This window comes from Stenotrophomonas hibiscicola ATCC 19867 (assembly GCF_000382065.1).
Classification (GTDB): domain Bacteria; phylum Pseudomonadota; class Gammaproteobacteria; order Xanthomonadales; family Xanthomonadaceae; genus Stenotrophomonas; species Stenotrophomonas hibiscicola.
In genome coordinates this window covers 112715-160656 of the sequence record NZ_KB907505.1, presented here as the reverse complement: position 1 = coordinate 160656, position 47942 = coordinate 112715, and the positions used below count along the sequence as shown (strand labels likewise).

Annotated in this window: 44 protein-coding genes (1 of these 44 cut by a window edge); 21 read left to right on the top strand and 23 right to left on the bottom strand. The window is 66.8% G+C overall.

Annotation, left to right across the window (positions count from 1 at the left end; all coding sequences use genetic code 11):
* Window positions 1-499 precede the first annotated feature (499 nt).
* The gene (locus G370_RS0119555; protein WP_019662098.1) at window positions 500-1324 is read right to left on the bottom strand and encodes a helix-turn-helix transcriptional regulator; all 825 of its coding nucleotides are present in this window, start codon (window positions 1322-1324) and stop codon (window positions 500-502) included.
* Window positions 1321-2025 carry a VIT1/CCC1 transporter family protein gene (locus G370_RS0119550; RefSeq protein WP_019662097.1) on the bottom strand — a complete coding sequence of 235 codons (705 nt, stop codon included), beginning with the start codon at window positions 2023-2025 and terminating at the stop codon, window positions 1321-1323. Before G370_RS0119550 ends, G370_RS0119555 begins: the two co-directional genes overlap by 4 nt.
* Before the next feature lie 152 nt (window positions 2026-2177).
* Between G370_RS0119550 and G370_RS0119545 the strand changes: the two genes are divergently transcribed.
* On the top strand, window positions 2178-3542 hold the full coding sequence (locus G370_RS0119545) for a glutamate--cysteine ligase (protein ID WP_019662096.1): 1365 nt from the start codon (window positions 2178-2180) through the stop codon (window positions 3540-3542).
* A gap of 92 nt (window positions 3543-3634) precedes the next feature.
* On the opposite strand, the gene G370_RS0119540 is transcribed toward G370_RS0119545, so the two are convergent.
* Window positions 3635-4693, bottom strand: a complete 1059-nt coding sequence (locus G370_RS0119540) for an NAD(P)-dependent alcohol dehydrogenase (RefSeq protein ID WP_019662095.1) — start codon at window positions 4691-4693, stop codon at window positions 3635-3637.
* A gap of 107 nt (window positions 4694-4800) precedes the next feature.
* Here G370_RS0119540 and G370_RS0119535 point away from each other — a divergent pair, with 107 nt between their 5' ends.
* On the top strand, window positions 4801-5685 hold the full coding sequence (locus tag G370_RS0119535; protein ID WP_019336462.1) for a LysR family transcriptional regulator: 885 nt from the start codon (window positions 4801-4803) through the stop codon (window positions 5683-5685).
* Window positions 5686-5858: 173 nt separating this feature from the next.
* Here G370_RS0119535 and G370_RS1000000121700 read toward each other — a convergent pair whose 3' ends face one another.
* Window positions 5859-6893 (bottom strand): DUF7832 domain-containing protein, encoded by a 1035-nt coding sequence (locus G370_RS1000000121700; protein WP_154081368.1) that lies wholly within the window; start codon window positions 6891-6893, stop codon window positions 5859-5861.
* A 132-nt stretch (window positions 6894-7025) separates the two neighbouring features.
* Window positions 7026-7688 (bottom strand): TetR/AcrR family transcriptional regulator, encoded by a 663-nt coding sequence (locus G370_RS0119525; RefSeq protein ID WP_019662093.1) that lies wholly within the window; start codon window positions 7686-7688, stop codon window positions 7026-7028.
* 76 nt (window positions 7689-7764) lie between these two features.
* Here G370_RS0119525 and G370_RS0119520 point away from each other — a divergent pair, with 76 nt between their 5' ends.
* A complete protein-coding gene (locus G370_RS0119520) occupies window positions 7765-8460 on the top strand; it encodes a DAPG hydrolase family protein (protein ID WP_019662092.1) in 696 nt (231 codons plus the stop codon).
* Window positions 8461-8472: 12 nt separating this feature from the next.
* On the opposite strand, the gene G370_RS0119515 is transcribed toward G370_RS0119520, so the two are convergent.
* Window positions 8473-8889, bottom strand: a complete 417-nt coding sequence (locus G370_RS0119515) for a VOC family protein (protein ID WP_026347277.1) — start codon at window positions 8887-8889, stop codon at window positions 8473-8475.
* Window positions 8890-9003: 114 nt separating this feature from the next.
* Between G370_RS0119515 and G370_RS0119510 the strand changes: the two genes are divergently transcribed.
* Complete coding sequence (locus tag G370_RS0119510) at window positions 9004-9681, top strand: SMI1/KNR4 family protein (RefSeq protein ID WP_019662090.1); 678 nt, start codon at window positions 9004-9006, stop codon at window positions 9679-9681.
* Window positions 9682-9731: 50 nt separating this feature from the next.
* Here the strand turns inward: G370_RS0119510 and G370_RS0119505 are convergent, their stop codons facing one another.
* Window positions 9732-10835, bottom strand: coding sequence for an alkene reductase (locus G370_RS0119505; RefSeq protein ID WP_019662089.1), 1104 nt, complete (start codon window positions 10833-10835; stop codon window positions 9732-9734).
* A gap of 130 nt (window positions 10836-10965) precedes the next feature.
* On the opposite strand from G370_RS0119505, the gene G370_RS0119500 reads away from it, so the two are divergent.
* Window positions 10966-11871, top strand: a complete 906-nt coding sequence (locus tag G370_RS0119500) for a LysR family transcriptional regulator (RefSeq protein WP_019662088.1) — start codon at window positions 10966-10968, stop codon at window positions 11869-11871.
* 10 nt (window positions 11872-11881) lie between these two features.
* On the opposite strand, the gene G370_RS0119495 is transcribed toward G370_RS0119500, so the two are convergent.
* Window positions 11882-12301: an Imm70 family immunity protein gene (locus tag G370_RS0119495; protein ID WP_019662087.1), complete on the bottom strand. Its 420-nt coding sequence runs from the start codon at window positions 12299-12301 to the stop codon at window positions 11882-11884.
* Between the two features lie 187 nt (window positions 12302-12488).
* On the opposite strand from G370_RS0119495, the gene frmR reads away from it, so the two are divergent.
* The 5 genes from frmR to G370_RS0119470 all read left to right on the top strand — a co-directional run bounded on the left by frmR (window position 12489) and on the right by G370_RS0119470 (window position 16783).
* On the top strand, window positions 12489-12764 hold the full coding sequence (gene frmR / locus G370_RS0119490; protein ID WP_005411009.1) for a formaldehyde-responsive transcriptional repressor FrmR: 276 nt from the start codon (window positions 12489-12491) through the stop codon (window positions 12762-12764).
* A 59-nt stretch (window positions 12765-12823) separates the two neighbouring features.
* The gene (locus tag G370_RS0119485; RefSeq protein ID WP_019662086.1) at window positions 12824-13933 is read left to right on the top strand and encodes an S-(hydroxymethyl)glutathione dehydrogenase/class III alcohol dehydrogenase; all 1110 of its coding nucleotides are present in this window, start codon (window positions 12824-12826) and stop codon (window positions 13931-13933) included.
* Window positions 13934-13941: 8 nt separating this feature from the next.
* Window positions 13942-14301, top strand: a complete 360-nt coding sequence (locus G370_RS0119480) for a YqcC family protein (RefSeq protein ID WP_019662085.1) — start codon at window positions 13942-13944, stop codon at window positions 14299-14301.
* A 63-nt stretch (window positions 14302-14364) separates the two neighbouring features.
* Window positions 14365-15195: an S-formylglutathione hydrolase gene (gene fghA / locus G370_RS0119475; protein ID WP_019662084.1), complete on the top strand. Its 831-nt coding sequence runs from the start codon at window positions 14365-14367 to the stop codon at window positions 15193-15195.
* A gap of 142 nt (window positions 15196-15337) precedes the next feature.
* Window positions 15338-16783, top strand: coding sequence for a GGDEF domain-containing protein (locus G370_RS0119470; RefSeq protein ID WP_019662083.1), 1446 nt, complete (start codon window positions 15338-15340; stop codon window positions 16781-16783).
* 154 nt (window positions 16784-16937) lie between these two features.
* Here G370_RS0119470 and G370_RS0119465 read toward each other — a convergent pair whose 3' ends face one another.
* The 5 genes from G370_RS0119465 to G370_RS0119445 all read right to left on the bottom strand — a co-directional run bounded on the left by G370_RS0119465 (window position 16938) and on the right by G370_RS0119445 (window position 21720).
* The gene (locus tag G370_RS0119465) at window positions 16938-17276 is read right to left on the bottom strand and encodes a hypothetical protein (protein WP_005414449.1); all 339 of its coding nucleotides are present in this window, start codon (window positions 17274-17276) and stop codon (window positions 16938-16940) included.
* 77 nt (window positions 17277-17353) lie between these two features.
* Window positions 17354-18295 carry a DegV family protein gene (locus G370_RS0119460; RefSeq protein WP_019662081.1) on the bottom strand — a complete coding sequence of 314 codons (942 nt, stop codon included), beginning with the start codon at window positions 18293-18295 and terminating at the stop codon, window positions 17354-17356.
* A 95-nt stretch (window positions 18296-18390) separates the two neighbouring features.
* Window positions 18391-19023, bottom strand: a complete 633-nt coding sequence (locus tag G370_RS0119455) for a 2-hydroxychromene-2-carboxylate isomerase (RefSeq protein WP_019662080.1) — start codon at window positions 19021-19023, stop codon at window positions 18391-18393.
* A gap of 25 nt (window positions 19024-19048) precedes the next feature.
* Window positions 19049-20311: an amidohydrolase family protein gene (locus G370_RS0119450; protein ID WP_019662079.1), complete on the bottom strand. Its 1263-nt coding sequence runs from the start codon at window positions 20309-20311 to the stop codon at window positions 19049-19051.
* Window positions 20311-21720 (bottom strand): amidohydrolase, encoded by a 1410-nt coding sequence (locus tag G370_RS0119445; RefSeq protein WP_019662078.1) that lies wholly within the window; start codon window positions 21718-21720, stop codon window positions 20311-20313. Before G370_RS0119445 ends, G370_RS0119450 begins: the two co-directional genes overlap by 1 nt.
* 158 nt (window positions 21721-21878) lie before the next feature.
* Here G370_RS0119445 and G370_RS0119440 point away from each other — a divergent pair, with 158 nt between their 5' ends.
* Both G370_RS0119440 and G370_RS0119435 read left to right on the top strand, forming a co-directional pair.
* Complete coding sequence (locus tag G370_RS0119440) at window positions 21879-22655, top strand: AMP nucleosidase (protein WP_005414446.1); 777 nt, start codon at window positions 21879-21881, stop codon at window positions 22653-22655.
* Between the two features lie 43 nt (window positions 22656-22698).
* A complete protein-coding gene (locus tag G370_RS0119435) occupies window positions 22699-23238 on the top strand; it encodes a DUF924 family protein (RefSeq protein WP_019662077.1) in 540 nt (179 codons plus the stop codon).
* Window positions 23239-23356: 118 nt separating this feature from the next.
* On the opposite strand, the gene grxD is transcribed toward G370_RS0119435, so the two are convergent.
* The gene (grxD, locus tag G370_RS0119430; RefSeq protein ID WP_026347276.1) at window positions 23357-24283 is read right to left on the bottom strand and encodes a Grx4 family monothiol glutaredoxin; all 927 of its coding nucleotides are present in this window, start codon (window positions 24281-24283) and stop codon (window positions 23357-23359) included.
* 59 nt (window positions 24284-24342) lie between these two features.
* On the opposite strand from grxD, the gene G370_RS0119425 reads away from it, so the two are divergent.
* Entirely contained in the window at window positions 24343-25122 is a 780-nt protein-coding gene (locus G370_RS0119425; RefSeq protein ID WP_019662075.1) for a polysaccharide deacetylase family protein, read from the top strand.
* A gap of 100 nt (window positions 25123-25222) precedes the next feature.
* Here G370_RS0119425 and G370_RS0119420 read toward each other — a convergent pair whose 3' ends face one another.
* From G370_RS0119420 to G370_RS0119410, 3 genes are read right to left on the bottom strand one after another with little or no spacing between them, the layout of a single operon-like run.
* Complete coding sequence (locus tag G370_RS0119420; protein WP_019662074.1) at window positions 25223-25942, bottom strand: class I SAM-dependent methyltransferase; 720 nt, start codon at window positions 25940-25942, stop codon at window positions 25223-25225.
* A 4-nt stretch (window positions 25943-25946) separates the two neighbouring features.
* Entirely contained in the window at window positions 25947-26564 is a 618-nt protein-coding gene (locus G370_RS0119415) for an SGNH/GDSL hydrolase family protein (protein WP_019662073.1), read from the bottom strand.
* A gap of 3 nt (window positions 26565-26567) precedes the next feature.
* Window positions 26568-27842 carry a pyridoxal phosphate-dependent aminotransferase gene (locus G370_RS0119410; protein ID WP_026347275.1) on the bottom strand — a complete coding sequence of 425 codons (1275 nt, stop codon included), beginning with the start codon at window positions 27840-27842 and terminating at the stop codon, window positions 26568-26570.
* A gap of 114 nt (window positions 27843-27956) precedes the next feature.
* Between G370_RS0119410 and rsgA the strand changes: the two genes are divergently transcribed.
* On the top strand, window positions 27957-29066 hold the full coding sequence (rsgA, locus tag G370_RS0119405) for a ribosome small subunit-dependent GTPase A (protein ID WP_019662071.1): 1110 nt from the start codon (window positions 27957-27959) through the stop codon (window positions 29064-29066).
* Between the two features lie 126 nt (window positions 29067-29192).
* A complete protein-coding gene (locus tag G370_RS0119400; RefSeq protein ID WP_019662070.1) occupies window positions 29193-30446 on the top strand; it encodes a flavohemoglobin expression-modulating QEGLA motif protein in 1254 nt (417 codons plus the stop codon).
* A 509-nt stretch (window positions 30447-30955) separates the two neighbouring features.
* Here the strand turns inward: G370_RS0119400 and G370_RS0119395 are convergent.
* The 4 genes from G370_RS0119395 to G370_RS0119375 all read right to left on the bottom strand — a co-directional run bounded on the left by G370_RS0119395 (window position 30956) and on the right by G370_RS0119375 (window position 37454).
* Window positions 30956-33253 carry a TonB-dependent receptor gene (locus G370_RS0119395; RefSeq protein ID WP_019662069.1) on the bottom strand — a complete coding sequence of 766 codons (2298 nt, stop codon included), beginning with the start codon at window positions 33251-33253 and terminating at the stop codon, window positions 30956-30958.
* A gap of 893 nt (window positions 33254-34146) precedes the next feature.
* Window positions 34147-34887 (bottom strand): acetoacetyl-CoA reductase, encoded by a 741-nt coding sequence (gene phbB / locus G370_RS0119385; RefSeq protein ID WP_005419193.1) that lies wholly within the window; start codon window positions 34885-34887, stop codon window positions 34147-34149.
* Window positions 34888-34911: 24 nt separating this feature from the next.
* Entirely contained in the window at window positions 34912-36240 is a 1329-nt protein-coding gene (locus tag G370_RS0119380) for a CitMHS family transporter (RefSeq protein WP_005419191.1), read from the bottom strand.
* A gap of 74 nt (window positions 36241-36314) precedes the next feature.
* Window positions 36315-37454 (bottom strand): OprO/OprP family phosphate-selective porin, encoded by a 1140-nt coding sequence (locus tag G370_RS0119375; RefSeq protein WP_005410980.1) that lies wholly within the window; start codon window positions 37452-37454, stop codon window positions 36315-36317.
* Window positions 37455-37686: 232 nt separating this feature from the next.
* On the opposite strand from G370_RS0119375, the gene G370_RS0119370 reads away from it, so the two are divergent.
* From G370_RS0119370 to G370_RS0119355, 4 genes are read left to right on the top strand one after another with little or no spacing between them, the layout of a single operon-like run.
* Complete coding sequence (locus G370_RS0119370; protein ID WP_019662067.1) at window positions 37687-38376, top strand: response regulator transcription factor; 690 nt, start codon at window positions 37687-37689, stop codon at window positions 38374-38376.
* Entirely contained in the window at window positions 38369-39760 is a 1392-nt protein-coding gene (locus tag G370_RS0119365; protein ID WP_026347273.1) for a sensor histidine kinase, read from the top strand. Before G370_RS0119370 ends, G370_RS0119365 begins: the two co-directional genes overlap by 8 nt.
* Entirely contained in the window at window positions 39757-40812 is a 1056-nt protein-coding gene (locus tag G370_RS0119360; protein ID WP_019662065.1) for an ABC transporter substrate-binding protein, read from the top strand. Before G370_RS0119365 ends, G370_RS0119360 begins: the two co-directional genes overlap by 4 nt.
* Before the next feature lie 28 nt (window positions 40813-40840).
* Window positions 40841-41491 carry a response regulator gene (locus G370_RS0119355; RefSeq protein WP_005414428.1) on the top strand — a complete coding sequence of 217 codons (651 nt, stop codon included), beginning with the start codon at window positions 40841-40843 and terminating at the stop codon, window positions 41489-41491.
* 454 nt (window positions 41492-41945) lie between these two features.
* Here the strand turns inward: G370_RS0119355 and G370_RS0119350 are convergent, their stop codons facing one another.
* On the bottom strand, window positions 41946-44588 hold the full coding sequence (locus G370_RS0119350; RefSeq protein WP_019662064.1) for a hybrid sensor histidine kinase/response regulator: 2643 nt from the start codon (window positions 44586-44588) through the stop codon (window positions 41946-41948).
* Between the two features lie 66 nt (window positions 44589-44654).
* Window positions 44655-45824 (bottom strand): OprO/OprP family phosphate-selective porin, encoded by a 1170-nt coding sequence (locus G370_RS0119345; protein ID WP_019662063.1) that lies wholly within the window; start codon window positions 45822-45824, stop codon window positions 44655-44657.
* 328 nt (window positions 45825-46152) lie between these two features.
* Between G370_RS0119345 and G370_RS0119340 the strand changes: the two genes are divergently transcribed.
* Together G370_RS0119340 and G370_RS0119335 are read left to right on the top strand one after the other, a co-directional pair.
* Window positions 46153-47496, top strand: a complete 1344-nt coding sequence (locus G370_RS0119340; protein ID WP_019662062.1) for a dicarboxylate/amino acid:cation symporter — start codon at window positions 46153-46155, stop codon at window positions 47494-47496.
* 229 nt (window positions 47497-47725) lie between these two features.
* Window positions 47726-47942, top strand: the beginning of a protein-coding gene (locus tag G370_RS0119335) for an NADP-dependent malic enzyme (RefSeq protein ID WP_019662061.1). It continues 2075 nt past the right edge of the window; 217 of the gene's 2292 nt are visible here — the first part of the coding sequence; the start codon lies at window positions 47726-47728; its stop codon lies beyond the right edge, outside the window.

Below are 47942 nucleotides of genomic sequence, written 5' to 3'. Positions count from 1 at the left end.
TCCGTGGGATGGCGGGGTGGGTCCGGTTGCGGGGGCCGCTGCAAGTACGTCCCTGTAAGCTCGGTCGCCGCATCCATGCGGCTCACGCCCCCGCAACCGGACCCACCCCGCCTTCGACAGTTTTCCGCGATCTGTTGGAACGACGTATTGCCTCGGTGGGTGTCGACCTTGGTCGATACAGTAGATCCACGCCATGCGTGGATGACTCATTCGATATCTGACAGATGTGTCGACCAAGGTCGACACCTACCAACAGCCGCGCGGAACAAAGCCGCAGTTGCCAACAGCCGAGTGAACCTGTCGAAGGTGGGGCGGTGTGGGTGGGCAGGACCGTTGGCGCCATGGATGGCGCCATCGAGCCCCCAGGGACGGGTTTACGGCGTGTCCTGCCCACCCACACCGCCCCGCCATCCCACGGAATGCACGCTGTTGCTGTTGCTGTTGCTCCGGCTCTTGCTCTCGCTTCGGCGGGTGCAGGGCGCAGCCCTGCCGAACCCCCTTAAATGTCTGTGGGAGCCAGTCCGTACTGCTCGGCGAAGCGCTTGCTGAAACTCGCCGCAGACCGGTAGCCCGCGCGCGCTGCCACGGTCTTCAACGGCAGGTCGGTGGTGTAGAGCAGCTGCATGCCATGCGCCAGCCGGGCCTCGGTGAGCAGCTGGCGCAGGCTGGTGTCCTCGGCCGCCAGGCGACGGCGCAGGGTCGCGCCGCTCAGCGCGAACAGCGCTTCCACATCACGCGATTGCCAGTCGCGGGCCGGTTCGGCGGCGATGCGGTCGCGGATCTGTTCGCCCAGGCTCGGCGCCTGCGGCAGCAGCAGGTTGCCGTGGCCCTGCCGGCACAGGGTCAGTACCAACGAGGCCAGGGCCAGCCGCGCTTCGCTGTAACGGCCGTCCTGCAGCGATTGCCGCCACTGGCGCAGCACCGCGCCATGATCGATCAACGGCAGTCGCGCCATCGCATGACCAGCGGCGGGAAGCTCCCCGCTCCACAGCGTGCGTGCGGCCGCCAGCACTTCGGCACACAGCGGCACGATGGCGCTGAGGTAGCGGCCACTGCGTGGGTCGGGGGTGTTGACTACATCGATGCGGCAGCGCTGGGTCAGCAGCAGGATGTCGCCGGGGATGAACTCCAGCGACTGGTGCGCGGTACGCACCTGCTTGCGGCCTTCCAGCAGGATCGCGAACTGGGGTTGCGGAATCTCCACCGAGCTGGCGCCATGTTCGCGCCGAGCGGTGATGCACGCATAACCTTCGGCGCGTGCGCAGCCGGCCAGACTGGCCATCTCGGCCAGCAGTGCGGTAACTGGCGGCAGCATGCCGGTCATGTCACCTGGGCGCCGAACAGGCGACCGACGCCTGCAGCGGCGGCCATTGCCAGTGCACCCCAGAACATCACACGCATTGCGCCGCGTACCGGCGGGGCGCCGCCGGCCTGGGCTGCCACCGCGCCGGTCAGGCACAGGCCGAGCAGGGTACTGGCCGTGGTCATCAGTGCGACCTTGTCGACCGGCGCCAGCAGGGCGGCCAGCACTGGCAGCGCCGCACCGCAGGTGAACGCACCGGCCGAGGCCAGCGCTGCCTGCAGCGGGCGGGCGCGCAGGGTATCGGTGATGCCCAGTTCGTCGCGCGCATGCGCGCCCAGCGCATCGTGGGCGGTGAGCTGTTCGGCTACCTGCCGGGCCAATGCAGGTTCCAGGCCACGGTGGCGGTAGATCGCGGCCAGCTCTTCCAGCTCGCTGTGCGGGTTGTCGCGCAGTTCGCGCTTCTCCATCGCCAGGTCGGCTGCTTCGGTGTCGGCCTGGGTCTGCACCGACACATACTCGCCGGCAGCCATGGACATCGCGCCGGCTACGGTGCCGGCCACGCCGGTGGCCAGAATGGTTGCAGCCGAGGCGCCGCTGGCCGCCACGCCAACCACCAGCCCGGCCACCGAGACGATGCCATCGTTGGCGCCCAGCACGGCGGCGCGCAGCCAGCCGACGCGTTCGGAGCGGTGCAGTTCGGGGTGTCGTGAATGGCGGCTCATGACGTTGAGTGTACGAGGGTCAAGAGGGCGTCGGTAGGATGCTGAAACCCGTCACCGTCGCATGACGCGACGGGGTGCCACGCTATAGTGCGCCCTTGCGATGGAAGGCCGCGAGCCCCACATCCCCCGCCACCGTCCAGCGAGCCTCTCCCTTGTCGAGCCCCAGCCACGTCGCCGATACCCCCATTACCGACCGCTCGCAGCTGGTGGAGGTGATCGCCTCCGGCGAGAAGCCCCGCGCGCAGTGGCGCATCGGCACCGAGCACGAGAAGTTCGGGTTCCGCCTGGATGACCTGCGCCCGCCGACCTTCGAGGGCGAGCGCGGCATCGAAGCGCTGCTCAACGGCCTGGTCCGCTTCGGCTGGGAGCCCGTGCAGGAGAACGGCAGCACGATTGCCCTGCTGCGCGATGGCGCCTCGGTGACGCTGGAACCGGCCGGCCAGCTGGAACTGTCCGGTGCGGCGCTGGAAACCATCCACCAGACCTGCGTGGAGACCGGCACCCACCTCAATGAAGTGGCGCAGGTGGCCGGCGAACTGCAGCTGGGTTTCCTCGGCATGGGCTTCCAGCCGAAGTGGAAGCGCGATGAAATGCCGTGGATGCCCAAGGGGCGCTACAAGATCATGCGCTCGTACATGCCCAAGGTCGGTTCGCTGGGCCTGGACATGATGACCCGCACCTGCACGGTGCAGGTGAACCTGGACTACGCCACCGAAGCGGACATGGTGAAGAAGTTCCGCGTGTCGCTGGCGCTGCAGCCGATAGCCACCGCGCTGTTCGCCGATTCGCCGTTCACCGAAGGCAAGCCGAACGGCTACCTGAGCTACCGCTCGCACATCTGGACCGACACCGACGCCGACCGCACCGGCATGCTCGACTTCGTGTTCGAGGATGGTTTTGGTTACGAGCGCTATGTCGACTACCTGCTCGACGTGCCGATGTATTTCTCCTACCGCGATGGCATCTACCACGACGCCAGCGGGCAGAGCTTCCGCGATTTCATGCAGGCCAGGCTGCCGGTGCTGCCGGGTGCGCTGCCGACGCTGCGCGACTGGTCGGACCACATGACCACCGCGTTCCCGGAAGTGCGCCTGAAGAAGTACCTGGAAATGCGTGGTGCCGATGGTGGCCCGTGGAGCCGCCTGTGTGCGCTGCCGGCATTCTGGGTGGGCCTGTTGTATGACGACACCGCACTGGATGCCGCCTGGGACCTGGTGCGTGACTTCACCCTGGCCGAGCGCCATGCGCTGCGTGACGGCGTGCCGAAGCATGCGATGAACCTGCCGTTCCGCAATGGCACCGTGCGTGACCTCGCCGGCGAGGCGGTCAAGATCTCGGTGGAAGGGCTCAAGCGTCGCGCCGCACGTAATGCCGATGGCCAGGACGAGAGCAAGTTCCTGGACGTGCTGCAGGAGATCGTCGAATCCGGCCTGACCCCGGCCGAGCGCAAGCTGGCGCTGTTCCATGGCCGCTGGCATGGTGACGTCGATCCGGTGTTCCGCGAGTTCGCGTACTGACCGTCATGCGGGATTGCCGGCCAGCGGCCGGCACTACCCAAAAGAAAAACCCCGGCATTGCCGGGGTTTTTCATTTCCAGATCCGTCTTGGCTCAGGCCGCGTTCTTCAACGTCGCCATGTCGATCACGAAGCGGTAGCGCACATCGTTCTTCGCCATGCGCTCCCAGGCTTCGTTGACGTTCCTGATGTCGATCATCTCCACATCGCTGACGATGCCGTGCTCGGCACAGAAGTCCATCATTTCCTGGGTTTCGGCCATGCCGCCGATCGCCGAGCCGGTCAGGTGCTTGCGGCCGAAGATCACGCTGCCACCGGTCAACGGCGGGTCCAGTTCGGTCAGCACGCCGACCAGGCACATGGTGGCTTCGCGCTTGAGCAGGCCCATGTACGGATTGGTGTCATGGCTGACCGGGATGGTATTGAGCAGGAAGTCGAAGCTGCCGGCGTGCGCCTTCATCTGCGCCGCATCGCGCGAGACCAGCACCTCATCGGCGCCTAGGCGCTTGGCATCGGCGCCCTTTTCCGGGGTGGTGGTGATCATCACCACGTGCGCACCGAGCGCCTTGGCGAACTTCACGCCCATGTGGCCGAGGCCGCCGAGGCCGATCACGCCGACCTTCTGGCCCGGGCCGACCTTCCAATGGCGCAGCGGCGACCACGTGGTGATGCCGGCGCACAGCAGCGGTGCGGCCGCCTTCAGGTCGAGGGTGTCGGACACCTTCACCACGAAGCGCTGCTCGACCACCACGTGGTCGGAATAGCCGCCGTAGGTCGGTGCGCCGGTTTCGCGTTCACGGCCGTTGTAGGTCCAGGTCGCGCCCTCGGCGCAGTACTGCTCCAGGTCATGCTGGCAGGCGTCGCAGTGGCGGCAGGAGTCGACCATGCAACCCACGCCGGCGTGGTCGCCGACCTTGAAGCGGGTGACGTTGCTGCCGACCTCGGTGACGCGGCCGATGATCTCGTGACCCGGCACCATCGGGTAGATCGAGCCACCCCAGTCGTCGCGGGCCTGGTGCAGGTCGGAGTGGCAGATGCCGCTGTAGAGGATCTCGATGCGCACATCGTCCGGGCCGACCGCGCGGCGTTCGAACTCGTACGGAATCAGCGGGTCGGTATGTGAATGGGCGGCGTAACCACGGGCGAGGGACATGGGGAATCCTTGGCAGGGTTTATCGAAAGGCGTTTTACAATACGCCCCGTTCCCAGCGGCAGGAATCGCGGATATCGGCATGATTCATCAAGTGGAACTGCACAATCATGGCCACTGACAACCTCACCCACCTGGCCGCGTTTGCCGCGGTCGCCCGCCACCGCAGCTTCCGCCGCGCCGGTGCCGAGCTGGCGCTGTCGACCTCGGCAGTGAGCTATGCGATCCGCGCGCTGGAAGAACGGTTGGGGGTTGGCCTGTTCCATCGCACCACCCGCAGCGTGGCCCTGACTGAGGCCGGGCAGCGCCTGCTGGAGCGCCTGCAGCCGGCGCTGGGCCAGGTGCATGACGCGCTGGAAGAGATGAACCAGTTCCGTGCCGCCCCGGCCGGCCTGCTGCGCATCAACGCCACCCGCGCGGCGGTACCGACCCAGTTGGGGCCGCGACTGGCGCGCTTCCTGCACGCTCACCCCGACGTGCGGGTGGAGCTCACCGAGAACGATGGCCTGGTCGACATCGTCGCCGAGGGCTACGACGCCGGCGTGCGCCTGCACGAGTTCGTGCCCGAGGACATGGTGGCGGTGCCGATGGGGCCACCGTTGCGCGGGCTGATTGTCGGCTCGCCGGACTACCTGCGGCGACACCCGGCACCACAGCATCCGCGGGACCTGGCGGCACACGAATGCATCCGCTTCCGCTTCGCCAGCGGGCATCTCTACAAGTGGCAGTTCGAGCGTAGCGGGCAAGCGCTGGAGATCGATGTGCCGGGCCGGCTCACGTTGAGTGAGCAGGGCACCGTCGTGGGTGCAGTGCTTGATGGCATCGGCCTGGCCTACGTGCTGGAAGACACGGCGCGGCCGTATATCGAATCCGGCCAGATGGTGGCAGTGCTGGAAGACTGGAGCGAACCGTTCGCCGGCTTCGCGCTGTACTACCCGAAGCAGCGGCAGATGCCCGGTGCGCTGCGCGCGTTCGTGGATATGCTGCGCGAGTGAATCGTGGTGGATCGCATCCACGCATGGCGTGGATCTACTGACCAACGCCTCATGCATATGTTGACCCCCGCAACGCATGGATGTCGTGGTAGATCCACGCCATGCGTGGATGGCTATCCAGAAGTCTCCGCACAGCGCGTGGATACCGTGGATGCCGATGAACACTTGGACTTCTACGACAGTTCAGAACTCGCGGAGAGGTTGTCCACCATCTTTCTATACATTGCTGTGAGCTGGACGGCCCGGCGGCGGCTTACTTCTGTCTGAAGCCCTGTCAGAAGGTAGTCATTCCAGCGTGCGTCCAACATCTCTGAGAACTGGTGAAACAGCTGCCATTCGTCGTCTACGTTGGGGCCCCCGCACTTGGACAGGTAGTCCATCACTGCGCTCAGGTCATCGTTGGGATGGCACCTGTCCGGTCTTCCAATTCCAGGATGTGCTGAGTTGCGATTGCAGAGGGCATGAAAGTAGATGTAGGAAAAATGGCGCACGGGTTCGCGGATATCCCAGCTCCACAGTTCGCCTTCAAAACAGTTTTCACGGATGTAATCCACCACGGACATGCGGTGTTGATTTAAGTCCTGGATTTCTTCACTGTGATCACGAGTGTGGCGTTCGCTTGCGAAGCCTCTGAGAATGCACCAGTAGAGAAAAAACGCAGTAGCTTGATCCCAGTACTTCCACCTGTCTGAATTGTCATTCTGCTCTGGACGATCATTTCCGACGGCAGCATGGCTTGGCAAGGAGTAGCGGTGCATCTGTGCAAGCTTGATCTGCCACCGCCGGGGAGTGCTTGGGAGAACAAGCATGCAGTCTGGACGAGATGTGAGCATCGCCGCCGTTCTCTTGGGCATATCCTCGACAATGAGTTGAGGAGCCACTTCAACCAGATCCTCAGCGACGGAGGTCGGAGACAACTGCAATGGCAGGTTGTCTACTGTTGACGGGTCAAACCAGATTGAATCCACCCAGCAGACGAAGTTGCGGCCTGATTTCCGGGGTGGGTAGTACGCGGGTGCGAGAATCTCGTGATTCCAGCTGATTTCCAGATCCGTGGGGCGGTGAGACATTTCGCCAATAGAGTTGGAGTATGCGAAGGAGGTTGGTTTCGGTGTCTTCGCGCCAATACGTTCGGCGATGGAGAGGACCGGATCGCTATCGATTCGTTGTCCCAGGAGATTACAGAGTTCGGAAAAGAGAAATCGCATGTGATCGCGCCGAAGAGATCGATCATGGATAGTCCCTTCAGTCTTTCCAGTAGGCCATACAAGAAATTGCAAAGAGCCCCGCGAGGCCACTTCGTCTGAATGCGTGGTACACAGCTGCGGCTTACTGGTTGACTACGGCACCTGAAACACCGGCGCCAACAACGCCACGCAATCAAGCAGGTGCACGTCTACCGGTGCATCCTCGGCCACTACACCGATCACGCGTTCGCGCAGCGGCTCGGCCACGGCCATTGCCAGGATCAGTCGCGCCATGCGTGCGGAATCCCCCTCACGCAGCAGCCCACGCTGCTGCTGCCGTTCCAGCCAGTCAGCCAGCAGCGCTCGGCCGCGTTCGATGCCATTGTCCAGATAGGCCTGCAGCAGCGCATCCTTGCCGGGAAAATCGGTAGCCAGCAGCCGGAACACCTGCACCGCCTGCGCCGACAGTGCCTGCGTGCACACCGCCTGCAGGATGTCCTGCAGCAACGGCAGCACCTCGTCGGCACCGTGCGCATCGCGCTGCAGCTGCGGCGCGAAGCCGTCGGTCCATTCGCGCACCGCAAGCCCAACCAGTTCCTCGCGATTGCTGGCGTGGCGATACACCGTCTTCTTCGCCACCCCGGCATGGGTCGCCACCGCTTCGATCGTGGTCGCCTCGTAGCCCTGTGCCAGCAGCAGCTCCAGCGTGGCCTGCAGCACGGCGTGGCGGACCTCGGCTTCCGGTCGAGCGGGGCGGCCGCGGCGGCGGCTCGGTGTTGTGGGCTCGGGCAGGGGGGGGCTGTTCATTACCCCCATCTTACCGCATCCGGCTAATTGCGAAACGACGTGCGTTTCCGTATTGTCGGATCTCCCAACACCGCAGGAGACCCCGATGGATACCGCTGTGAACGCACGCGCCTGGCTGGACCACCACGATCTGCTCGACCCGGCGCCGATGCACCTGGAGACCGGCATCCAGCGCCGCGAAGACGGCACCCTGCTGGTGGCGGTGCGTACCGATCTGCACGGCTGCAAGGGCCGCATGCTGGACTGGTGGTTCACCTTCTTCGAGACCACCCAGCACATCCGCTGGTGGCATCCGGTCGATCATGTCGAGCATCGCGGCTGGGACGCGGCGTGGCAGCGCGGGCGCAGCTACCACGGTGCCAGCATCCATGCGGTGGAATCGCTGGCCGACATTCCGCCGGTGGCGGCACGCCTGAAGTTCCATGACCCGCGCACGCTGCTGGTGCCCCAGCGCCTGCAGGCGGCACAGGATGCAGGCGATGTATCGGCGGTGATTGCCGCGCGCATCGGCTTCGGCGACCACGTCCGCCTGGATGCAAACGGTGATCCCTGCGACGGGCAGATGCTGCACGTGGCGCGTGATACGCCGTTTGGCTGTGTGCTGCGCAGCCGCTTCGTGCTCGGCCTGGACAGCGCCGATCCGCACCGCGAGGCCGGCGATGCGGTCGGCCTGGGCCTGCTCAAGCACTGCTATACGGAGTTCAGTTTCCTCTCGCGCTTGCTGCCGTCGCTGTACTACGGCGAGCGTGCCAATGGCGAGGCAGTGCCTTTGCCGTGGTGAGTGGTGCAACGGTCATTCGACCAGCGCGTCGTAGCCTTCAGCACTGAACTGGATCAGGCAGAAGCCGTGGCCGAACGGATCGGCCAGCACGGCGATGCGTCCCCAGCGACGCTCGCGCAAGGACTGCTCGAGCGTCGCTCCGGCTGCGACTGCACGTACCAGCGCGGCGTCGATGTCATCCACTACCCAATCCAGGTGCAGCGGCGTCCAATGGCGCTCGTAGTCGCGCACGTCGCCGTCTTCGGTGGCGGCGCTGCCGGCGTCGTTGTGCAGCAGGTAGAGCGGCGTTGGCCCACCGAGCAGCTCCACGGCACCCGGGCCGAGACGGCGGCCGATGCGCAGGCCGAAGGCCCGGATGTAGAAGTCTTCGGCGGCGGCCAGGTCGGGGACGTCGAGGTTGACGATGAAGCTGTGGGCAGTGGCGTTCATGGCAGCGATGGGTGGCATCCGGTGGTCGCAGTCTAGTCCTGCCGCGTGCTGTGGCCGGTTCATCTCCTGCGCGGATTCGGGCAAGCTGGGCGGTCTCTATCGACAAGGACATCCATGAGCGCGCTATCCGGCATCGAACAGGCCACCGGCCAGTCCTTCCCGCCCCTGTTCAAGCAGTTGCATGCAGCGGGTCGGTTGAGTTGGGGTGCTCCCCATCCGGAATGGTCCGAGGTGGTATTCCCGACGCTGCAGGCGGATCCGCCGGTGCTGCTGTACGCCCAGGACTACGAGCCGTTGGAACACGACGAGCTGCTGGAGGCGTGGCAGGAGCTGACCGCCGAGGACCACTACAATCCCCTGCGCACAGACCTGCAACTGCTGCCTTTTGCGCGGACCGGCGCGGGTGACAGCTACTGCTTCTGGAGCAACGCGCCCGGCTTTGCCGAGCCCCCCGTCGTGCTGGTGTGGCATGACGATGATCGTGCCGATGTGCTGGCCGCCAACTACCAGGATTTCCTGTTCCGCAAGATGGTCGAAGCCGTTGCCGACTACCAAGCGCCGTATACGCTGCTGTCGCACGGCGAGCTGGCCGGCAATCTGCAGCGCTGGTTGCAGTCCCACCACTCCTTCCTTCGCGACGACCAGTACGCGGCGTTGCAGCAGCTGTTTGCCCGCGTTGACGATATTGAAGAAGGAAACATCAGCGAAGACGACGCACAGGCCATCGTCGTTGAAGTGATCGGCTGCGAGCGGTTGGACGAGTCGTTCGCGTACGTGCGCGAGGATGCCTGAGGACATGGGTCGGAGCCCCGCCGGCGGCGGGGATCCGACACCGTGCGGGATCAGCCTGCGGCCGGGTAATCGAGGTAGCCTGCCTCGCCGCCCCCGTAATAGGTGCTGCGGTCCGGCGTGGCCAGCGCGACGTTGCGCTGCAGGCGCTCGACCAGATCCGGGTTGGCGATGAACGGCTGGCCAAACGCGGCCAGGTCGATGGTGCCCGCTTCGACCAGCTGCAGGGCGCGTTCGCGGGTCATGCCACCTGCCAGGATGACGGTGCCGCCGTGGGCCTGCTTGAACTGCCGCAGGAACACCTCGCCCAGCACCGACTGGCCCGCCTGCAGGTTGTCGTTGAGATGCACATAGGCTAGGCCGCGCGTGCCCAGCTCCTCGGCCAGGTACAGGTAGGTGGCCTCGTTGTCGGGGTAGAACGGCATGTCGAAGGTGAGGTTGTTCGGCGCCAGGCGCACGCCGATCCGCTGCGCACCAATGCGCTGGGTCATCGCATCGACGGTCTCCAGGATCAAGCGCGCACGATTGGGCAGCGAGCCGCCATAGCGGTCCTCGCGCTGGTTGATGAGCGGGTTGAGGAACTGTTCGAACAGGTAGCCGTTGGCGGCATGCAGTTCGATGCCATCGAAGCCGGCGGCGATGGCGTTGTCGGCGCCGCGCGCGAAGTCGTCGACGATGCCGGGGATCTCTTCGGTGGCCAGCGCACGTGCCGGGGTGGGATCGGCGTGGCCGCGGCTGCCGTCGTCCAGATAGACGAACGAGGTGTTCTTCGGTGCGCTGGCGACCGGCCGGGTACCGGCGCTTACCGGTTGACCACCGTCGGGCTGCAGCGAGTAATGCGACATGCGGCCGACGTGCCAGAGCTGGGCGAAGATCGTGCCCTGTGCGGCATGCACCGCCTCGGTGACGAGCTTCCACCCGGCAACCTGCTGGGCCGACCAGATACCCGGCACGTCGATGTAACCCTGGCCCTGCGGCGAGACCGGGGTGCCTTCACTGATGATCAGGCCGGCGCTGGCGCGCTGCCGGTAGTACTGCGCGGTGAGTTCATTGGCCACCGCGCCGGGGTTGCGGGCGCGGGTCATCGGGGCCATCACGATGCGGTTGCGCAGGGCGATGCCTGCCAGATCGAAGGGGCGGAACAGGGCGGCGGTCATGTCGGTCATCTTGGTGCGGGGAGGAGGCGCCAGCGGCGCGATGCACACAGAATGGAGTTGACATGCAGGCGCATAAAGCGCTTCGATCTCCCTGGGTGCGGGACTATTTGTCCCCAATGGAGCGCGATAGATGCTGCCGCTGGAATCATTGAATGGCCTGGTCACGTTCGTTACCACGGCCCGCTCAGGCAGCTTCACCGAGGCTGCCGACGCGCTGGGCATCTCACGCTCGGCGGTGGGCAAGGCCATCGCCCGGCTGGAAGCGCGGCTGGGCGTGCGCCTGTTCCACCGCACCACGCGGCGCATCGCGCTGACCACCGACGGCGAGGCGTACTACGCATCGTGTGCGGCGGCGCTGGAAGAAATCTCCGCCGCCGAGGCCTGCCTGGGGTCGGCCGGCCTGCCCAGCGGACGGCTGCGCATCGACATGCCATCCTCGTTCGGGCGCCTGGTGGTGCTGCCGGTGCTGCTGCGCCTGTGCCGGCAATACCCGGACCTGCAACTGACGATGACCTTCACCGATCACTTCGTCGATCCGGTCGAAGAGGGCATCGACCTGCTGATCCGCTTCGGCGGATTGCACCAGGCCGAGCATCTGGTCGCGCGCCGGCTGGGTCGCCAACGACTGGTCACCTGCGCATCGCCGGAGTACCTGCAGGCGCATGGCGTGCCGGCCATCGTGGAGGATCTGGCGCAGCACCGCAGCGTCGTTGGTTTCCGCCACGGCCAGCCGGTGGCGTGGCGGATCGGCAGGGACGATGTCGAGGGAACGTTCATCCCGAATGCGACCTACCAGCTCAACGATGGTGACGCGGTGATCGATGCGGCCATCGCTGGGCTGGGCATCTGCCAGATGCCCGTTTCACTGGTACGCCGTCATCTGGAATCCGGGGCGCTGCAATCGGTGCTGGATGCGCACATGCAGCGGCATATCGACATCCATGCGCTGTGGCCACCGACCCGCCACCTGCGGCCCAAGGTGCGCTACGTGGTGGATGAGCTGGCGCGGTTGGCGGCTCAGGGCGTGTTTGATTGAGCGTAGGGCATCAGTAGTTGATGATCCGGGCGGACGTGTCTTCGCCTTCCTGAAGTGCTTCAAACACCTCGGCCAGAAGCGCGATCAGATCGTGCCCATGTGAGGTGACGAAGTAGGTCGCCAGGCTGTCGATGTCGCCAGCGATATCGTCTCCCCACGGTGGACGCTGGGTTCTATCCTCGAACGACCATATGACACGGGCTGGCGCAAGCTCGGCCAGCTCTCGGCGGACCCTATGTAGTTCGGCCAGCGCGGCGGCAGCATCTGATTGCTGCAGTCTGCCGGCGTATAGCTGATTCAAGAGGATTGGGAATCGACTTCCCCAGCCATTCGGCTCCAGGTTGCCGGATATGGTCGAGAAGAAGGCATGGAGAAACGCGCCACTGCCGATCTCATCGGTGATGCGCCCGAGTTGGATGCCAACACCCATTGTCTGGTTCCTGATTCTGCCGATCCTACAGCATGCCCCGATGCATGAACGGTAGAAGCGAAATTGCTGTAATTGATTGATATGAAAAGATTCAACGGCACTATTGCGGAGGCGGGAGATGCCATTTCCGTCACTTTGCCAATACGCATGTATACTATCCCCCAGTATAGTTCCGAACTGGCCCGCCATGCCGCACTCCCCCGAAGAGAAGAAGAAGGTCCTGGCCCGCGTGCGCCGCATCCGCGGCCAGTGCGATGCGCTTGACCGCGCGCTGGAAGCCGGCGCCGACTGCGGGCCGGTGCTGCAGCAGATCGCCGCCATCCGTGGCGCGGTCAACGGCCTGATGTCCGAGGTGATGGAGGCCCATCTGCGCGAGGAATTCGGCCAGCCCGCCGCCTCCGACGAACAACGCGCCGAACGCGTGCGCGACATGAGCGCGTTGATCCGCTCGTACCTGAAGTAAACGACGGCGCAACATGGCGCCGCCCATCCTGTCATTGCCTGTCTCTGGAGAGTCCACCCATGAAATCCCGTGCCGCCGTCGCCTTTGGTCCCGGCCAGCCGCTGCAGATCGTCGAGATCGACGTCGCCCCGCCGAAGAAGGGCGAAGTGCTGGTGAAGATTACCCACACCGGTGTCTGCCACACCGATGCGTTCACCCTGTCCGGTGATGACCCGGAAGGCCTGTTCCCGGTGGTGCTGGGCCATGAAGGCGCCGGCATCGTGGTGGAAGTGGGCGAGGGCGTGACCAGCGTCAAGCCGGGCGACCATGTGATTCCGCTGTATACCGCCGAGTGTGGCGAATGCCTGTTCTGCAAGAGCGGCAAGACCAACCTGTGCGTGGCCGTGCGCGCCACCCAGGGCAAGGGCGTGATGCCCGACGGCACCAGCCGCTTCAGCTACAACGGCGAGCCGCTGTACCACTACATGGGCTGCTCGACCTTCAGCGAGTACACCGTTGTGGCCGAAGTCTCGCTGGCGAAGATCAACCCGGACGCCAACCCGGAACACGTCTGCCTGCTCGGCTGTGGCGTCACCACTGGCATCGGCGCGGTGCACAACACCGCCAAGGTGCAGGAAGGCGACAGCGTGGCGGTGTTCGGCCTGGGTGGCATCGGCCTGGCGGTGATCCAGGGTGCGCGCCAGGCCAAGGCCGGCCGCATCATCGCGGTGGACACCAATCCGTCCAAGTTCGAACTGGCGCGCGAATTCGGCGCCACCGACTGCATCAACCCGAAGGACTTCGACAAGCCGATCCAGCAGGTCATCGTGGAAATGACCACCTGGGGTGTGGACCACAGCTTCGAGTGCATCGGCAACGTCAACGTGATGCGCGCGGCGCTGGAATGCGCGCATCGTGGCTGGGGCCAGAGCGTGGTGATCGGCGTGGCCGGTGCCGGGCAGGAGATCTCCACCCGCCCGTTCCAGCTGGTGACCGGGCGCAAGTGGATGGGTACCGCCTTCGGTGGCGTCAAGGGTCGCAGCCAGCTGCCGGGCATGGTCGAGGACGCGATGAAGGGCGATATCGAACTGGCGCCGTTCGTCACCCACACCATGGACCTGGACAGGATCAACGACGCCTTCGACCTCATGCATGAAGGCAAGTCGATCCGTTCGGTGGTCCATTACTGAGCCGCGTCATGGGCTGGTTCGATGCCCTGCGCCGGCCGCGTGCGGAAGACCCGCGCGCGGCCTTGGTGGCGCCGATCGAGCAGGCGTTGCGCGCGCTGGGCTGGGTCGACGGCGAGGTGGGGCCACCGCGTGCGGTGACTTCGGCCTTCGGCAGCGACGATGGCATGCCGTTCGAGCAGTGGCTTGCGCAGGTATTTCTGCCGCGCCTCTACGAGGCCCGCGCCGACGGTCAGTGGCCACCGCGCAGCGACGTGGCGGTGGCGGCGTATCGCAACCTGGACGGCCAGCCTGGCGTCGAATCGTTGCTGCGCCTGCTGGCACAGCTGGATGAACTGATCAGCCAAGGCATCCACGCCGGGCGTGGATAAGCCGACCAAGGTCGGCATCTACCAGAAGCACGCGTGCGCTGACGCGCCGCGCAGGAGAGCACCATGGAACGCATTGAACACCGCGCCTGTTTCGGCGGCTGGCAGGACGTGTACCGCCATCATTCGACCACGCTGGGCTGCGACATGCAGTTCGCCGTGTACCTGCCACCGCAAGTGGAAACACAGAAGCTGCCGGTGCTGTACTGGCTGAGCGGCCTGACCTGCACCGAGCAGAATTTCATCACCAAGGCCGGTGCGCAGCGCTATGCAGCCGAGCACGGAGTAATCATCGTTGCGCCGGATACCAGCCCGCGCGGCGATGATGTGGCCGATGCCGAAGGCTACGACCTCGGCAAGGGAGCGGGGTTCTACCTCAACGCCACCCGTGCGCCCTGGGCGGAGCACTACCGCATGCATGATTACGTGGCGCAGGAGCTGCCGGCGCTGATCGAGGCGAACTTCGCGGTCACCGATGCGCGCGCGATCAGTGGCCATTCGATGGGCGGCCATGGCGCGCTGCTGATCGCGCTGCGCAACCCCGGGCGCTATCGCAGCGTGTCGGCGTTTTCGCCGATCGTCGCGCCCAGCCACGTGCCGTGGGGGCAGAAGGCCTTCCATGCCTATCTGGGCGACAACCCGGCCGACTGGGCGCAATGGGATGCCTGCGAGCTGATCGCTATGGCTGACGAGCGCCTGCCGCTGCTGGTCGACCAGGGCGAGGCGGACGAGTTCCTGCAGACCCAGCTGCAGCCGCAGCGCCTGCAGCAGGCCTGCGCGGCCGCCGGCCATCCGCTGACCCTGCGTCTGCAGCCGGGCTACGACCACAGCTACTACTTCATCGCCAGCTTCATCGGCGAGCACATCGCCCACCACGCCCGCGCCCTGCAGGGCTGAGCGCGTTCCGGTGGTGCCGGCCAGCGGCCGGCACTACCATGGTGGCGCACGCGGAGTGTCGTTTTGCCGCAGTGGATCACGCCGCTGTGGCATGCCGGCGCGCTATGGTGCGGCCATACGGCCTTGCGGATCGGGGGGATGCATGCCGGTAGTGATGGCGCTGCTGTACGTGCTTTGCCATGGGCTGGCCGTGGCGTTCTGGCCGAGCCCGGCGGGCGTGGGCTCTTTCCTGTTCCTGACCGGCGCACCGCTGCTGGCCGCCGCCGCGTGCCTGGTGCGGGCGCAACGTGACCGCGCCGCTCTGGGCTGGCGTTCTACCGCGATGGCACTGCTGCTGTGGGCCGGTGGCATGACGTCCAACATGGTGGATGCGCTGGGCGCCGGCCGGGCTGACTTCACCCCACGCATCAGCCTGTTGTTGTACGTGCTGTATGGCGTGCCGCTGGTGTTCATCCTGGCCCGGGCACGCCGCGAGCGCCCGAGCATCAGCCTGATCGACGCGGCGATGGCGGCGCTGCTGGGTGTGCTGTTCTTCGTGCACACCGCATCGTTCGCCGCCCGTGTCGAGGTCGACGCCCATGCCATGTCCAACATGCAGCGCATGTTCGACATCCAGAACCTGTGTATCGCCGCGTTCGCCGTGGTGCGATGGCTGGCCGGCGACGTGCCCGAACGGCGCAGGTTCTTCCGCGCACTGGCGCTGTACGCACTGGCCTATCTGCTGGTGGCCTACTACATCAACCACTACACCTCCGATGATGCATTCGGTGCGTTCAACGATCTGCTGATCGACGTACCTTTTCTGCTGATCGCCTGCCTGGCGCTGGAAACGGCGCCGCACACAGGCACTGCGGCACACCCGCGGCTGGCGAGGACGGTGCAGGCCGCTGGTCCGATGATCCTGCCATTGCTGCTGCTGGTGGTCGGCACGCTGGTGGTCGATCATGCGCGGCCGTTGGCTGTTGCGGGCTTCGTCGTAGCCACCCTTGGCTTCGGCCTGCGCAGCGTCCTGCTGCAGACTGATCTTCTGGAACGCCAGGCAGCACTGGATCAACTGGCGCGGCAGGATGGCCTGACCGGCGTGGCCAACCGCCGTGAATTCGACGCACGGCTGACGTCCGAGTGGAATCGCGCACGGCGCAGCGGCACCGAGCTTGGCCTGCTGCTGGTGGATATCGACCACTTCAAGGCCTTCAACGACCAGCACGGCCATCCGGCCGGTGATCGTTGCCTGCAGGCGGTGGCCGGGGTGCTGAAGGCCATAGCCGGTCGCGGCGGTGACAGCGTTGCGCGTTATGGCGGTGAAGAGTTCGCCGTCATTGTGCCCGGAAGCCCGTTGTCGGGCGTGCTGGCGCTGGCCGAGCGGCTGCGCGAAGCGGTCGAAGCGCTGCCATTGCCGGAAGGCCCGGTCAGCATCAGCGTCGGCGTGGGTTACCTGCATCCGCCGGCGCTGGCCAGTGCCGATCAGTTGCTGGCAGACGCCGATGCCGGCCTGTATGCCGCCAAGCGGGCTGGCCGCAACCAGGTGGTCCTGCACGCACACGTGCTGGATGACGAGGGCAACGCGCACGGAACGATGGACTGCTGAGCGGACCCGCCCGTCACGCGCTGCTGCCCATTGCCGCCAAACCGCCTCATCCTGTTCGGCCAGGCCAATCCGGTTCGCCGCTGGTCGTACAGAACCAGCCTGTTGGGCGTGCCACCCGTCCAGCGACATCGCGCTGGGTAGTGCCGGCGTGGCCTCACCGCACGTCGCGCAGTTCCCAGTGGCTGCCGGCCAGCAGGCGCAGGCGCTGCTTGAACACATCGCTGTCGATGCGGGTGGTGGCCACCAGGTTGATGCGCAGGTCCTTCTGCTCGCCGGTCACGGTGGCGTCCGGATCGGTCACGCCCCACTGCGGTTCCACCGCGTCCGGGTCGGGCTGCTTGGCCTTCCAGCGCTCGAACAGCGTGCCGCTGCGCAGGGCATCCTGCAGCTCTTCGGCGAAACCGGCGGCGCCCTGCGAGTGGAAGGACAGGTCAGGGTCGTTGCCGCGGGCTTTGGACGGGTCGGGCAGGCTGATGTGGTACTGCGCAGGCATGAAGTTCTCCTTGAAGTGCGGCAAGACTGGCACAACCGCGGTGGAATCGATGTGCAGATTCCAGCCACGGTCGGCCTTCATTCAAACCGATGTGGCCCATCGGCGAAACCCACCGTGACCGCGCCCTTGCCGACATTGACCATGCCGGTCAGGCTCATCACCGATTCGTACACGGTCACGCCATGGCCGGCGCAGACCTCTTTCAGCTGCGCGTAGCCGGGCAGGGCACGCAGCTCGTCCAGTTCTCCGCCGTAGCTGACGCACACCGTCGGCGTCATCAGCCCGGCACGCACGCGCTGGCCGACCACCGCGAACAGCTTCTGCACGGCGCTGTCGAAGCCCTTGATCTTGGCGACCGGCCCGGTTTCGCCGCGGTAGCCGTGCAGCACCGGCTTGATGTCCAGTGCGCTGCCCAGCGCCGCACTGAGCAGGCCGACGCTGCGGTCGCCCTTGTGCCGGGCGCGCGCACGCATGTAGTACAGATCACGGGTGACCATGTAGCCGTGCACGTTGCCGGCCAGTTCTTCCAGCCGCTCGCGGATCTGCTGCACGCTGGCGCCACTGTCACGCAGGCGAACCGCCTCCACCGCAGTCACCGCCTGCGCAGCGAACAGGTTCTGGGTATCGAGCACGCGCAGCGCGAACGGCGAGTTGTAGCCCGCTGCCTGCCGAACCGGCTTGTAGTCGTTGAGGATGGCGAAGCTGGCCTGCAGCGCGTTGTCATGGATCGGGCTGCGGGTCTTGGTGATGGTCATGCAGAACACGTGGTCGTAATCGATGACCAGCTGCTGCAGGAACAGGTCGCGGATCTGGTTGACGCTGAAGGGAATGGTTTCCGCCTCGGCGCCGTGTTCGGCCACGTGCGCGTGCAGGAAGCTCAGCGTGGCCTGCTCATCGCGGTGATCGGCCAGCACGGCTTCGCCGATGCGGACGGTGATCGGCAGCAGCACGATGTTGTGCTCGGCAATGAAGTCCTGCGGCAGGTCGCAGGCCGAGTCGACGACGATTCCGATGCGCATCCGCGGCTCCCCCTCCAGGGCGGTTGTAGGTTCGGAAACGTGAAATCTATCTCAAATTCTGGCGTGGCGCGCGAGGGAAATGCGCCAGGCCCTGTTCAGCGACTGCGCTGCACGGCCACCGGAAGTTCGGCCAGGCGCTGCCACTCGGGCTGCTGCAGCAGGGCGGGATCGGCCAGCACGGCGGCCATCAACGGATGGGCGTCGTTGCCCCAGAACAGTTCGTCATCGATGGCCAGGGTTGGTACGCCGAACACGCCGGCAGCAATGGCGGCCTCGGTGTTCCTCCGCAGCTGCTCCTTGGCCGCGGGGGCCGCGATGGCGCTGGCGACATCCTCGATCCCCAGCCGCGCAGCCGGCTCGCGCAGGGCCTCGGCGCTATCGGCGGCATTGCCGTCGCGCCAGATCCAGTCGAACAGCACGTCCACCGCCTGCACGCTGCCACCGGCGGCCAGGCACAGCCGCAGGGCAGACAACGGGTTGAACGGGTGGCCCGGCGGGAACCGCAGCGGTGTTCCTTCGGCCTGCGCAGTCCACAGCAGCTGGCGGTACATGAAGCGGCGCTTGGCCGGAATCTCGGCCGGCCCGAGGTTGCCCAGGTGATGCAGCACGGCACCGAAGGCGATCGGCACGGTCTGGATCTGTGCGAACTGGGGCAACTGCTTCAGCTTCTGCCAATGCAGGTAGGAATAGGGCGAGACGAAGTCGAAGTACCAGCGCAGGGTGGCCATGCAGGTTTCCTTGAATAACTGGAGGTCAGGGCTGCGCGTTGCGCTGCAGGTAGCGGTCGCGCAGTTCGGTCTGGCGCGAGCGCATCGGCATCGCCCGGCCGCCCAGCCAGACCTGTTCGGCATAGTGCGCCACGTCCAGCGGGTCGCCCTCCCACAGCACCAGGTCGGCACGCTTGCCCGGCTCGATGCTGCCGATCTGGTCGGCCACGCCGAACGCCTGCGCCGGCACCCGGGTCAGGCCGGCCAGGCCGTCGGCCCAGGGCAAACCGTTGGCCACGGCATTGCCGGCCAGCTGGCGCATCTTGCGGGCGTTGTGCGAGGCGTCGCCACGCTGCACGAACGAGACCGCCACGCCGGAACGTTGCAGGCGTGCCGCATTTTCCAGCGTGGCGCCGATCTGGTCGAAGCTGGCCGGCAGGTTGGACAACACATCGACGAACACCGGTACCTGTGCGGCGGCCAGCTCCGGCGCCAGCTGCCAGGCTTCGCTGCCACCGGCGATGGCGATCTTCACCTTTTCGCGGGCGGCCCAGCGCAGCAGCTGGCGAATGTCCGCCGCGCGGTCCACCTCCACCACGATGCGGCCGTGCCCGGCCAGGTAGCGGCTGAGCGTGCGGCGCCCGGCCGGCGTCAGCAGCGCGTGCGGTGAGTCCGCGGCAACCTGGCCACGCGCCTCGTCCACCATCTGCTGCAGCAGCATCCATTGCGCCGCACGCGACTGCCCGGTCAGCTCCACTGCGGCCGACCCCAGGCGCAGGAACAGCGCGCGCGGCCCGAGGGGATCGGCGCTGCCGTCCAGCCGCATCACGCCACCCTGGCCTGCAACGAAGCCGCCGCCGGTGGCCGCCCCCAGGGCGGTGAAGCCGATGCCGTCCAGGCGTGCCACCGGGATCAGCACCGAGGCCGGGTTGTACGCCAGGGTGACATCGAACTCGGGGCGCAACGGTTGTTCGCCGATCTTCAACGTGCTGTCGACCGTGCTCGCTTCACCGGAGACCTCTTCGATGCCGATCTCGGTGATGCCCCCGAACAGCGCCGGTGTCAGCGGGCGGCCATCGGCCTCGACCACGCTGGCCCCGGCCGGGGCGGACAGCCCGCTGCCGACTGCGCGGATGATCCCGCCCTGCACCAGCACATCGGCGTGCTGCAGGCTGCCGCGCGTGCTGGCCGTATGCACGGTCGCGTTGCGCACCAGCAGGTCCTGCGCCTGCGCGGATGCGGAGAGGCAGGCCAGCACCATGACCGTAGCGCCGAGCCATGCCCGGCGACGCTTGTTCAACGCGCCCATCAGTGCACCTCCTGGCCAAGCTGGAAGTCGGAACGTGGCGTGGCCGCAGGTGCGCTGCGGTCGTACAGGCGGCGGCCGTCGATGAAGACCTGCTCGGCCAGCGCGTAGGAACTGAAGGGGTTGCCGTTCCAGACCACCACATCGGCCATCTTGCCCGCCTCCAGAGTGCCGGTCTGGCCTTCAATCCCCAGCGCCCTGGCGGCGTTGGCAGTCATCCAGGTGATGGCGTGCTCGGGGGTGATCTCCGGCATGTGGGCGCGGCGTGCGGCGGCGATCACCTTGGCTGCTTCCTGGTTCAGGCGCTGGATGCCTTCCGGTGAATCGGAATGGACGACGGCGCAGCTGTTCTTCGGCCGGTCGACCAGCGCGATGTTCTCGGGAATGCCGTCGAAGGCTTCCATCTTGAAGCCCCACCAATCGGCCCAGAGTGCACCGCAGACGCCGTCGGCGGCCAGCCGGTCGGCCAGCTTGTAGGCCTCCACGCCGTGGTGGAAAGCGGCCACCTTGAAGCCGAATTCCTTGGCCAGGTCGAGCATGGTGGCCATCTCGTCGGCGCGATAGCAGTGGATGTGCACGCGGATGTCGCCTTCGATCGCGCCGGCCAGCGTGTCCAGCTTGAGATCGCGCTTGCCGCCGGCATCACCGGCGCTGTCGCCCTTGTCGCTGCCGAACCAGCTCTTGCGCTTGGCCGGCTTGGGCTTGTTCCTGGCGATGTAGTCGGCGGCATCGATGAAGGCGGCACGATAGCCGGCCACGTTGCCCATGCGCGTGGCCGGGGTCACGCCCTTGCCCTCGCCATAGACCCGCTTGGGGTTCTCGCCGCACGCCATTTTCAGGCCCCAGGGCGCACCGGGAAACTTCATCGCCTGGTAGGTGATGGCGGGGACGTTCTTCAAGGTCACGCCGCGGCCACCGACCAGGTTGGCCGAGCCCGGCAGCACCTGCATGCTGGTCACGCCGCCGGCCAGCGCGGTGGCGAAGCCCGGGTCCTGCGGCCACACCGAATGTTCGGCCCAGACGTTGGCGGTGACCGGTGCGGTCATCTCGTTGCCGTCGCTGTGCGCACCGACACCCGGGCTGGGATACACGCCCAGGTGCGAATGCACGTCGATCAGGCCCGGAGTGACCCACTTGCCCTGTGCATCAATGCGGGTGACAGCGGCATCGGCCTGCAGCTGGCGGCCGACGGCAACGATGCGGCCGTCGCGCAGCAGCACGTCGGCGTTGTCCAGGCGCTGGCCGGTGCCGGTCAGCACGGTGGCGTTCTGGATCAGTACCGGCGCATCGGGATGGGCCTGGTAGGTGCTGGGGTAGGGATCGGTGACAAAGCGCGACGCCCCCACCGCAGGCGCCGTGCTCAATGAAAGCAGTGCCAGTGCCACTCCGGCGCGCAACAACGACGATGCCATGCAGTTCCCCTCGCAACGTGATCCAGTCGCCGACGCTAGCCGGGCGGTGGTAGGCTTGCCAAGTGACCTTCTTCACAGGTGCATCGGCAGTGCCTCGACGGGGCCGCCCGGCTGGCTGAAAATAGCCGGTTCCCACGTCGTGCACCGGACCACCGCCCATGAAGAGCAAGCAGGAAATCGTCGACAACTGGCTGCCCCGGTACACCGGCGTGCCCTTGGACCAGTTCGGACAGCACATCCTGCTAACCAATTTCGGCGGTTACCTGCACACCTTTTCCGAGTTGACCGGCGCGCCGGTCATCGGCCTGGACCGGCCGATGGCCAGTGCCACCATCGACGGCATCACCATGATCAACTTCGGCATGGGCAGCCCCAATGCCGCGATCATCATGGATCTGCTGTCGGCAGTGATGCCCAAGGCGGTGCTGTTTTTGGGCAAGTGCGGTGGCCTCAAGCGCAAGAACCAGCTGGGCGACCTGGTGCTGCCGATCGCAGCGATCCGTGGCGAGGGTACCTCGGGCGATTACCTGCCGCCGGAAGTCCCGGCGTTGCCGGCGTTCGCGCTGCAGCGTGCAGTCTCGACCATGATCCGCGACCTCGGCCACGACTACTGGACCGGCACCGTCTACACCACCAACCGCCGGGTCTGGGAGCACGACGAGGCCTTCAAGGAGCGGCTGCGGGCGATGCGCTGCATGGCCATCGACATGGAAACCGCCACGGTGTTCGCGGCCGGTTTCGCCAACCACATTCCCAGTGGCGCGCTGCTGCTGGTCTCGGACCAGCCGATGATCCCCGACGGGGTCAAGACCGAGGCTTCCGATGCCAAGGTCAGCTCCCAGTTCGTGGAAAATCATATCCAGATCGGTATCGAGGCGCTTAAGCTTATCCGGCGCAACGGCAAGTCGGTCCGCCACCTGCGCTTCGATGAATGATGATGATGGCCTGGCGCGGCGCGCCGGCCCTGGGGAGTAGGTGATGGACGTTGCCGCGCAAGTGGTGGATTTCTGGAAAGAAGCGGGCCCTGCGAAGTGGTTCGCCCGCGACGATGCGTTCGACGCGCAGTTCCGCCAGTTGTTCCTGGATGAGCATTTCGCCGCCGCTTCGCGTGGGCGTGAACACTGGCTGGGCAGTGCCGAGGGCGCACTGGCGCTGATGCTGCTGCTGGACCAGTTCCCGCGCAACTGCTTCCGCGGTACTGCCCATTCCTATGCCACCGATGGCCTGGCCCGGCACTACGCCATGCGCGCCATCGAGGAAGGCCTGGACCTGCAGCTGGTGCCGAAGCTGCGCGCCTTCATCTACCTGCCGTTCGAGCACTCCGAGGACCCGTTGGACCAGGACCGTTCGGTGGCGATGTTCGACGTGCTGGGTGACAAGGAATACCTGCAGTACGCCGAACTGCACCGCGACATCATCCGTCGCTTCGGGCGCTTTCCGCACCGTAATGCCGTGCTGGGCCGCATCCCCACCCCGGAAGAACTGGATTACCTGGCCGAAGGCGGTTTCGCCGGCTGAAAAAAGGGGACGGAGGGGATTAAGTCGTTTATGCCGCAAACGACTTAATCCCCTCCGTCCCCTTTTTAGGGGTCAGATCGCCTTTCCGCAGGAAAGGGCGCTGACCCCGGGCCTTCAATCAGTACTTCGGCACGCCGTTGTCGACATCTTCCGACCAGGCATTGATGCCGCCGGTGACGTTGAACACCTTGGTGAAGCCCAGCGCACGGAACTGTTCGGCGGCCTGCGCGCTGCGGCCACCGTGGTGGCACATGAAGGCCAGTGCGGTGTCCTTGGGCAGGGCTTCCAGCTCGGCACGGCCGTTGCCGTCGAAGGTCTTGAACGGCACGCCCACCGCAGCGATCTCGCGCTCGTCGGCCGGGCGCACGTCCACCAGGGTGATGTTGCCGGCACGCACCAGGTCGTCGGCATCGCGCACGCTGATTTCCTGCACCGGCTTGGGCGCATTCGGGTTGTCGATGGCCAGGCCCTTGCCGCGGATGTCGTCCACCCAGTCGATGGTGATGCCGTTGGCGCGACGCGCGCTGGCCAGGTCGAACTGCACGCGCAGGCCGTTGGACTCGGCGGCGATGGCGCTTTCGTCGTGGGGGGCCAGCTGGAAGTTGGGCTGGAAGCGGGCGTCGATGGTCAGCTGCAGGGCCGCGCCCGGGGCATCGGCCAGCGCGCCCTTGAGCATTTCCACGGCCGCCGGCGTGACGGTGATGCTCGGCGGGGTACGGTCCGGTGCCGGCAGCCCCAGCACGCTGCTCAGCTCGCCGCTGGCGGCCATCTGCAGCACGATGTCGCTGCCGCCGACCAGTTCGCCGTCGATGTACAGCTGCGGAATGGTCGGCCAGTCGCCATAGGCCTTGATGCCTTCACGGATTTCCTGGTCGGCCAGCACGTTGACGTGGGCGAACTCGACGCCCAGGTCCTGCAGGGCGCCGACGGCCTTGGCCGAGAAACCACACTGCGGCATCGACGGCTGGCCCTTCATGAACAGCACGACGCGGTTGGCGTTGAGGATGGATTCGATGCGCGAACGCAGGGCGGGATCGAGGGACATGGACGTCGGGGTTCCGGGAATTCGAATCATCAATTCTACCCCTCATGGCATCATGGGGGATGAGCAACGCAGGAACATTGCATCGCATCCCGACCCGGCCCTGGCGCTGGCTGCCCTGGCTGGTGGCGTCGCAGCTGGCCGTGATCCTGGTCTGGTCGCTGGCGGGCTGGCGGTGGGGCCTGCCGCTGATGGTGACCAGCCACGCGCTCTTTCTGGTGCCGGTGTTCCTGCCCAACTGCCACTTCTACGCACCGGTGCTGAGCCGGGTACCGGAGGCCGGCAACAGCGTCTGGTTGACCATCGATGACGGTCCCGGCCCGGAGACCCGGGCCGTGCTCGATCTGCTGGATCGCCACCAGGCACGTGCCACGTTCTTCCTGGTCGGCGAGCGGGCGCTGGCGCAGCCGGAGCTGGTGCAGGAGATCCTGCGCCGGGGCCACGACCTGGGCAACCACAGCCACAGTCATCCACAGGCGCGCTTCTGGCGGCTGGGCCCGGCAGCGATGCGTGCCGAGATCGAGGGCTGCCAGCATGCGCTGCAGGCGGTGGGCGGTCGCCCGGTGCGCTGGTACCGCTCGGTGGTGGGCATGACCAATCCGTTCGTGGCGCCGGTGTTGAAGGCGCTGGGACTTGTGCGCGTGGGCTGGAGCGCCCGTGGCTACGACGGTGTCGGCTGCACGCCGGAGGGCGTGCTGTCGCGGCTGCTGCCGGACCTGCGCCCGGGCGCCATCGTGCTGCTGCATGAGGGGGCCGCCCACGGCCACAACCTGGCGATCATCGAACGCGTGCTGCAGGCGCTGGACGAGCGGGGGCTGAAGGCGCGGCTGCCGGTTCCGTAACGCCGGGCCCTGGTGGTGTAGAGCAGCCGAGCATGGGCTCGGCGCTACAAGGGTTGGCGATCATCCTGTAGCGCAGCGCCTGCACATGCTGCACTCGGCGCTACAACGCGGGGCGTTCGGCCACCAGCAACCAGCTGTTGAACGGCGTGCGCCCATGCAGGGGACGCGGGGGCGTCACCTGTAATCCGGCTTCGACCAGCGTTGCCTGCAGCGCCTGCGGATCCGGGTAATGACGGGGGCGGGTGCCCATCCAGCCGACCAGCCAGGCCAGCCGGTCCGCCACACGGGTAGTGCGGTCGCGGCCATCGCCGGTAGCGAGCGGCGTGCGCAGCAGCAGGCGGCCACCGCGGGCTACCCGTGCACTGGCCTCACGCAGCAGTGCCTGCTGTGGGCCCGCGTCCAGGTACTGCAGCACATCCAGCAGCAGCACATGCCCGGCCTGCGCCGGCAGCGGCGCCTGCACGTCCTGGCAGTCGAAGCGCACAGCGGGCAGGCCGGTGGCGGCACGCTGAGCGCGGGCGATCTTGCCGGCATCCACGTCCACGCCCAGGTAGGGCTGGGAGCCACCGCGCTGGCGCAGCACGTGGGCGAACAGGCCCAGCCCGCAGCCCAGGTCCAGCACGGGTTGCCCGTCGCCAGGCAGGTGCTGCAGCACGCCGTCATACAGCGGGTCGCTGCCCAGCTTGCTGCGGGTGTAGTAGTAGTCGCGGCGGCTGGCCCAAGCGTGCGCGGGGCGGAATGCCTCGGCGATCGCACGGGCCTGCGGTGCGGCCAGGGGAGTGCAGGGCAGGGGCGGGCCGTTCCGTGGCGTGCCGTCCATCGCCTCAGTCCGTTCCGCCGAGCAGGTGGGCGGCGACCGGCAGCGCGCGCGCGCTCCACAGCGCGTACATCCGTGCTGAAGGGTGCAGGCCGTCGTCGGCGATCATCGCCGGGTTGTCGCCCTGGTCACGGCTGATATCGGTGATGTCGACGAAGGCCACGCCCTGCTGGGTGCTGATCACTTCGGCAGCGGCATTGAACTCGTCGGTCTCGATCTCGATCGCGGCCAGGTCACGGCCGCTGCCGATACCAAACGGGGTTGCACCCCAGTCGGGGAAGGACAGCACCAGCACGCGCCCGGCATCACCGCCGGCGAAGCCGATCGCCCGCTCCAACAGGGCCCGGAACTGGCTGCGGTACTCGTCCAGCGGACGCCCGCGGTACTGGTTGTTGACGCCGATCAGCAGGCTGACGAAATCGAACGGCCCCTGCGGCGCGGCCGCATCGATGCCGGCATCGAGTTCGTCGGTGGTCCAGCCGGTGGTTGCAATGGTCTGCGGATCGGACAGCTCAATGCCCTGCGCACGCAGGGCGGCGGCAAGCTGGTGCGGCCAGCGGCCTTCGACGGCAACCGCTTCTCCGATGGTGTACGAGTCGCCCAGCGCCAGGTAGGACAACGCCACGGCTCAGGCCACCGAACGGCGCGGCTTCAGCGGCACGACCTTGGTGGCGTCCTCGGCACGGCGGGCCAGCACGCGGTCGATGCGTGCGAACACATCGCGCATGACCGAGGCTTCCGGCAGCAGGGTCACGCGGAAGTGATGGCGGTAAGGCACGTTGAAGCTTGAGCCCGGTACGACCAGCACGCCTTCGTTGTTCATCAGGTCCAGGGCGAAGGTGTGGTCGTCGAAGCCCTTGGCGGCGGCACCGACCACGGCCGGGAACGCGTACAGCGCGCCGGCCGGGGCAACCAGCGACAGGTGTTCGCTGGCCTCGCAGGCCTCGATCACCGCGCGCCGGGTTTCATACAGACGGCCGCCGGGGGCGCACAGCTCGGAAATGGTGTCCGGGCCGTTCACTGCCGCGTCGATGGCGTACTGGCCCGGCACGTTGGCACACAGGCGCAGCGCGCTCAGCAGGTCCAGCGCGGCGCGGAAATCGCCCAGGCGTGCGTCATCGCCACTGAGGTGCGCCCAGCCCACGCGCCAGCCGCAGGCGCGGTGCACCTTGCTCAGGCCGCTGAAGGTCAGGCACGGATGGTCGCCGGCCAGCGGCGCGACCGGCTGGAACACCGCGTCGTCGTACAGGATCTGGTCGTAGATCTCGTCGACCAGCAGCAACAGGTTGTGGCGGCGCGCGATCTCGACCACGCGCTCCAGCAGTTCGCGCGGGTAGCTGGCGCCGCTGGGGTTGTTCGGGTTGATCAGCACGATGGCGCGGGTGCGCGAGGACACCAGCGTCTCGATCTCGGTCGGGTCGGGCTGGAAGCCGTTTTCCGGCGCGCAGCGGTAATACACCGGGCGGCCGTCGTTGAGGATGGCCGCGGCCGACCACAGCGGGTAGTCCGGCGAGGGCACCAGCACTTCATCGCCCGGGTTCAACAGCGCCCGCAGCGACAGATCGATCAGTTCGCTCACGCCGTTGCCGACGAACACCCGGTCCGGATGCGCATCGGGCGCACCGCGGCGCGCATAGGCGGCGGCAATGGCTTCGCGTGCGACCGGCAGGCCCTGCTGGTGGGTGTAAGGGTCGGTACGGCCCATGTCATCGGCAATCGCGCGCTGCAGGTGCTCGGGCGCACGGAAACCGAAGTTGCCCGGGTTGCCGATGTTGAGCTTGATCAGCTTGCGGCCCTGCGCCTCCAGTTCCCGGGCTCGCCGCGCCAGTTCTCCGCGGATTTCGTAGCGCACTTCGGAAAGGCGCTCGCGGATGGCCAGGGGCTTGGGCGAAGGGGTGGACATGGGGAATGGGCCGTCAAAAGGCATGGGGCTTCCATCCTACCGGAATTGCTGCACTGCATGGCAAGGGCTCCGGGCCCGCCATTGCTGGGCTGGCAGGGCGTCGGCACAGGTAGAATGGCCGCGATGACCCAGACCCCCGATTTCATCGCCCTGCAGACCATTGGCTGGCCCTGGCCGGGCCCGGCGCAGCAGGCCGACTGGCAGGCCGCGATGGCCACGCATCCGCAGGCCCGCCCGGCGCGGGTGATCGAGCAGCACCGCACCCACTACGTGGTGGCCGATGGCCCGGATGCGTCGATCAAGGCCGAGTCGCTGCCGGAATGGCAGCGCCCGCGCTTCCCCAGCCACGAGCGGCCTGCGGTGGGTGACTGGGTGCTGCTGGACGGCATCCGCATCGTCGCCCTGCTGCCACGTCGTTCCGCGATCAAGCGAGGCGCGGCAGGCGAGCATTACCACCAGCAGGTGATCGCGGCCAACATCGACACGGTGTTCATCGTCTGTGGCCTGGATGCCGACTTCAATCCGCGCCGCATCGAGCGCTACCTGCTGCTGGTCGGCGGTGGCGGTGCCGAACCGGTGGTGGTGCTGACCAAGGCCGACCAGACCGAATACAGCGAGGACGCGCTGGCGGTGCTGGAAGAACTGGAGATGCAGGGCATCGCGCTGCATGCGATCAATGGCCTGGATGCCGACAGCGTTGCCGTGCTGCAACCGTGGCTGGGCCCGGGCCGCACCGTGGTGCTGGTTGGCTCGTCCGGTGCCGGCAAGTCCACGTTGACCAACACGCTGCTCGGCGAGCAGCGGATGAAGACCAACGCGGTGCGTGCCAACGATTCGCGCGGACGACACACCACCACCCATCGCGCGCTGATGCCGCTGCCGACGGGCGCCTGCCTGATCGACACCCCCGGCATGCGCGAGCTGAAGCCGACCGGTGAAGAGACGCTGTCGGAAGGTGGCTTCGCCGATATCGAAGCGTTGGCCGCACAGTGCCGTTTCAACGACTGCAAGCACCAGCAGGAACCGGGCTGTGCGGTGCGTGCCGCGATCGAGGCCGGCGAGATCGAAGAGAGCCGCCTGCTGAACTACTTCAAGTTGAAGGAAGAAGTGGCCGCCGCCGCGGCCAAGCTGGCGGTTCGCCAGGCCGAGACCGCGCAGGAGCGTGGTGGCAGGAAGGGCAAGGGCCAGCAGTTCCGCCCGGCGGGCAAGAACCGCCGGCGGTAGCACAGCAGCCGAGCGTGGGCTCGGCTCTACAGTGGGTCCGCGGCGGAGTCATTTCCTGTAGCGCCCGAGCCGATGCTCGGGCGGCGGCGCACGGCGCCGGACACGGCAGGGCGTTATAGTCCGCGCATGGAACTGACTGCGACGCTGGACCGTGACGTGGCCCACCATGCAGCGCTCGATGCGCGCCTGGTCGAGGCCGTGGGGTGCATCCGCCTGCTGGGGCTGACCAGCTGGCCGGCCACGCTGCAGGCACCGTTCCTGGACAGCGTGGCACGTGGGCAACCAGTGCTGCCGAAGGTGGACTACCCGAGGCTGGATTTCAGCGAGGAGCGCCGCGCGCTGGCCGCGATCGCCGCCGACTGCGATGACACTCATCCGCTGGGCCACTACGTGCGGCAGTCGGCACAGAGCTGGGACCTGGCCGCGCAGCTGCTGGAAGGGTTGGGCACGGCGGCGGTCGATACCTGTTCGGTGCAGTTGTTCGGCGCGCCCGAGCAGCCGTTGCCAGGCAATGGCCCGAGCACGCGCGAAGCGGCGCGTCACTTCATCCAGATTGCTGCCGAACTCGATCACGAACTGCTGGCGCCGGAAGAGCAGGTGCCGGTCTCGGCCATTGCCCTGCAGCTGCAGCTGCAGAATGACCTGGATGCGTTCTTCGAATCGCGCATCATCCAGGTGCAGCTCGATCCAGAGCTGGTGTCCAAGGCCGCTGCCGGACCGACCCGCATCCGCCTGCGCACCAGTGCGCGCTTCAGTGCCTACGACCGCGCGCAGCTGTTCCACCACGAAGCGCTGGTGCATTCGCTGACCGCCTTGAATGGCCGCGAACAACCGGTGCTGCCCAGCCTGGCGTTGTCCTCGCCGCGGGTGACGGCCACCCAGGAAGGGCTGGCTACCTTCGCCGAACAGATCACCGGCAGCATCGACATCGAGCGCCTGAAGCGAATCAGTCTGCGCACCGAAGCGATCGCGATGGCCCGCGAAGGCGCCGACTTCATCGAGGTGTTCCGCTACTTCTGCGATGCCGGGCAGAACGCCGAAGAGAGCTTTGCGTCGGCACAGCGCGTGTTCCGTGGGGTGCCGCCGAGTGGCGGCCTGGCCTTCACCAAGGACACGGTGTACCTGCGCGGCCTGGTGTCGGTGCATACCTTCTTCCGCCACATGCTGGCCGAGGACCGCCTGCAGGTCTGCCGCTGGTTGTTCGCCGGCAAGATGAGCCTGGCCGATGCGATCGCGTTCGCGCCGCTGTTCGAAGCGGGTGTGCTGAAGCCGCCGCGCTGGCTGCCGCATTGGGTGAGCCGGGCGAACGGGCTGGCCGGGATGCTGGCGTTCTCGCTGTTCGCCAACCGGATACGGATGGACCAGCTGGCGCCGGAATGAAAGGCGTTGGCGGAACCACCAGCGCCTGCCTGCTATCGGTGGGGAGGAGGCGGGGCACCCTGGCCAGGACGCGCAAAAGCCCCTCCATGGTGCTCGATGGCGCCTTGCTCGTGTGCGCTGTCCTGCGCACACGGCAAGACCGGGGTTGGGCGTCCTGCCCAACCCGCCCGAGGCATGCCTCGGGCCCATGGCGCCAACGGTCCTGGCCAGGGTGCCCCGCCTCCTCCAGACAGATTCCTGCGGGCGCGGTAGCAGGTCCACCAGAGGGATTGCGCTTGAAAAGCAAAGAGCCGGGCATTGCCCGGCTCTTTGCTTTTGCTCTTGCTTTCCATTGCCTCCGCGCCGGCGCGGGGAACTGTCCAGCGGGGGTAGGCAGGCCCATGCAGGACCGTGAGGCGCATGGATGCGCCGATCGAGCCCCCAAGGACGGGTTTACGGCGTGTCCTGCATGGGCCTGCCTACCCACGCCATGCAGGAACAATCAACGCGCCGCAGCGCCCGCTTCTGACTTAGAACTCCGCCGCCACCGTCATGAACAGCTGCCGCGGCGCGCTCGCATGGATCGCATACCGCGTGCCCTTCGGATCGGTCGGCGCGAACGAACTCAGCTGGCCGGCATAGCGCTTGTTGGTCAGGTTGGTCGCGTTCAACGACACCCGCACGTTGCGCAGGCCAAGGCCCGGGCCGAAGTCGTAGCCCGCACCGGCGTCGAAGGTGGTCACGCCCGGCACCGACTGGTCGTTGGTGTAGGTGTAGTAGCGCTTGCCGGTGTACTTGGCACGCAGGCTGGCGAAGAAGCCGTCGCGGTTCCAGCTGATCTCGCTGGAGGCCATGCGCTGCGGCGTATCCACCGTGATCTTGCCGGCCACCGGTACGATCGCACCGCCCGAGGTGTAGTCATCCTCGTAGGTGGTCTTGTTCCAGGACAGCGCGTTGTACCACTGCAGGCCATCAATCGGCTTGAGGATGAAGGTCAGTTCCGCGCCATGGCTCTTCACCGAACCGACGTTGATGAAGCGCGTCACGCACTCCGGGCGCGTGCCGACTTCGATGCTCGAACACGGGTTCAGCGACAGCAGGCGGTTGTCGAACTTGACGTTGTATGCAGCGATCGAGGCCTGGTACTTCTCACCGAAAGTGCGGAAGCCGGCTTCCAGGCTCTTGGACTTCTCCGGCTCCAGCCCGGCGCTGGCCGCGAACGATTCCGGCGACACCTGCAGCGGGCCGCCGCTGCCACCGCCGACGAAGGCGGCGATGTTCTCGGCGTAGGAGGCGAACAGCTCGTTGTTGGCGTTGAGCTTGAAGCCCAGGCCTACCTGCGGCAGCACCGATTCCTTGGCGGTCAGTGTGCCCGACGCAATGTTGGTTTCAACGCCGGGCTGCGCGGTGGCGCGCATGCGGGTGTTGGGGCTCTTGATGCCCACGTCTACGGTCAGCCGTTGGTCCAGGAAGCGCATGCGGTCCTGCACGTAGAACTGGCGCGTGCGGATGTCGAAGTCCTGGTTGAACAGCAGGCGGTCGGGGTTCTTCAGGTACAGGTCGTCCAGGAACGGGCCGCTGATGTAGTAGAAGTTGCGCGAGACGTTGTGGTCGTTCTGCTCGTACCACAGGCCGGCTTCCAGTTCGTGGATGCCCACCGTCCACGACAATGCGGCGGTCAGGCCATCGCGGTTGATCGTGTAGTTGGTGCTGCGGATCGAGATCGGCAGCATCCTGTCGGTGCCCGGGTAGGATGGCTGGCCCGGTGCCCACCAGTGGCCCTGGCCACGGTTTTCGTGGTGGTAGGCCAGCAGCTTCAGGCGGCCCTGCTCGCCCAGGCGAAGGTCGGCATCGACCGAATAGAGATTGTCGTCGCGCAATGCGCGGCTCTGGTAGTAGGCATCGTCGATGCTGTTGACGCCGCCGCTGAACTTGCAGCGTGCCTTGTTGTAGGTGCCCGGCGCGCAGTACGCAGCGGCCACGGCGCGATCCCAGTCCGGCGCGTAGATGTTCCAATCCCAGCCCAGGCCACGCGCCAGCATGTCCTTGGACAGGTAGGCGTAGTTGGCCTGGCTGGCGCGCGAGGTGGCCACGAACGCACCGAAGCGGTGGTCGCCGACATTCCACACTGCCTTGGCGTTGAACTGGCGGGTGGTCTGGTTCTGGTAGGGCGCGGCCCACATGTCCTGGTCCTGGTGCACGCCGGACACATAGGCCGAGAAGCCGTTGATGTCGCCGGTATCCACGCGCAGGTAGCCACGGCGCTGGTTGTTGTCGCCGACGGTGACGCTGGCACGTCCACCGAATTCAGTGGACGGGTCCATCGAGAAATACTGGATGGTGCCGCCCAGGTTGCTGGTCGAAGCCACGCCCAGCGAACCGATGCCCTGCGACAGCTCGGCACCGGCCAGGTTCTCGGCAATGATCGCGCGGGCAATGCTCAGGCCGTTGTAGTTGCCGTAGCTGTTGTCGCCCAGCGGGATGCCGTCCAGCGTATAGCCGAGGCGGCTCTTGTCGAAGCCGCGCAGGCTGATGGTCTGCGATTCTTCGTTCGCGCCGAAGGCATCGTTGGACTGCACCGACACGCCCGGCAGGCGGTCGAGGATCTTCTGGCCACTGGTACCTGGAGGCAGCACCTGCTTGTCGACGGTGGTGATGCGCTGCACCTGGCGGGTCTCGCCCTGGCCGATCACGGAGACGGTGTCCAGCGTCTGCGCGCTCAGCGCGGCATCGGTGCTGGCGCCGGTGTCGGCAGCGGTGGCGGCATGGGCGCTGGCGGCGGCGGAGAGCGCGATCGCCACGGCGATCGTCAGGTGTCGGGTCTGCATGGTGGTCCGTTGCATTGGGGGTGGTCACCGGCACGCGTGCGCGGTGCATGGCCACTATGCGAACGGAACATGAAACCTTCTTTACGAAAAACCAACGAACGATGCAGGTCAGTGGTGCGTGTCCTGCAACATGTTCGTCATGGTGGTAGGCCGGTGGGAATCAGAAGCGCTCCCCAGGCCAGCTCAATTTGAGCTGGTCCATGCAGTCAGGGTCATGTTCGGAGAATGAGAACCCGATCTGGATGCCGTTCACTACTGTGCCGAACACCGTGGACTCGTCCAGGCTATGCCCTGACGGCACGGAAAGGACATTGAAGTCGGGGTAGCGACGACCCATCTGCTTTCGCGAGATGCAGGCGCCGCTCAGCCGCAGCGTAATGCCTTTGATGATTCGCCCCGACGCGTCGGTGTAGATCTGGCCAGAGGGCCCCCTTGATGCTCCCAGCGACCGCGAATGGCGCCAGATCGATGGTGGCGCTGTCGCCCCGGCCCATTCTTGCTTCCGAACGCGAGCCGGCCGGAGCCAAGGGTGATAGCTGCGCGACAAGGTCAGAGCGTGACAGCTGCAAGGACCAGCGCTCCACGAGCCGCCAGGTTGCATCCGCCTCTTCCGCAGTGGCAGCAGGTGGGGTGGCCGCCAGTGGCGGGGTGGCGACCACGAGAAGCGCAATCAGCAATGCACGCATGCCAACCTCCTTGATCCGCGATTCCAGCCGTTCATCCATCGGGCTCGGCGAGCGCTGGCAGGTATAGCACCGGTTCTGCCGTTGTATCGGGCAATGCGTCCCGAAAATGCGGAAACAAAAAGGGGCCGGATCCCCCTCGCAAGCGAAGGTTCACCGGCCCCGCGCACTCCGTGGGGGAGGCGTTCCACGCCTTGCGTGGAGACGGGCTCAACCCATGTACAGGCCACCGTTGACCGGATAGTCGGCGCCGGTCACGTACGAAGCTTCATCCGACGCCAACCACGCACACAGGCCAGCTACTTCCTCCGGCCGACCCAAGCGGCGCACCGGCACCGAGGCGGCCAGCCGGTCCAGCACATCCGGCGGGAAGCTGCTGATCGCCTGGCTGGCGATGTAGCCCGGCGACAGCGTGTTGACGGTGACCCCGCGCGACGCAACTTCGGCAGCCAGTGCACGGCTGAAGCCATGCATCGCGGCCTTGGCGGTGGCGTAGTTGACCTGGCCGATCTGGCCCTTGTGGGCGCTGACCGAGCCGATGTTGATGATGCGGCCCCAGCCGCGCGTGGCCATGCCGTCGACCACCTGCTTGGTGAGGTTGAACAGCGCGTTGAGGTTGGAGGCGATCACCGCGTTCCAGTCCTCCACCGTCATCTGGCGGAACAGCAGGTCGCGGCTGCCGCCGGAGTTGTTGACCAGTACATCGACCTCACCGACTTCGGCGCGGACCTTGGCGAACGCCGCGCTGGTCGAGGCCCAGTCGGTCGCGTTGCCTTCGGAGGCGATGAAGTCGAAGCCCTGTTCGCGCTGCTCGCGCAGCCAGTTGGCCTTGCGCGGCGAGTTCGGCGCGCAGCCGGCAACCACGGTGTGGCCGCTGCGGGCCAGGCTCTGGCAGATGGCAGTGCCGACACTGCCCATTCCACTGGTGACGTAAGCGATTCGAAGCGTCATTGCAGAAGGCTCCTTGGCAAAGGGTCAGGCGGCAAGGGGATACAGGCCGAACAGCAGGCTGCCGATCATCAGCAGCATCGAGATGGCGATGGCCCACTTCAGGGTGAACTTCTGGTGGTCGGCGAATTCGACCTTGGCCAGGCCCACCAGCAGGTAGGTGGACGGCACCAGCGGGCTGAGCAGGTGCACCGGCTGGCCGGCCAGCGAGGCGCGCGCCATTTCCACCGGGGTGATGCCGTAATTGCCGGCGGCCTCGGACAGGATTGGCAGCACGCCGAAGTAGAACGCGTCGTTGGACATGAAGAAGGTGAACGGCATCGACGCCACCGCCGTGATCACCGCCAGGTACGGGCCCCACGATTCCGGAATCACGGCCAGGAAGCTGTGCGACATCGCCTCCACCATGCCGGTGTTGTTGAGGATGCCGGTGAAAATGCCTGCGGCGAAGATCAGTGACACCACCGACAGCACGTTGCCGGCGTGGTTGACCACGCGGCGGCGCTGCTCGGCCAGGTTCGGATAGTTGATGACCAGGGCGATGGCGAAGCCGACCATGAACAGCACCGGCATCGGCAGCACGCCAATGATCAGCGCGGTCATCAGCGCCACGGTCAGCGCAAGGTTCACCCACAGCAGCTTCGGACGCTTGATGTCCTCGGCGTCTTCCACAGTCGGCAGCGGGTTGCTGTCATCGGACACGCTGTTGTCCATCCAGCTGCCGCCCTTGGGCAGGGTCACCACGCCGAGGCGACGGCGTTCCTTCAGGCCCAGGTACCAGGCCAGCAGCAGCACGCCGGCACAGGCGATCACCATCGACGGGATCAGCGGCACGAACACGTCGGCCGGGTCCACGTGCAGCGCGGTGGCCGCGCGTGCGGTCGGGCCGCCCCACGGGGTCAGGTTCATCACGCCGCCGGCAAGGATGGTCACGCAGGTCATGTTCAGCGCGTTCATGCCCAACCGCTGGTACAGCGGCAGCATCGCCGAGACGGTGATCATGTAGGTGGTCGAGCCATCGCCATCGAGCGAGATCAGCATCGCCAGCACCGCGGTGCCAAGCACGATCTTCATCGGGTCGCCCTTGACGAAGCGCAGGATCACCCGCACCAGCGGATCGAACAGGCCGGCGTCGATCATCACCCCGAAGTAGAGGATGGCGAACATCAGCATCACGCCGGTCGGCGCGATCTTCTTGATGCCCTCCAGCATCATCTCGTCGATGCCGGCGCCGAAGCCACCGATCAGCGCGAACAGGATGGGGATGGTAATCAGGGCGACGAGCGGCGACAGGCGCTTGCTCATGATCAAGTACATGAACGTAATGACCATGCCAAAGCCGAGGATGCTCAGCATCATCTGCGGACTCCTTGCGAAAACAGGACGTGGGGAGTGGAAGGGGCCCGGGCGGAATGCCCGGAATGTCGGGCCTAGAAGTCGTACTGCAGGCGGCCGGTGACCGCGCGCGTGCGGTCCACCGTCACCCCGGCCAGGCGATCACGGTTGCGGCTTTCGATCACGTTGAGCATGAAGCGCAGGTTGTCGCGCAGGTACCAGTTGCCACCCAGCGTCCAGGCTTCGGTGCTGCCGCGACGCAGGTCCGGCGCACCGTCGAGATGCTGCGCGCCCCACATCTGGTCGTAGCGCAGCGCCACTTCGAAGGCCCCGGCCTTGTGGCGGATGTCCTTCACCCGCGCGAAGCGGCCGGTCTTGCGGTCGTAGGCACGGCTTTCGCCGGTGACGAACCAGCTGAGCATGCCGTAGGCCGCCATTACATCGCCACGCTGGGCGCCGTCGTCGAAGGTGGCGCCACTGAACTCGCCCTGCCACGACAGCGGGCCGCGCACCTGCGCGTATTCCAGCGACCACTTGTTGACGTCGGTATCGCGGCCGGCGGAGAAGTCGACCAGGGTCAGGCGGCTGTTGTCGGACAGATGGCCGGCCGGGCGCGGGCGGATACGCAGGCCGGGCACGCCGTTGGCGCCGGGATTGTCGTAGGCCTCGCGGGCCAGCGACAGGCCCAGGTGCAACACGTCGCCATCACTGGGCGAGGGCGCCCAGGTGACGCGGCCACCGGCAGCGCGACCCTTCACCTGCCAGGCGTCGATGCTCTCCAGGCTGTAGAGGCTGGCCGCCCAGGTGAAGTCACCGGGATTGGCCTGCCAGGACGCACCCAGGCGGTACAGCGGCGCCAGCGTGGTGCCGGCGTTGCCGCGCTCCAGGAAGCTGCCGTAGTTGGAGCTGGTACGGTCATCCAGCGAGAAGTACTGCTTGAACTGGCCGACGGTGAGCTTGCCGGCCTTGCCGAAGCTGCGCGCCAGGTACACGTCCTTGGCCTCGACGCGGTCGCCGGAGAAATCGGCTTCCAGCTTGTAGTCGACCACGAAGAACTTGCCGGACACGTCAACCCACGCACGGCGGATTTCGGTGTCGTCCTTGTTCGGGGTGCCGCGGTTGTCGTTGTCGAAGGTGGCGAAGTCCAGGTGCAGGCGGCCACCGAGAGTGGCCGTGACCGGGCGGTCGTCTTCGGCAGCGAAGGCCGGCGCCGACAGGGCAGCCAGCGCCATCATGGCGGCAGGACGCCGCCAGGCAAACGTGAATTCCACAAACCCTCCCAGGTGCGCGCCAGGCGCGCGGCAATCGTGGGCACCGGACGGTGCGCGGCCGCAGTCTGGGTCGCCGTAGCTGTCATCGTCCTGTCAGCGGTTTGTGCGGTGCAGCGTAAATGGTCGCCAGGCATGGCCCGGCGGGCGGCCCCGGCGTCATGCGGTAGCATTCGCTTCCCCTCCCACCGTCGTGCCCATGCGCCTGCTGCTGGTCGAAGACAACCCGGATCTGGCCGATGCGATCATCCGTCGCATGCGTCGCAGTGGCCATGCCGTGGACTGGCAGGCCGACGGCCTGGCCGCTGCCAGCGTGCTGCGCTACCAGAGCTTCGACCTGGTGGTGCTGGATATCGGCCTGCCCAAGCTGGACGGCCTGCGCGTGCTGGCCGGCATGCGCGAGCGCGGTGACAGCACGCCGGTGCTGATGCTGACCGCGCGCGATGGCATCGAGGATCGCGTGCAGGCGCTGGATGTGGGCGCCGACGACTACCTGGGCAAGCCCTTTGACTTCCGCGAGTTCGAAGCACGCTGCCGCGTACTGCTGCGGCGCGCGCGTGGGCAGGCCAGCGAAGTGGTGCAGATTGGCGGCTTCCAGTTCGACAACGCTGCGCACCGGGTCAGCCTCGACGGGGAGCCGATCGAACTGCCCAATCGCGAGTACCGCCTGCTGGAAATCCTGGTCGGGCGCCTCGGTCAGGTGGTCGGCAAGGACGAGATCGGCAACGGCCTGTTCGGTTTCGATGACGAAGCGGGCCCGAATGCCATCGAGTTGTATGTTGGCCGCCTGAGAAAGAAGCTGGCGGGCGCACCGCTGCGCATCACCACGGTGCGCGGTGTCGGCTACCTGCTGGAAGCCAGCGATGGCAGCGCCGACGCCGATGGCTGACGCACGCGCTGCGAACGCGGCGCCAGGTTCGTTGCGGCGCACGCTGCTGCTCTACCTCGGCTTGCTGCTGGCGGTGTTCGCGGTGGCCCTCCTGTTCGCCGCGCGCGACTATGGCCAGCGTGCGGCAAACCGTTCCTACGATCACCTGCTGGTGTCTTCGGCGCTGTCCATCGCCGATTCGGTGGCGCTGGTCGACGGCCAGTGGCAGGTCGATCTTCCCTATGCGGCGCTGGACCTCCTGGCGATGGCCCCGGAAGACCGCGTGTTCTATCGGGTGGCCGACAGCCGCGGCAACCTGATCACAGGTTATGGCGATCTGCCGTCGCCGCCGCGCCGTCCGGGCACGCAGCCGCAACTGTTTGATGCGGCGTACAGCGGCGAGACCGTGCGCTTCGTGGTGGTCGGCCGCAGTTTCGCCGCGGCCTCGGCGCAGGGCGAGGTGCAGGTGCAGGTGGGCCAGACCCGGCGTGCGCGCGAAGCCGTCGCGCAGGACATGGTCAATCGCGCACTGCTGGCGATCGGCGTGCTGTCCGGCCTGCTGCTGGCGCTGGTGGCGTTTGGCGTGCACCGCGCGTTCCGCCCACTGGTGCGGGTGGAACGCGAGCTGTCGCGCCGCGAACCGTCCGACCTGAAGCCCCTCGACGCGCGCGTGCCGCGCGAGATGGACCAGATGGTGGCGGCGTTGAACCGCTTCATGGAGCGCCTGTCCAGCAGCAACGAGACACTGCGCGCATTCATGGCCGAGGCCGCGCACCAGATGCGCACGCCGTTGGCTGCCCTGCGCGCGCAGGCACAGCTTGCGCTGGACGGCGACGACCCCGAAGACATGCGGCGCAGCCTGCAGGCGATCGAGCGCAATGCCACCCACATGAGCCGGTTGCTGAACCAGCTGCTCAGCGATGCCAGCGTGATCCATCGCTCGCACCTGCAGCGCTTTGCGGCGGTGGACCTGGCCGAGACCGTGCACCAGGCCCTGCATGAAGCCCTGCCGCAGGCCGGCCCGGCACCGCGCGTGCAACTTGCGATGACCGCCGAGCCGGTGCAGGTGCACGGCGACGCGCTGCTGCTGCGCGAGGCGATCAAGAACCTGGTCGACAACGCACTGAAGTACGGCGGCGAGGGCCCGTTGCAGATCGCGCTGACCGTGGAAGGCGGTCAGGCGGTGCTGACCATTGCCGACCATGGCGCAGGCATCGCACCCGCTGATGCCGAACGCGTGTTCGAGCGCTTCGCCCGTGGCGAAGGCGCGCCGTCCGGCGGCGCCGGGCTGGGCCTTGCCATCGTCAAGCGCGTGGTCGACAGCCATGGCGGCCGCATCGACCTCAGCAACCGCCCGCAGGGCGGGCTGATCGCCACCATCCGCCTGCCACGGAGCAGTCCATGATCCGCCTGTTCGCTGCTGCCGTTGCCTTGCTGCTGGCCCTGCCGGTACTGGCCGCGCCCGGCGACGTACGCCGTTTCCCGGCCCAGGCAAAGGCCACTGCGCAGCTGCGCATTCACGGCACCACCGACATCGAAGTGTTCGCGGTGGTGATCGCCGATTACCAGCGCCTGCATCCCGGCACCGAGGTGGTGTACGAGGACATCATCACCCAGGACCTGTACGCGCGTTACCTGCACGACCGCGCCGGACCGGCATCGCCGGACCTGCTGATCTCCAGCGGCATGGATCTGCAGACCAAGCTGGTCAACGATGGCCACGCGCTGCCACACCGTTCGGCGCAGACCGCCGCACTGCCGGCCTGGGCACAGTGGCGCAACGAGGCGTTCGGTATCAGCTACGAGCCGGTGGTGATGGTCTACAACACCCGCATGCTGCCGGCCGCGAAGGTGCCGCACACGCGTCGGCAGCTGCTGGACCGGCTGCGCGCTGAAGGTGCACCCCTGCGCGGCAGGGTCGGCACCTATGACATCGAGCGCAGCAGCGTCGGCTACCTGTTGGCGACCCAGGACGCGCAGCGCGGCAGCATTGCCGGCGCGCTGCTGGGCGCGCTGGGCGACAACGACGTGGTGCGCGAGGAGCGCACCGGCGTGCTGCTGGACCAGGTGGCCAGTGGCCAGCTGTCGCTGGTCTACAACGTGCTCGGCTCCTACGCGCAGGCACGTGTCGATGCGGGCGCGCCACTGGCCATCATCGAGCCCGAGGACTACACGCTGGTGGTGCTGCGCACCGCAGTCATCCCGCGCACCGGCCCACACCCGGAAGAAGCCCGGCGCTTCCTCGACTACCTGCTGTCGCCACGCGGCCAGCAGGTGCTGTCGCGCGAGGCACGGCTGATGCCGATCGTGACCGGCAACGCGCGCGGCGATGATGCGCCGGGCCGCAGCCGCCGCCCGATCCAGCTCGGCCCGGGCGTGCTGGTGTACCTGGACGCGCTCAAGCGTCGCCAGTTCCTCGATGCCTGGCGCAGCAGCGTGGAGCCGGCAGGGCGCTGAGGCTCCGGCCTGCCCGTACAATGGCCGCATGAGCGAATACACCATCCTGATCGCCGATGACCACCCGCTGCTGCGTTCGGCGGTGGTGCAGTCATTGCGGCAGAGCCTGCCGCTGGCGCAGGTGCGCGAGGTCGCCAGCGCCGAGGCATTGGCCGAAGCACTCGACGCACACCCGGATGTGGACCTGGTGCTGCTCGACCTGACCATGCCAGGCGCGCACGGTTTTTCCGCGCTGCTGCACGTGCGTGGCTCGCATCCGGACATCCCGGTGGTGATCCTCTCGTCCAACGACCATCCGCGGGTGATCCGCCGTGCCCAGCAGTTCGGCGCGGCCGGGTTCATCCCGAAGTCGGCCCCGGCCGAGACCATCGGCGAGGCCGTGCAGGCGGTGCTCGATGGTGGCCTGTGGTTCCCGGCGATGGCCGCCGAGCGTTCGGAGGCCGATGCACTGCTGGCCAGCCGCCTGGCGCAGCTGACCCCGCAGCAGTTCCGTGTGCTGCTGTGCCTGGCCGATGGCCTGCTCAACAAGCAGATCGCCTACACGCTGGGGTTGGCCGAGAACACGGTGAAGGTACATGTCACTGCGATCCTGAAGAAGCTCGAATGCCACAGCCGCACACAGGCAGCGGTACTGGTGAAGGCGCTGGAGCCTGAGGGCGACGCCGGCATCGGGTTGTAGTTTCCGGCCAACGGCGCAGCCCCTCGTGGGTGGGTTTGGGTTGGTCGCTGAAAGCAGAAGCTGCGACCGGCCTCTGACAGATTTCGGTGGCCTGCCACCCACGGAGAAGAAAAAAGATCAAAAGCAAAAGCAGGCTGTCAGGCCGCCTTTTGTAGAGCCGAGCCCACGCTCGGCTTCGCGGACCGGCCGGAAAGCAGCCGAGCATGGGCTCGGCTCTACACGAGCAAGCGCAGCGCGACCCGCTTTTGATCTTTTTTCTTCTCCGAGGGTGGACGCGCACGGAACGTGTCCGTGGCCGGGTAGATGGGCTGCACAGGGGCGTGAGCCGCATGGATGCGGCGACCGAGCTTACAGGGACGTACTTGCAGCGCCCCCTGTGCAGCCCATCTACCCGGCCCCACCGATGAACTGCTTTGCGCGACCACCCACGAGGGGCTGCGCCGTTGGCTGGAAACTACCCGCGATGCCGGATCAGCAACTGACTCATCAGCGCCCGCAGCGCCGGCGGCTTCACCGGCTTGGCCATCATTCCCCAACCGCGTTCGGCAGCCATCTCACGCAATCCCGCATCGCGCTCGGCGGTGACCAGCACCACCGGCGGACGGGCCTGCCACAGCTCTGCCAATGTCTCGTACAGCACCGGGCCATGGTGATCGCCCATGCGCACATCCAGCAGCACCAGCTCCGGTACCGCGCCTGTCGCTGCCAGCTGCAACGCGGCCTGCGGGCCATCGGCCAGCATCACCTCGCAGCCCCAGCGTTCCAGCAGCGCGCGGCTGGCGGCGCAGACGTGCGGATCATCATCGATCACCCACACCCGGCGCCCGCGCAGCGGATTGTCCGCGGCCGGTTCCTGCACCAGCACCGGCGCAGGTGCCGTAGCAGGAATCGCACTGGCGTCGCCGAACGGTACGCCCACCGCGAACACGCTGCCCTGGCCCAGCTGCGAGCGCAGGCGGATCGGATGGCCGAGCAGACGACCGATGCGATCGACGATCGCCAGGCCAAGGCCAGCGCCGCGCTGCTGGCCGTCGTGAAGGCGGCGGAACTCCTCGAAGATCTCGCCCTGCAGCGCATCCGGAATACCCGGGCCCTGGTCGTGCACTTCGATCCACAGCAGGCCTTCGCGGCGGCGGCAACCCAGCAGCACGCGGCCGCGTTCGCTGTAGCGCAGCGCGTTGGACAGGAAGTTCTGCAGGATGCGGCGCAGCAGGGCTTCATCGCTGACCACCACCGCATCGGTATCGACCCAGTCGACCACCAGCCCGCGTGACTGTGCGGCGATGCCGAACTCGCGCGCCAGCGTCTGCAGCAGCGGCCCGAGCCGGAACGCCTGCACGCGCGTGGGCAGGCTGCCCGATTCCAGCCGCGCGATATCCAGCAGGCTGTTGAGAATCGCGTCCTGCGCGGCCAGCGCAGCGTCGATGTGGTCGCTGGTCTGCTGCTGCGCCGGGTCGCTCAGTTTGCCGCGCAGCACCGAGACGAACATGCGTGCAGCGTTGAGTGGCTGCAGCAGGTCGTGCACGGCCGAGGCGACGAAGCGGGTCTTGTAGCGGTTGGCCTGCTCGGCTTCGCGGCGTGCTTCGTCCAGGTCGCGGGTGCGTTCGGCGATGCGGTGTTCCAGCGCATCGGCCAGGGAGCGCAGTTCGCGCGCGGCGTTCTTGTAGCTGGTGATGTCGGCATAGCTGGTGACGAAGCCGCCGTCAGGCAGCGGATTGCCACGGATCTCCAGCACCGTGCCGTCGTCCTTCTCGCTCTCGCGCATGTGCGGGCGGCCGCTGCGCAGGTGGTTCAGGCGACGCTCGATTGCTTCATCGACGGGGCCCGGACCGAGCAGGCCACGGCGTGCGTTGAAGCGGAACAGTTCCTCGATCGGCCGGCCCACGCGGACCAGGTCTGCCGGGAACCGGAACAGTTCCAGATAGCGCGAATTCCACGCGACCAGGCGCAGTTCGCGGTCGATCACCACCACGCCCTGCGGCAGGTGTTCGAGGCTGCGGCTGAGTCCGCTGTCGGCGTCGGTGGCCGCCTGCAGCAGGCCATCCTGTGCGGTGCGCAGTTCCTGTGCGTGCTGCTTGAGCAGGGTTTCCAGTTCGCGGCGGCTGCGCAGGCAATGCTTGGCCAGGCGTCGGCGCTGCTGCACGAACAGCACCAGGAAGCCCAGCGCCAGCCACGCGGCACCGCCGGTGAGTGCGGCCGCGCGTCCGGCGGCGGTGGCGGCGCTGGCGTCGTGCAGCAGATGCAGGTTCCAGCCTTCGGCGGGCAGCTGCAGGCTTTGCCACAGCATCGGCTGCGGCAGTACGGGATCGAGCAGGCGCACCATGCGGCCACCATCGGCAAGCACGTCTTCAGTACGCGCGCGCAACGGTTGCAACGCGCGGTCGGCGTATTGGCGGGCGTCCAGCATTTCGCGGCGCTCATCGGCGCCCAGCGGACGCAGCAGGCGGTAGCGCCAGCTGTCACGGTTGGCCAGGAACACCACGTCATGGTCGTCGCTGGCCAGCACCACGTCCGGGCTGCTCAACCATTCCTGTTCCAGCGCCGACAGCTCGACCTTGATCACCACCACGCCGAGCCGCTTGCCACCTTCCTCGATGGCCTGCGACAGGTAGTAGCCGGGTACGCCGGTGGTCATGCCGATGCCGTAGAAGCGGCCGCGGCCCTGCGCCAGTGCCTGCCGGTAGTAGGGGCGGTAGCTGTAGTTCTCGCCGACGTTGCTGGTCGGCTGGTCCCAGTTGCTGGCCGCCACTGCCACGCCGTCGTGGCCGACCAGGGTCAGGGTCGAGGCACGGGTGACTTCATTGGCGCGTTGCAGCTTGAGGTTCAGCCGCTGCTGTTCGGTGGGCGAGGGCGGCACACGCAGGGCGTGCAGCAGATCCGGATCCAGCGCCAGTACCTGCGGCAACGTGCCGAAGCGGTCGATGCGCTGCTGCAGGCCCTGGCCGTACAGCTGCAGCTGGCGTTGCACCTGGCTGCTTTCCTCGCCGAGGGCGCGCCGCCAGGCGTAGTGGCCGGCGGTGACCGCACACAGCACGGTGCCACCGACCATCACCAGGAGGGTCAGCAACAGCATCCGGTGGCGGCTGAGCCGGTACATGGCGGCAGTCTACGCAGGGCCGGCGGGCGTGACGTGCACGCCCGCCGGGGTCTGACGTGGAAGGGGTCAGAAGTGCATCTGCGCGCGCAGTTCGAAGATCTCCGGCGTGCTGTGCACACCGCGACGGCTGGCGTCGACCTTCACATAGTTGGCCTGGAACTTGAAGTGGCTGGTCAGGTACCAGTTCGCGCCCAGGGTCAGGTCGTGCTGGCGGCCACCAAGGATGTTGCCATCGTCGAGGTCCAAGCGGCTGTAACGGGCCACCAGTTCCACCGCGCCGTAGTCGTGCGCCGGCTTGATGTTGGCCACGGCACCTGCGTTGTACGGGCGCGACTCGCCGGTCAGCACCCAGCTGGCCATCGCGTACTGGCCGCTGCCGGTGTAGTCGGGCTTGCCGTCATGGCGGGTGACCGTGGCACGCAGGGCTTCGGCCTGCAGCGAGAACGGACCGCGGATCCAGATGCCTTCCAGGCCGGTGCGGCGGATCTGGTCGGCGGTGACCAGCGCGCCGGAATCGACATAGCGGATGTCGGTCAGGCCGGCTTCCGGGCGTGCACGCAGGCGCGCGCTGGCCTCGTGGTGCACGTCACGGCCATCGCTGTAGCCGCGCGGATTCTCCTGCGAATAGGCCAGGCCCAGGTGAATCACGTCACCCGGCGCCTTCACCGGGGTCCACACCGCACGCACGGCCTGGGTGGTGCCGGGGTTGTCACCCTGCAGGTCCTTGCCGCCATAGGCGCCGGCCTGCAGCAGGTACTGCGGGCGCTCCAGCACCCATTCCACGCCGGTGCGGCGGCCGGCGTAGAAGGCCTGCACGGGCAGCGCGGTTTCCAGGAAGCTGCCGGCGCGCGAAGAGGTGTTCGCGTCCAGGCCGACCGGGGTCTTCATGTAGCCGAAGCGGAAGCGGCCGATGTCGCGGCCGAAGAAGGCCTTGCTTTCAAAGCGCACGAACACGTCCAGCCAAGTATCGGACTGGAAGTCGTAGTAGACCATCGCGTCGTAAACGCCCTTCTTCTTCAGCGTCGCACCGAACTCCTTGCGACGCACCGCGTCGTCATCCTCCAGGCCACTGCCCGAGGAGAAATCGTTGTAGTCGTAGGCGATGTTGGCGGTAGCGGCCAGTTCGGTGCCGTCGCCGAAGGCGTACTTGGTCGGCCAGTTGTCGAAATCGGCGGCCGAGGCGAAGGCGGGAAGGGCGGCCAGCGACAGGGCCAGCAAGGTGGGATTCGGGCGCATGTTGGGTGCGGCTCTCTCGGATTGCGTGTGGACAGGACAACAACGGCCGCAGGGGCCGAAACTTTCGCAAGGACGCGCCCGGCCGTTCAGCCCGGGCCACCGGCCTTCCCGTGTCTGGGCGGTGTGGCGCCAGTGTAGGCACCTGCGCCACCTGAACCGGGGGGCTAGTACCAATAGGTTATCTGCGCCGACGTGCCCAGCGCGTACAAAGGCGTCCATTGGTCGCACCTCCTGCGCGTGCAGCACAGGGCGATCAGTTTCCACGGTAGCGGTTCCCGTGCAGTCCCGGGGCCGTACGTGCCTGAAAACGCCCCTTCCGGAGTCCGCCATGCACATCCCGACCGCAGTCCCGGCGCCTGCAAAGCCGTTGCCGATCTATCGCCAGTTGTACTTCCAGGTGATCGTGGCGATCGTCCTCGGCGCCATCCTCGGCCACTACGAACCGTTGGTGGGCGAAAAGATGAAGCCGCTGGGCGATGCCTTCATCAACCTGGTGAAGATGATCATCGCACCGGTGATCTTCCTGACCATCGTCACCGGCATCGCCGGCATGACCCACCTGCGCACGGTGGGCCGGGTGTTTGCCAAGGCGATGGCGTACTTCCTGTTCTTCTCCACGCTGGCGCTGATCGTCGGCATGATCGTGGCGCACGTGGTGCAGCCCGGCGCCGGCATGAACATCAACCCGGCCGAGCTGGACCAGACCGCGGTGCACAGCTACGTCGAAAAGTCGCATGACCTGACCCTGGTCGGCTTCCTGATGGACATCATCCCGAAGACGCTGGTGAGCGCCTTCGTCGATGGCAACATCCTGCAGGTGTTGTTCATCGCGGTGCTGTTCGGCATCGCGCTGGCCTCGGTGGGCGAGAAAGGCAGGCCGATCGTGAACTTCCTGGAGGCGCTGGTCGCCCCGGTGTTCAAGCTGGTGCACATCCTGATGAAGGCCGCCCCGATCGGTGCCTTCGGCGCGATCGCCTTCACCATCGGCAAGTATGGCGTCGGCTCACTGATCAACCTGGCCTGGCTGGTGGGCTCGTTCTACCTCACCGCCTTCCTGTTCGTGGCGGTGATCCTGGGCCTGGTCTGCCGACTGTGTGGCTTCTCGGTGTTCAAGCTGGCGCGCTACCTGAAGGCCGAGCTGCTGCTGGTGCTGGGCACCTCTTCGTCGGAGTCGGCGCTGCCGTCGCTGATGGAGAAGATGGAACGCGCCGGCTGCAGCAAGTCGGTGGTGGGCCTGGTGGTCCCGACCGGCTACTCGTTCAACCTGGACGGCACCAACATCTACATGACCCTGGCGGCACTGTTCATCGCCCAGGCCACCAACACCGAACTGACCCTGGGACACCAGATCGCCCTGCTGCTGGTCGCGATGCTCAGCTCCAAGGGCGCGGCCGGTGTCACCGGCGCCGGTTTCATCACCCTGGCCGCCACCCTGGCCGTGGTTCCGGAGGTGCCGGTGGCCGGCATGGCGCTGATCCTGGGCGTGGACCGCTTCATGAGCGAATGCCGCTCGCTGACCAATTTCATCGGCAATGCAGTGGCCACCGTGGTGGTCTCGCGCTGGGAAGGCGCGCTGGACCGCAACCGCCTGCAGCTGGCGCTGGACGGCCGCGAGAGCGAACTGCCGCCGCCGGTCGATGCGCTGCCCGAGGCGCTGCCGGCCAAGGGCTGATCCAGGTGTGTGGTACCGCGGGGCCGGCCACGACAGTGGTACGGCCCCGCGGCGTTTCAAGGCGTCCCATGACTGTCATGGGCAACGCCGATGCTGGTCTGGGGCCCCCCCGCATACGGCACAGAATTGTGCGGTCGCAGCATGGCTGCGACAGGATAGCGACAGGTCCAGACGCTCCAACGGGGGTATGATCCCCTGTCCCTTCTGCCCATTCATGTAACCCACATCGATGTCCAACGAAGATTTCAAACAGGCCGCCCTCGATTACCACCGGATGTCCCCCCCGGGAAAGATCAAGGTTTCCGCTACCAAGCCCATGCTGACGCAGCGCGACCTGTCGCTGGCGTATTCGCCGGGCGTGGCGTATGCCTGTGAAGCGATCAAGGCCGACCCGCAGCAGGCCAGCGAGCTGACCGCCCGCGGCAACCTGGTGGCGGTGATCTCCA

Bases quoted from the DNA above. Each gene is read 5' to 3' on its own strand.
- G370_RS0119440 (WP_005414446.1), top strand. From the start codon at position 21,879: ATGAAGAGCAAGCAGGAAATCGTCGACAACTGGCTGCCCCGGTACACC.
- G370_RS0119340 (WP_019662062.1), top strand. From the start codon at position 46,153: ATGCACATCCCGACCGCAGTCCCGGCGCCTGCAAAGCCGTTGCCGATC.
- G370_RS0119435 (WP_019662077.1), top strand. From the start codon at position 22,699: ATGGACGTTGCCGCGCAAGTGGTGGATTTCTGGAAAGAAGCGGGCCCT.
- G370_RS0119495 (WP_019662087.1), bottom strand. From the start codon at position 12,301: ATGGGTGTTGGCATCCAACTCGGGCGCATCACCGATGAGATCGGCAGT.
- G370_RS0119395 (WP_019662069.1), bottom strand. From the start codon at position 33,253: ATGCAGACCCGACACCTGACGATCGCCGTGGCGATCGCGCTCTCCGCC.
- G370_RS0119520 (WP_019662092.1), top strand. From the start codon at position 7,765: ATGGATACCGCTGTGAACGCACGCGCCTGGCTGGACCACCACGATCTG.
- G370_RS0119370 (WP_019662067.1), top strand. From the start codon at position 37,687: ATGCGCCTGCTGCTGGTCGAAGACAACCCGGATCTGGCCGATGCGATC.
- G370_RS0119355 (WP_005414428.1), top strand. From the start codon at position 40,841: ATGAGCGAATACACCATCCTGATCGCCGATGACCACCCGCTGCTGCGT.
- G370_RS0119455 (WP_019662080.1), bottom strand. From the start codon at position 19,023: ATGGCCACCCTGCGCTGGTACTTCGACTTCGTCTCGCCCTATTCCTAC.
- G370_RS0119360 (WP_019662065.1), top strand. From the start codon at position 39,757: ATGATCCGCCTGTTCGCTGCTGCCGTTGCCTTGCTGCTGGCCCTGCCG.
- G370_RS1000000121700 (WP_154081368.1), bottom strand. From the start codon at position 6,893: ATGCGATTTCTCTTTTCCGAACTCTGTAATCTCCTGGGACAACGAATC.
- G370_RS0119410 (WP_026347275.1), bottom strand. From the start codon at position 27,842: ATGTCCACCCCTTCGCCCAAGCCCCTGGCCATCCGCGAGCGCCTTTCC.
- grxD (WP_026347276.1), bottom strand. From the start codon at position 24,283: ATGTCCCTCGATCCCGCCCTGCGTTCGCGCATCGAATCCATCCTCAAC.
- G370_RS0119540 (WP_019662095.1), bottom strand. From the start codon at position 4,693: ATGTCCCTCGCCCGTGGTTACGCCGCCCATTCACATACCGACCCGCTG.
- G370_RS0119535 (WP_019336462.1), top strand. From the start codon at position 4,801: ATGGCCACTGACAACCTCACCCACCTGGCCGCGTTTGCCGCGGTCGCC.
- G370_RS0119505 (WP_019662089.1), bottom strand. From the start codon at position 10,835: ATGACCGCCGCCCTGTTCCGCCCCTTCGATCTGGCAGGCATCGCCCTG.
- G370_RS0119425 (WP_019662075.1), top strand. From the start codon at position 24,343: ATGAGCAACGCAGGAACATTGCATCGCATCCCGACCCGGCCCTGGCGC.
- G370_RS0119465 (WP_005414449.1), bottom strand. From the start codon at position 17,276: ATGCCTGCGCAGTACCACATCAGCCTGCCCGACCCGTCCAAAGCCCGC.
- fghA (WP_019662084.1), top strand. From the start codon at position 14,365: ATGGAACGCATTGAACACCGCGCCTGTTTCGGCGGCTGGCAGGACGTG.
- G370_RS0119460 (WP_019662081.1), bottom strand. From the start codon at position 18,295: ATGCGCATCGGAATCGTCGTCGACTCGGCCTGCGACCTGCCGCAGGAC.
- G370_RS0119380 (WP_005419191.1), bottom strand. From the start codon at position 36,240: ATGCTGAGCATCCTCGGCTTTGGCATGGTCATTACGTTCATGTACTTG.
- G370_RS0119470 (WP_019662083.1), top strand. From the start codon at position 15,338: ATGCCGGTAGTGATGGCGCTGCTGTACGTGCTTTGCCATGGGCTGGCC.
- G370_RS0119485 (WP_019662086.1), top strand. From the start codon at position 12,824: ATGAAATCCCGTGCCGCCGTCGCCTTTGGTCCCGGCCAGCCGCTGCAG.
- rsgA (WP_019662071.1), top strand. From the start codon at position 27,957: ATGGCCGCGATGACCCAGACCCCCGATTTCATCGCCCTGCAGACCATT.
- G370_RS0119450 (WP_019662079.1), bottom strand. From the start codon at position 20,311: ATGGGCGCGTTGAACAAGCGTCGCCGGGCATGGCTCGGCGCTACGGTC.
- G370_RS0119480 (WP_019662085.1), top strand. From the start codon at position 13,942: ATGGGCTGGTTCGATGCCCTGCGCCGGCCGCGTGCGGAAGACCCGCGC.
- frmR (WP_005411009.1), top strand. From the start codon at position 12,489: ATGCCGCACTCCCCCGAAGAGAAGAAGAAGGTCCTGGCCCGCGTGCGC.
- G370_RS0119515 (WP_026347277.1), bottom strand. From the start codon at position 8,889: ATGAACGCCACTGCCCACAGCTTCATCGTCAACCTCGACGTCCCCGAC.
- G370_RS0119400 (WP_019662070.1), top strand. From the start codon at position 29,193: ATGGAACTGACTGCGACGCTGGACCGTGACGTGGCCCACCATGCAGCG.
- G370_RS0119345 (WP_019662063.1), bottom strand. From the start codon at position 45,824: ATGCGCCCGAATCCCACCTTGCTGGCCCTGTCGCTGGCCGCCCTTCCC.
- phbB (WP_005419193.1), bottom strand. From the start codon at position 34,887: ATGACGCTTCGAATCGCTTACGTCACCAGTGGAATGGGCAGTGTCGGC.
- G370_RS0119420 (WP_019662074.1), bottom strand. From the start codon at position 25,942: ATGGACGGCACGCCACGGAACGGCCCGCCCCTGCCCTGCACTCCCCTG.
- G370_RS0119500 (WP_019662088.1), top strand. From the start codon at position 10,966: ATGCTGCCGCTGGAATCATTGAATGGCCTGGTCACGTTCGTTACCACG.
- G370_RS0119510 (WP_019662090.1), top strand. From the start codon at position 9,004: ATGAGCGCGCTATCCGGCATCGAACAGGCCACCGGCCAGTCCTTCCCG.
- G370_RS0119365 (WP_026347273.1), top strand. From the start codon at position 38,369: ATGGCTGACGCACGCGCTGCGAACGCGGCGCCAGGTTCGTTGCGGCGC.
- G370_RS0119555 (WP_019662098.1), bottom strand. From the start codon at position 1,324: ATGACCGGCATGCTGCCGCCAGTTACCGCACTGCTGGCCGAGATGGCC.
- G370_RS0119375 (WP_005410980.1), bottom strand. From the start codon at position 37,454: ATGATGGCGCTGGCTGCCCTGTCGGCGCCGGCCTTCGCTGCCGAAGAC.
- G370_RS0119350 (WP_019662064.1), bottom strand. From the start codon at position 44,588: ATGTACCGGCTCAGCCGCCACCGGATGCTGTTGCTGACCCTCCTGGTG.
- G370_RS0119550 (WP_019662097.1), bottom strand. From the start codon at position 2,025: ATGAGCCGCCATTCACGACACCCCGAACTGCACCGCTCCGAACGCGTC.
- G370_RS0119445 (WP_019662078.1), bottom strand. From the start codon at position 21,720: ATGGCATCGTCGTTGTTGCGCGCCGGAGTGGCACTGGCACTGCTTTCA.
- G370_RS0119525 (WP_019662093.1), bottom strand. From the start codon at position 7,688: ATGGGGGTAATGAACAGCCCCCCCCTGCCCGAGCCCACAACACCGAGC.